Here is a 57,671-nt window from a genome sequence, read left to right on the forward strand (position 1 = left end):
TTGGCCTGTTTGCCGTGAAAGCCAACGATATTCTAAGCAACAACCCTCAACAACAAGACGCGAGCTTTGAGTCTGAATTCATTGTGCGTGAGTTGTTTTGGCAAGGTGGTGTTGAGATGTCGAATTCAGTAATCGGTGACCACTATCTTGATGTGACGCTTGGTAAGGTTCGTTTGGATTGGGGGGTGGGTTATGGCTATCGGCCTTTAGACATCATCAAACCTTATCGCCAAAATCCTGTGGGTATTGTCGCTGAAGAAGGGGCGGGAGTCGCTTCGGCGTCACTGTTCGATATGACGGGCGAGTGGACATTGCTTTACAGTGATTCGTCATGGACTTCCCAAGATGTAAATGAATTCGAAAAGCAGAATCAGCAACAAGGGCTTGGGATACGTCGTTATAACTTAGTGGGCGATCACGAATATCAATGGGTCGCTTATTACGATGATGTACGCCACGGCTTGCTCGGGGCTAGTTTGGTTTCGGTATTAAACCTCGCGTGGGAGTTTCACGGTTCTGTGGTTTATCAGCGACAAAGCCTAGGCTACAGTCAGCCGAGCTCAATGCTTAAACCGGTTTATCTAGAAGAGCAGGGCGAGGCTTATCAAGCGTTGGCAGGACTAACATGGGCCAATGACTCGGGGCACAATGTGGTTCTGGAATACTGGTTTGATAGCCGAGCTTGGAGTAACTCTGAATGGCAAAGTGCGATAGAAAGTGCAGTATCTTTGTCGGTTAATCCGATGACAGCTTCGTTGGCAGGTTCTTATGCGCAAGGCTATCAGCACGCCAATTTAGTTCAACACAACATCATGTTTCACTGGTCTATGGATTCGACACATGGCTGGCTTGAAGATATCACGCCGACATTCGACGTCATGTTATCTCCACAAGACGGCGGCTTTATTGCAACGCAGTGGCTCAACTATCAGGCTTTAGATAATGGTAATTCATCGTTGGATTTGGAACTTGCTGCACGCTTTCTAGAAGGTAAAAGTGATTCTGCTTACGCCAACTTACCTGATAGTCATATGATTCTCTTAAATATCAAAGGACGATTTTAATGAACACTTCTTCAAACAGTCGGTTTTCATGGATTAAAAGCTTCGCGTTCACCACGCTATTTTGTGTTCTTATTGCGATTACAACCCATACGATTTGGGGCGGTGGATTAACGGTTAACCTGGCAATCAGTTTTGGCTTTGGTTACAGCGCCGTAGGTTCTTCTTTCATCTTGGTGAAGTTGTTTAAGAGGACATCCCGAACGCTTGAAGTGGGCATCTCAATGGTGTTCGCGATGACGGTTGGTACCTTGAATGCGCACTACTGGTTGAACGGATATTTCGGGGCCAATATCTCGGACCTTAAATCTGTGGTGTTGCTCGGTGTGATTTTCTGTTCGGTTTGCTATTACTATTTCTACACCCGAGAGCAACAGTTACGTGCCGACAACGAATTGGAAGTAGCCAAACGTCGTCAGGCCGATCAAGAAAAGGTGGTGGTGCTAAGCCAGCTTAAGCAATTGCAAAGCCAAATTGAACCGCACTTCTTGTTCAACACACTTGCGACCATCAATGTATTGATTGAGAGTGACAGCACGAAAGCCAAGTTGATGCTCGAAAAACTGACTAACTTGTTGCGTGTGACTTTGAAAAACAGCCGTACTGAGCAATCGACCATCGCACAAGAGGTCGACTTGTTAGACGCATATCTTAATATCCAAAAGATACGTTTGGATGAGCGTTTAGCGTTTTCTATTGAAACACACGAGATTAGCTATTTGCAGGTGATTCCACCGTTCTTGATTCAACCTTTAGTCGAAAATGCACTCACGCACGGCATCGAGCCCAAAGCCGCAGGTGGTAAAGTGAATATCTGCATTACTCAACAAGCACAGCTGCTAAAAATCGAAGTTTCAGACAATGGCGCTGGGCTAAAAACGCCTTCTGCGAATACGGGGCACGGTGTTGGGTTGAGCAATATTCGTCAGCGAATAGAAACTCTTTACGGTGAGAAAGCTAGTCTGACGATCACTGAGCAAGCTGAGGGTGGGGTGGTATCGACGATCTTATTACCGCTCATAAGCGAAACTGCCGACGAGAACGATGAGCCGAAACTCTAAGAACAGCAACTAAAAACAGACGATTTACAGTGTGAATTTAAAGGAATAATAATGACTAACCCAGCAGTAAAGCCGAACGTAACGGCAATTATCGCAGACGATGAAGCACTGTTAAGGCATCACCTAGACAAGAGCCTTGCTGAGGTTTGGCCTGAGCTAGAGATTGTCAGCAAGGCAACAAATGGATTGGAGGCGATGCAGAGTATTCAGCAGTTTGAGCCTGATGTGGTCTTTCTTGATATTCGTATGCCGGAGCTGGATGGTATCTCGTTGGCGAAACAATTGAACAAGCTAGATTCGCCGCCCTTGGTGGTTTTCATTACCGCTTATGATGAATACGCAGTTAAAGCCTTTGAGCACAATGCGATGGATTACCTGCTTAAACCGATCAATGAAGAGCGCTTACTCGCTACCTGTAAGAAGGTGCAAGCGCGTCTGTCGAGTAACCAAGCGCAATCAGGTATTACGCCAGAACAACCGAATATCACGGCGTTAATGGCTCAGCTTCAACAGTTATCACAATCGACGTCACAGCAAATGCTGTCTCCTTCTCAATCTCAGAAAAAGCATCTCACTTGGCTCAAAGCCAGCGTTGGGGAAGACATCCACCTTATCGCCGTTGATGATGTGGCTTACTTCAAAGCGGAAGACAAGTACGTCTCGATATTCAAAAAAGGCCAAGGCGGTTCGTTAGAGGAGTTTATTCTTCGCGTATCACTAAAAGAGCTGATCGCCCAGCTTAATCCTGATGAGTTTTGGCAGATCCATCGTTCTGTCGTGGTGAAAGTCTCGGCCATTGATAAGGTGAAGAAAGGGCTCTCAGGTCAAATGTCGGCGTATGTATCAGGCGAGAAGCTACCTATTAGTCGAGCGTCGCAAGTGCTCTTTAAAGGGATGTAGCCATTGATTTTAAAGGGACGTAATAAGTTCTTATCAAAACGCCATTTTAAACGAATACTGTCGATTTTTTATAGCGCGTGATGGTTTATAAAATGAGGATGCAGATCACAAAGATATTCATCGGGTTAAATATTAAATAATAATCATTAATTCAATCTGTATATTGTTGATGAATGACATTAAGAGGTTGTTATGAAAATATATTATTTAGCGACGGCACTATGCCTTACCTTAGTTGGCTGTAGTTCAACATCAAATATCACCGAAACCTTAATCCAGCCGGATCCGGCATGGACATCAGGCCAGCTAGAAAATGGTCTTACCTACCATGTTTATCCAGATCATGAAGAATCCGTATCTGTTCGGTTAGTCGTGCACGCGGGTTCGTTCCAAGAAACTGACCAACAAGAAGGTTATGCTCATTTCTTGGAGCACATGGCATTCAATGGCAGCAAGAATTTCTCTCAAAATGACGTGATTCGCTTATTTGAAGATGCCGGCGCTAGCTTTGGTGCTGATATTAATGCTTATACCTCTTACCAAGAAACCGTATACGAATTAGATTTACCAGATAATACACAATTAGAGCAGGCTTTAACCTGGCTGCGTGATGTCGGTGATGGCCTTGAAATCGCCGATACGGAAGTAGAAAAAGAGAAAGGCGTTATTATTGGTGAATTTCGTTATGCACGCTTAGATGATAAACCATTCGCAGAGCAGTTCTTCGATCACTTTATAGAGGGCAGCCAGTATGAAGACCAAGATGCATTGGGTTCCAAAGGAGCTGTGCTCAACGCGACTTCTCAAGGGATAAATAGCTTTTATCAGACTTGGTATCAGCCCCAAATTGTCGAGGTGATTGTCTCGGGTGACATTGACAAAAAAAACGGCTATTCCACTCATTGAAGCGAAGTTTTCTAGCTGGGAACGTGGTGAAACACCAAAGCCAGGAAAACAAAGAATCATAAAGTTCAATGACGGTGATTATATCGAGTATGCAGAAGGGGAAACCCCAAGTATTTCTTTGATGATCAACCGAGGTTCAAGCGAGATAACGACTCGCGAACAACAGCATCAACTTTGGCTCGATGAAACTGCACAACAACTGATTCGACAACGACTCAACACCAAGTTCAATGACGCGGCCTTAGCGACTCAATGGGTGGTGGCTGAACATTACTCAATGGAATATCAGCGCTATTCATCGATCAGTGTTGGTTTCCCTGTTGGTGCGCGTGAGGTGACTCAACAAGAGCTTATCGCGACATTGGCATCTCTACGTGATTATGGTGTCTCTGAAAGTGAGATCATCAGCGAGCAGAACTATTATCAAGACTTGCTCGATAATGTTGAGGTCGACTGGGACAACATGGACAGTGCTCAACACGCTAATCAGAAAACGTTGGCTTTAGTGAACGAGCAAACCGTGCAATCACAAAGAGACTATGAAGCGAGCCTTGAAGAGTTTGTCGCGAATCTCGATCTTGAAGGGATTAATGCCAGTATCAATGCCTTGCTTTCTAGTGACTATTTTTTAGTGGTAGGGATGAGTGAAAGCGAAGATAAAGTTGCGGTTACCCAAGCTATCGATAGCTTAAAAGCAACCTATAGCGAAGCGGGCGCCAAACCTGTGCTTGCAGTGACCAGCAGTGCTTTTGCCGTACCGAGTTCTCAAGGTGATATTGTGTTGGTCGAACAGATGTATATTGACCCATATGTTCAAAAGTGGACGCTCAGTAATGGTATCGATATGTGGTATCTGCGTGATTCTCTTGCTGGTAATGAAGTGGGTATGTACTACACAAGCTTAGGGGGCAAGGCCGTTTTAGACTCAAGCTTATATCCAGCGACCGAGTTGGCTCTTGCGGCTATTGGTCGAAGTGGTGTTGGCAGTTTTACAGGAACGGAGCTTGATGCGCATCTTGATCGTGAAGATATTAAAGTTTATCCGTTCATCGAACCGACTCGCCACGGCGTCGAGTTTAAGATCAAAAAGAGTGGTTTAGCGGAAACTTTTGCCGCACTCAACGCGATCGTGACATCAGTGAAAGTATCACCAGAGCAACTAGCGGCGGTTAAGCAAGAGTTCATTCAAAACCGAGAATCCTACTTAGCAAGCCCAGCTGGTCAGTTCGCCTATGCAATGAACAAAAATACTTATCAAGCAAACAGCGACCATGTGTTGTTAGACGGAAAAAGTGTTGAAGCGGTTTCCGTTGAGGATGTAAAGAATGTGCATCAGCAGTTATTCGGGCAATTGCGAAGTAACCAACTGGTTATGGTGGGCGATATTGATCCTAGTGAACTGAAACCTTTGGTTCGCCAGTACTTGGCTTCTATTCCGTTGGAGAAAACCGCTGCACCTGACTTTAACGTCGCGTACAAGCACCCTTCCAAAGCGCGTATTGATTTGGCGGTTAACAGTGCCAACAGTACTGAGTACATGCTAAGAGTGATTGCGGAGCCTTCCGTTAATACAGGAATGGTAAGAGGGCAAACGGCGAAAGATATCTTTATGGAAGATCTGCTACAACGCGTGCTTTCTACTCGTTTAGATGCGTACATTCGTGAAGATTTAAGCCTAGATTATTCACCTTATTCTTACTATGTATCTCAAGATGGAGAAACAAGTCATGATTGGTTTATTGGTGCGATGATCGCCCCTGAAAATACTGAACAGATAGAAGTGGCGATTGATAAAGTGGTTGCAGACCTTTTGAAGGGGGTCTCACAAGATGAAGTTAGAGCGGCGGGCAAGCAATTAGAAGCGGATTTTACGCCTTTAGATGCTAGCACTGTTGACCAAGCATGGTTCGTGTCTCGTTATCTTTTGCACGACTATGGCGTAGCAGCTTTGTTTAACGTAAAAGCGACGATTCGCTCAATTTCTCGTGAAGACATGAATCAACTTGTGCAGCGTATATTTGGTGAAAACAGCCGTAAGGTTAAAAATATCATGCGCCCTAAAGCCTAAAGCCTAAAGCCTAAAGCTATAAGCAAACAGAAAGACTTAACTCAAAGCCAAGCATGCACTGATGCACTGCTTGGTTTTTTTGTTTTTTTACATTATTCATAACATCAATGTATTAGGTGTTGTTGGCCGCATTTAAAGGCATGTAGTTCTGAATGCGAGAGTGCTTAATCGGTTGCTTCGTATCATTTTCTAAAAAAATGTTTTAAATCAAGACAGCGTTTCATTTGTATTGTAAATTGGCGATCTACGAGAATGTTGTTTGGATATTAGATTGCTTAAATTAGGTACCCGATTAGTCTTAATGTTGTTTTTACTGAGCTTTGGCTTAGTGAATTCTAACGGCTATTCGTTCCCTTCTAAGCCATTCCAAATCCACTCCGCTCAAGAGCAGCCTTCGCAGAATAATCTTTGTAAACAAGCTGCTGCGGATAATCCGTCGAGCTACATGGAATGTGATCAGGTTCAGTTTGACACTGCGTCTTTAGGTGATAGTTCCAATTATCACGACACTGAATCGAGTCTCCAAGCGGTAACCTTTAGACGTATGCTCAGCAACGAGCAAGAAAGCGTGGCCGACCTTGAGCCTGCTTATCATCTATTGATCGACTTCTCTCCCCCATCACTACTGGCTTCTCTGCTCTTCAACACGCCGATGTTGGATACTAAGCAGCATTGGACCAGCATTGTGAGTTCTCCGTCCTCCCGGCTTTCGGGGTGGAAAGAGGGCAACATCCAATACTCGCATTTCCGAGAACTTCTCAGCTAATCGTTTGACCCTAAATTGGTCGTCTCGATGGTCACTTGTGCCCGTTGAGCTCGCCAGTTAACCAAGACAAACATAGCGACATCAGCTTTAGCATCATTACCGTTCAATCAGCTTGTTCTGGTTTCGGCTATCGCTCGTGTTCGCAAAACATCAGTTATACCAATCGTAGTAAATGACTGGTCACCCAAGCTGGTTAAAATGCTCGAACACTGCTTTTTTTCGGCTCTATTTTTGAGCTCGTATTTACGGTGATTGGTACAAAGAAGAGATCTTGACTGTGAAAAAACGCATTCCAAGAAAACAAATTAACCACTACTCAAAGTGGAAATACGTGGTGCTTATCGCCACCATCATTATCATGATTCTAAGTGCCTTACCTTCTTGGTTTGGTGAGGACGCCTCGGTTCAAATCAGTAACCGTTCTGAGCAGACGATCGACGCCACTCAAGTGACGCAATACCTTGCTAGCGAAGGCATTCAAGCGACATCAGCCTTTCAAAAAGACAAACGCTTAGTTGTGATCTTAGAAGATGCAGAGCAGCAAGCGAAAGCCAAAGAAGTGCTTAATGAGCGCTTCCTCGACAGCGCAACCGTTGCTCTAGCGATGGAGCCAGCTGCACCTAAATGGCTAACTGATATGGGTTTTGCGCCGATTCAACTAGGTCTTGATTTACGCGGTGGCGTGCAGTTCTTGCTAGAAGTGGATATGGCACCGGTTTATCACGCGCAAGCTCAAGCGGTGGTCGACGAGATCACTAGCGAAGTGCGTTATGCCCGTGGTGAAGTGGTGAACAACCAAGTTAAGTTTAATTTCCGCACTGATGCTGATTTTGAACAAGCTCAAAAGCTGATTCGTGAAGAGTTCCCACAATGGCAACGTGATCGTTCAGATAAATCGCTAACGTTAACCCAATCTGAAGAAGAGCAAAGAACGCTACGTAACCTAACGGTTCAACAAAACCTGCAAATCATGCGCAGCCGTATTGAAGAGTTAGGCATCACAGAAGCATCAATTCAACGCCAAGGTGAAAGCCGTATTCGTATTGAACTGCCGGGCGTACAAGACCCTGCAGCAGCGAAAGATGTGATTGGTGCAACCGCATCACTTGCTTTCTATTCTGTGTACGACAACCCAACGCGCAGCACTCAAACGCTGAAGGACACAGACGGCAACCGCGTGGTAGTCGACCGCAAGGCTGTGTTGAGTGGCGAACACATTATCGATGCTCGTAGTGGCATTGGTGAGATGGGCAGCGCAGAAGTAAACATCACACTGGATTCTTCTGGCGGCAAAAAAATGTCTGAGTTTTCTCGCCATAATATTGGTAAGCCAATGGCGACTGTTTACAGCGAATACAGCCGCGACAGAGCCGGCAACAGCGAGAAAACCAGTGAAGTGATCAGCGTTGCAAACATCCAATCTCAGTTGGGTAGCCGTTTCCGTATCACAGGTGCTGGCACGTTAGGTGAAGCACAAGAGTTGGCTCTACTCCTTCGTGCGGGTTCATTAACCGCGCCCGTTACCATCATTGAAGAGCGTACTATTGGCCCATCTCTGGGTGCCGAAAACGTAACCAACGGCTTTGCTGCTTTGGCGCTTGGCTTGGGTCTTACTCTGACGTTTATGGCGCTATGGTATCGCCGCTTAGGTTGGGTCGCGAACTGTGCATTGGTGGTGAACATGACCACATTGTTTGGCTTGATTGCCTTGCTACCAGGTGCGGTATTAACCTTGCCAGGCATTGCGGGCTTGGTACTGACCGTCGGTATGGCGGTGGATACCAACGTGCTTATCTTCGAGCGTATTCGAGACAAGATGAAAGAAGGACGTAGTTTTGCTAGTTCTATCGATCGTGGTTTCGATAGCGCGTTCTCGTCAATTTTCGATGCTAACGTCACCACCATGATCGTTGCTGTGGCTCTATACACCATTGGTAATGGACCGATTCAGGGCTTCGCTTTGACTCTGGGCTTAGGTCTTCTAACCAGTATGTTTACGGGCATTTTTGCTTCACGAGCGATCATCAATTTGGTTTGGGGGCGTGACCAACGCCACGACGTAAGGATTTAAGCATGAGTATTTCAAATATGACTAATTCAAACAGCTATGTTTCAGACCGCTATATTACAGACAGCAACATGACTCGCCTCCGTAAGGTGATGTCTGTGATTTCTATTATGCTGTTCATGAGCTCTGTAATGCTGGTGGCAGTGAAAGGTTTTAACTGGGGCTTGGACTTTACTGGCGGTGTGGTTGCCGAGGTTCAGCTCTCTGACCAAGTGACGAAAGACGCGTTAAAAACCAAGCTTGATACGGCTTTCCAACAAGACGTTCAAGTGGTTGGCATGGCAGAGCAAGATCGCTGGACGATTCGTTACAGCCAGCTGACAGATGCTCCACAGCCAAACTTAGTGGATGCTTTGTCATCGGTGAGCGACCAAGTAAAAGTGCTCAACAGCAGCGTGGTTGGCCCTCAAGTGGGTCAAGACATGGTTGAGCAAGGCGGCTTGGCGGTGTTGGTGTGCTTCCTAATGATCATGCTGTACCTGAGTGTACGATTTGAATGGCGTTTGGCTCTGGGTGCGCTTGCCGCGATTATCTATGATGTCACGCTTATCTTAGGCTTGTTCGCCTTCACTCAATTCGAGTTCAACCTGACCGTATTGGCGGCTGTGTTAGCGATTTTGGGTTACTCACTCAATGACTCAATCATCATCGCCGACCGTGTCCGTGAAATGCTGCGCGGTAATCCAAACGGTGATACTGACAACCTACTTAACGAATCGGTGAAAGCGACCTTCTCACGCACCATGGTGACTTCAGGAACAACTCTAATCACCGTATCAGCGCTTTGGCTACTTGGTGGTGCTGCGCTGCAAGGTTTTGCTATTGCGTTGGTTGTCGGCATTGTTAGCGGTACGTGGTCTTCCGTTTCCGTCGGCATCACTCTGCCTAAGTTGCTTGGCCTGCAGCCTTGTCACTACAAAGTAAAAGTGCCAGTAGAAGTTGAGGGAGAGTACCCCTAGGTTGTTTATGCTCTAGCAGTACAAGTTAGCAAGTAACGTCAGTAAAGCCCTTCGTTTGTAATAAAACGAAGGGCTTTATTTTTTATAAGAGTCAAACAGTTAGTGAAAAGAGAGCCTATTTCAAAAAACAGTGGATTGAGCAGGCAAGCCCACATGATATGAAGTATGTTTATATGACGTTCGTAGAAATGAGGCAAGGGAATGGAATATCGACATCAATGTCATGTAGGCGACCATGGTGATGCGCTAAAGCATCCAGTATTGAGTGCACTTGTTCAGTCATTAATGCAGCAACATTCACGCCTCAATGTTATCGACACACACTCTGGTACAGGGTGTTATGACCTCACCACCGCACCAAGTAATCATGCAGGTGAGTTTGCTGAAGGGGTCGGGTACTTGTGGCACAATAAGGCTTATCTTCCTCCTGCATTCGCTTCTTTTATGTCGGTACTGGAATACTACAATCCGAATCAACTTATCTCTTTGTATCCGGGTTCTGCCGCCATCACTTACCAACAAGGTCGCAGCCAAGATAGCTTCTATTTTTCAGACATTCAGCAAGATGAAGCTGATTTACTGCAAACTAATATCGATAAGTTACAGCGTAACTTTGGTGTTTCAAGCAAGCTTACGATTAGCGCAGGTGATGGGCTTAAAGCGTTACCTGATGACGTAGCTAAACATGACAATCATCATCTGATTGTTATCGACCCACCCTATGAAACTGATTCAGAATATCTCGCGGTGATTGATGCCTTAGTTAAGGCATATCAGCAGTCGGAGAAAGTATCTGCACTAATTTGGTACCCGCTCTACACGGATGACAAGAGCTCACTGATTTTGAACCACTGTGTGACCGCAGTGAAAGATGGTTTACTGCCAAGTCCGATTAAATCGGAGCTTCGCCTTCGAGATCCTAAGGGTGATGATCGCCTGATCGGTAGTGGTTTACTGTTGTTCAATCCACCACAAGGCATTGCTGGGACAGTTGCAGATACGCTCTATTATTTACACAGCCAACTCGCGACCAATGGTGAAGGGTATTGGCAAATCAGAAGTCTATAGCTCTGATTTATATGGGGTTTATGATTACTTTCGAGATGTGTCTCACTAAATCGCTAATTTTTGTGTGGTTTAAATTGACCAAACGCTAACTTTTATCGATTGATTAATTGCAGTGAATCATTTAAAAATAGAATATCAATGCGCGCAAGTGCATAAAGGCTCATAAGTTAAATAATTAGTCTAAGATTAATATCAGATTGTGGTTTACCCCCTAAACTGCATAAGGCTCGCACTAGTCATGCGAGCCTTTCTTTTGCCTGTCGGAAATGTATTTCTAGTCTACTGAGTGACAGAGTTGCACTTCGGGCATTTGTATTTACCTAAATCGTGGAACGTTGAAGGTAGTTCGGATTCAATAATTAATTTTTTATCGTCGTTGTAGCATTTGGCACAAAAAGGACCTGGAGCTTGTCCTTCTTGAGGTGTTTTCAAAAAGTAATGTCCGTTTGTAAATACTACTTCTTCATTTTGGTTTAGTTTCTCTTTTAACTCTTTGATAGCCGTTTTCAGTTCTTGGTTTTCCTCTCTCAACTCAGATGCAGCGATTTTTGCATCAGATAGGGCTTCAATGAGTTCTGCCAGTTTTAACCTGACTTCAGCGTCCTTTAGCGAAGAGTCAATATTCCTCAATTCTTTCGTAATATCTAGTGCTGTTTTTATCGACGTTATTCCCGCAGAGATACTTGCTACATCAACCATTTCGAATTCCCCTGATAGCTTCAGATAATAATAAATCGAGTTGTTTATATTTTACCGTATATCAATAAAAACAAATTATAACAGGATCTTAAAACACAGGGTATGAATCAGAACCACAGTTATATTAGCCTGAAGATTTCATGCAGGCCTTTTCAATTACGCCAACGCTGGGTAATCGATGTAGCCTTTTTCGTTGCCGCCGAATAGGGTGGTGCCGTCTAGTTCTGACAGTTCGCTGCCGTTTTGTAGGCGTGATACGAGATCTGGGTTGGCCACGAATGGGCGACCAAATGCGACGAGATCGGCGTAGCCTTTACTCAATACTTCTTCGGCGCGCTCTGGTGTGTAACTGCCAGCGACGATGATAGCGTTAGAGAACAGCTCTCTTAGATCGACTCGGAAGCTTTCAGGGATAACCGGTGCGTCATCCCAGTCGGCTTCTGAAAGGTGCAGATAAGCGATATCACGCGCCTGCAGTGCTTTTGACGCTTCTAAAATCGTTGGCACTATGTCTGGGCAGTTCATGTCTTTGAAGGTGATGAATAGGGCCAAACGTACGCCCACTTTGCCTGCGCCAATTGCTTCAATCACCGCATCTACTACTTCGATTAGAAAGCGAAGTCGGTTCTCACGGCTACCGCCATAGTTGTCGGTGCGCTTATTTGAATTGGTTCTTAGGAATTGATCGATGAGGTAGCCATTACCACCGTGGATCTCGACGCCGTTGAATCCTGCTTCGACTGCTTTTTTCGCTGAGTTAGCAAAATCTTGAACAACACGATCGATATCTGCTTGGGTCATCTCTCTTGGTTGGATGCAATCGACCATGTTGCCATAACGACGCGGTTTTGCAGTTCTAGGCCTTTTAGTTCTGATGTTTCGAATAATTTGTTCATGGTCTCTACCTTTGTGAATTTTTAGCTGCTGTGCCAATGCCAGTTTGAGAATGAATTGGCATTTTGAAGTTTCTGAGTTCTTAAATTACTTAGCTTCTGTTGGTGCGAATATTGAGTTGCTTTGTGGCTTTCCGTTTCGGTTAGCTTTAGCAATCAAGAACAAGCCGATGAAAGGAACGACAACGGCAGTGAATGGAATCATTCCTGCGCCTAGTTGGCTGTCGAGTACCATGCCGCCAAGGAAGCCACCGAAGGCATTGGCCAAGTTAAAGGCTGAGATATTCGCGGTTGCTGCTAGCTCTTGCCCTTCGCCACCGTGGTTCATTACTCGAAGCTGCATAGCAGGAACGTTCGCAAATGATGCAATGCCAAAGACAAATGCAGCTGCAACGAATAGGATTTTGTTGTCTACAACAAGGCCAACCACTACTAATGAAACGATCATCGCGACAGCCCAAAACATCGATGCTTTGCCTAAATCTTTGTCAGAAGAGCGTCCGCCCAAGGTGTTACCGATGATTAAGCCGACACCCACAATCACTAAGATCCAAGTGACTGACTCTTGACCGTAACCCGTGATGTGCATGGCGATAGGCGCAAGGTAGCCGTAAAGCGTCATGAAGCCAGACCAAGCAAAAGCGGTGATCGCCAAGCTGATGAGAAGCATTGGATTTTTGAATGCCAACAGCTGAGTTTTGATGTCTTTCGCTTCGCTGTGACCTGAAGATTTTATTGACGTTAAGATTGAAATCATGGCGATGGTGCCAAGTGCTGCCACGGTAAAGAAAGTGGTGTGCCAACCGAATTGCAAGCTCACCCAAGTTCCTGCGGGAACCCCTAGAACGTTAGCGAGTGTTAAGCCAGCGAACATCTGACCAACAGCACGACCTGCCATTTTCTCAGACACTAAATTGGTCGCGACAACTGCACCTATGCCATAGAAAGGACCTTGCACTAAGCCTGCGATAACGCGGCTTGCAAGTAGAAGTGGGTAGCTAGGAGCTAAGGCTGACAAGATATTGCCGATGATGAACAGTGCCATTAAGCCAATCAGTACCATCTTCTTGTTAAAACGTGCGAGGTAGATGGTTAAGATAGGGCCACCAATAACGATAGCCAATGCGTAAGCACTGATTAGGTATCCGGCTTGACCTTCGGTGATCGAAAGGGATGTGGCAATTTGTGGAAGGATGCCTGCGATAACAAATTCAGCCGTACCAATAGCGAACGCCGCGAGTGTCAGTATCCAAACTTGGAATGGGATCTTTTCTTTATGGATCGCTTCTGGTTTCATAGTGAAGTACCTGTGTTAATTCTTGTTTGTTAGGACGTTTACATACACGCCCTAACGATTGTTCTTTGCGGAGTGTTAACCGAGTAGAGCACCGCCATCGATGTCGATGATTGACCCCGTTACATATGGGTTGTTAATCACGAATAAATAGCCCATTGCGATATCTTTAGCCTCTCCGACTTTGCCTGCTGGTAGGTTGTTTTTCGCGTTGTCGTACATTGTTGAACGAGCTGAGTCATCCATATTTTTGTAGGCTTCAGTCATGGTAAGGCCGGGGCTGACGGCGTTGACTCTAATCGGTGATAGCTCTTTCGCCAGTACTTTAGTCACGCTCTCTAGTGCGGCATTAATCGCGGTTTTTACGTAAGTACCAGCAACCACTTTGCGTGACAGCATGCCGGTTGTGAGTGTGATTGAGCCGTTTGGAGTCATGTAACGTGCGGCGTGCTTGGCTACGTTTAAGCTTCCCCAAAACTTTGTATCAAATGCTGCTTTTGCGTCTGTGATAGCAACGTCTGTCACTTTTCCGCCCGGAGCGTATGAGCCTGCGGTTATTACCAAATGATCAAAGGCACCAATTGACTCAAAGTAAGCACAAATTGACTTTTCATCTCTGATATCGAGGCCTGTGTGTCGACTGGCAATGTGTACCGTGTTTTCTTCGTTTCTCAATTGCATTGCTAATGCTTTGCCGATACCAGATGTGCCACCAATGATGACAAAAGTGCTCTTTTCTTGGTTCGCTAGTGTGTTGCTCATGGTCTGAATTCCTGCGTGTTCTGCTGATGGTTGTCATTATATTTGTTCGACTAAATTTGATAATTGGCTAAAATATAAATTCATTATTCGGTTTAAATGAACAATAGGGCGAGAGCACGAATAGCATGGATAAGTTTTCAGACATGGCGATGTTCGTCAGTATCGTGAAACATCAAGGTTTGGCTGCTGCGGGACGTGAACTGGGTTTATCACCCGCGACCATGACAGCAAGGCTTCAAGCACTTGAAGAACGATATGGTGTGAAGTTGTTGAATCGAAGTACGCGCCATGTGTCTTTGACCGACTCTGGAGAGCTGTATCACAAGGCGTGTTTGGAGATTTTAGACAACGTCAGCGAGGCCGAAAACCTGATTCAAAATGGCGTCAAAGAAGTTAAAGGTCCGTTAAAGATTGCTGCGCCAAAAGACATCGGGAAACAGTACATTCTTCCTATTTTGACTGAGTTTTGTCAGCAGTATCCAGACGTTGTTCCCTACTTGTATTTGAACGATAACTTATCGAATATCGCTGAATCAGGCATGGACATCGTGATCCGCTACGGTGAATTGGTTGACAGTAGTTTGATCTCTAGACGCTTATCACCAAGCCGACGAGTGCTATGTGCTTCACCAGAATATCTCGCTAAACACGGCACGCCGATCAAGCCACAAGATTTGGTTGATCATGCGTGTCTGGCGATGCTTCGCAGCAACGAAGAACTCAAAACCTGGCACTTCCAAGATCATGACATGAAGAAGGCTGTGACGGTGGTTCCCAAGCGATTTTCGGATGATGGCGAAGTGATCCGTTATTGGGCGCTACAAGGAGAGGGGATTGCACTGAAATCCATTCTGGATGTGCAAGATGACATCAATAATCAGCGTCTTGTGACGTTACTTAACGGCTACATGAAGAACTTCAATACCGCGATGTCTGTGTCCAGTACCGATTTGAATGTGGTGTACATCAGCAAGAAATATCAGCCGAAACGTATCCGACTCTTCTTAGATTATCTTCTTGAGAACTTCAGTGGTTTGGTCGAAAGATCAGGTAAAGAGTAGACGCTTACCTACGTATGACGGATCTCTCGAACTCAGCGTCAGCTTACGGACAGAGATCATCGTTCTGGTTATGATACCTGCAACATAAGGACGTGATTGGAGAGAGAAATGAAAGTCGTCGGTAACACGGTTATCCAACCTTTTCACAAAGCCACCTGCCACTGCGGTGCGGTGGAATTAGAACTCAGCCTACCTAACGGGATCGAAAAGCCGCGTCGCTGCGATTGCTCTATCTGTCGTCGTAAAGGCGCGATAGTTGGCTCTGTGGCGCTTGATGGGATTAAGGTTCTGAAAGGTGCTGAGCATCTCAAGCTTTATCAATTTAATACTAATACGGCTAAGCACTACTTCTGCTCGAACTGCGGTATATATACGCATCATCAGCGCCGTTCTAGCCCAAATGAATACGGGTTTAACATTGGTTGTTTGGAAGGGGTAAACCCTTTTGATATTGACGATGTAGTGACCAACGATGGTGTCAATCACCCTGCTGATCGATAAGATAAACATTAAAAAGGAACAGTTCTATGTCTGAATACGGTGCGCTCATTCGTTGGCAAAAAGCGGAAGATGAAGTCTTTAACGATAATCAATACAGCCGCGGTCATACGTGGGAATTTGATGGCGGTGTTACTGTGCCAGCTTCGTCTTCTCCCCATGTGGTACCACTGCCGTTTTCGGTAGAAGAGAGTGTTGACCCAGAAGAAGCCTTTATCGCGGCACTTTCTAGCTGCCATATGTTGACGTTTTTGGGCATTGCCGCAAAGCAGAAGTACGTGGTCGACTCTTATGTCGATGCTGCAATTGGTGTGCTTGAAGAAGATGAATCAGGCCGCTCATCGGTTACCACGGTGACTCTACGACCTCAAATTGTGTTTCTAGGCTCTAAACAACCAACCGCCAAACAACTCAAAAAACTTCATCACCTAGCCCATAAAAACTGCTTTATCGCGAACTCTGTCAAAACAGAGATAAAGGTAGAAGTGTGAGTTTAATTTTTATCACATCATCTTATTTTCTACAAAGTTTCGTCTTTCTGGCTTCACCATCGTCTTAAGGGTATTGATGCAATTCAGTTGATTGTAAAAAGACCGAATATACTATTTGAGGGCACCTCCATGACAGCGTTTAACAGCACATCTAACTATGGTGAAAATGCGTTTATAAAAAACAAACCGCAGATGCTACAGAATATTTATAACACCACAGATGTATTCCCATATTGGATTGCTGATATGGACTTTCAGGTTGCAGAACCTATCACTCAAGAGCTGAACCGATTGGTTGAACGTGGTGTGTACTCTTACGAATTTAGTGAGCAAGAGGTGTTTGAAGCTTTGTCTCAGTGGTATTCAAAGCGTCACGGTGTGAGCCTTTCGGTTGATAAATTTGTTCAGGTCCCGGGAGTGCTATCAGGTATTGCACTGTTATTGCGTCAATTTACCAACGAAGACGATGGCGTGCTTATCCACACTCCGGCATATCATCAGTTTTCTAACTTGGTGAATAAAGCAAACCGTCAGGTCGTGCAAAGCCCGTTGTGCAGTGATAAACAGGGTTACCAAATTGATTTCGCTGGTATGGAACAACAAATCATCGAGCAAAAAGTGAAGGCGATGATTTTCTGTAATCCACATAACCCGACTGGGCGCGTGTGGACATCTCAAGACATTGAACAAGTCACCGAGATTGCTAAGCGTCATGATGTATTGATCATCAGTGATGAGGTCCATTCAGACATTATCTTTGAAGGTCACGCTTTTACGAGTTTAACCAACTTTGATTACGACAAGGTCATCACCTTAATTGGATCTCCGGCAAAAACATTTGGTATGCACAGCATCTCAAACGGCTATGTGTACACCAACAATGATGAGCTATTTGAAGCGTTCAAAACCAATGTGGTCGCGATGTATCTTGATCACGGGAATGCATTCAGCACGTTTGCAACCGCGGCGGCCTTCGAAAAGGGTGAAGAGTGGTTAGATGGCATGTTGGTGTACCTGCAAGACACGGTTAAGTGGATTACCGAGTTTACAGAGCAACGTATTCCTCAATTAAAAGTCTTTCAGCCGCAAGGCACCTACCAAATGTGGTTTGATTTCTCAGGCTTAGGCTTTTCGGGAGAAGAGCTAAAAAATGTGGTGTTTGAGCAGGCTAAAATGGGTTTAACTCCAGGTGATTGGTTTGGTGCTGAAAGTCCTAACTTTATGCGAATGAATATTGCGACGTCACGCGACAATATCGAGCAATCATTTAATGTTTTAGCGGACGCGATTGATGGCTTTGAGCGAGGAAGTCATACTCGTTCAATTTGTTGTGATAGCGGTGCTTCAAAAAGCTGCTGCTGATATCGATCGTTAGTCCTAAAAAACGAAAAATCGCCAGGCTGCTTAGTGCACCACTGGCGGTTTTTTTGTGTCTGTGTAATCCTACGTGCGGTTTATTGAGTAACAGTTAAAAAGTTCGGAGAGATAGGTAGAGAGCTTTTGAATGGTAGGAATGGATTGGTTATCAGAGAGTTATGTTTAGCGTCCCATTGAATAGTTTTGTACATCGTGTGAGTGATAAGAGCCAATTGATGGCCAATGCTGCAGAGTGTGGATGTCAGTTAAAACGCGTTCGTCGTTCGCGTAATTGGATGTTGGTCGCTCAAGAGCGTCAGCTCGTTGAGTTTAAAACGATGTTAACCCACGAAAAAGACGGTTGGATAGCGATCGCAATCGACAAAGTACTGCCTAAACCAGTGGTATGTTTGGCATCTCTGTTGGTCGCGACACCCTCAATGACTGTGGCTCAGTTGATTATGGAATCTGGATGTTCAATGGCAGAGGCAAGACGTGCTATTGATGAACATGAAGGACTGTAGGCATATTCGAATCGTATGAAAAGAGATTTGCGGTCAGCAAAAAGCCTGTAACGATATTACGTTTTTCAACGCAATATCGTTACAGGCTTTATCATTTGTGTTGCAGTTAAGCCGTAGGGCTTACAAAGCATCTACTCGATTAAGAGTTAGCCACTTTTACACGAATCGTGTTTTTGCCAAGCTTTGACATGTTCAGCTTGTTTAGTGCTGCTTTAGCTTCTTCGTGCTCTGGCATTTCAACAAAAGCAAAGCCTTTAGATTCACCAGTTTCTTGGTCTAAAACTAGGCTGCACTCTTTTACTGAGCCAAACTCAGAAAATAGAACACGGATGTCTTGCTCAGCAGTAGAGCGTGATAGGTTACGAACTAGAAGTTTCATAATAAACCTTGAATATGAATTTACGCCGAGCATTGTCGCACACTTTCATGCTCACCCTCACAAATAATTACTCGAATGTAACTCTTTAGCTATTCGCTTCTCTGTTTACGTGTTAGCCGCGGTTTATTGTGACATCTGAAATATACCCATGCTCAGTGCTGGTTAACGCCTGTTGCAGCATCTGAGCGGCTTCTGTAGCTGTCATAAAGCTTGAGGTATCCATCGCTTTGCCACTCGTTCCCCAAAACTCGGTCGCCATTCCTCCAGGATAAACGGCAACGATTTTCATCGGGTGACCTTTTAGTTCCAACCTAACCGATTCGATAAAGCCTTTTACTGCCCATTTGGCCGCGCAGTAAGTTGATTCTTCCGCTTTTGCTCCTTGCGCTGCGGTCGACATTATTACAGCTATGGTGACAGGTTGCTCTTTGTAGCGTTTAACCATTTCTCGAATCAGAAAGATTGAAGACTCGATATTGTTTTTAAGCATATCGCTGATTGTGGTTGGGTCTTGCTGCTCTATCTTACCGAAGTATCCACTGCCTGCGCTGTGAATGACCAGTTTGGGTGTTTCAGGTAACGCATCCAACAAATCGCTTACTGATTGCGGGTCACATAAGTTACAGGTTTGGCTAATGGTATTCGCTGGCAGAATTTTCGCCACTTCAGCTAAACGTTGCGTGTTACGACCTGTAATGGCTACGCGTTGAGCGTCTGTTGTAGAGCTCGCATATTGTTTCGCTAGAGCTGCACCTAATCCGCTGCTTGATCCGGTAATTAAAATCATACTGTCTTAAATTTGTAGAGTTGATTCGAGATAGTAAGGGGCTAGGCTGAGTTTTTCTGAGATCTATGGCCAAAGTTGACGGATAGCTTCGTTGATAGTCTTTACGATAGATCGAGATTACAGAATAGTGAAAGTGGAGGAGCAGAATGATGAAGCAGAGCTAGAAAGTAAAAACGCCGGCATTGAGCCAGCGCTTTTGAGTAATCAGCCGTGATTATTCTTCGTCGAACTGTTTGATCGTGAATGCGTCTTCGATTCGGTTTAGTTCTTCTTGTTCTTTAACTCGCTTCTCTTCTTGAAGCGTTGCTCTCGTTTCGTTGAAACGTTTTTTCTCTGACTTAGTCAGGAATTTTACAGCTTTTTTGTTGGTCAATGCGTAAGCAACTACGTCTTCGCCTTTTTCTCTGCGGTCGTTTACGCGTTGTGAGAAACGTTCATTGTCGCGAGCTTTACGCTCCGCTGAGGTCAACTTGCTCATGCTTTAAAGCCTTTTCAATTAATCATGGTAGGGAATCTACACTTAGCGAAACAAATAGGAACTGCTGTGTGTGAGTCTAGCCTATTTGTGTGCTGGTGGCGCATCTTAGCACAGAGACTTGATGTTGCAGATACGCTATTCGAGGGATTAAACAAAACAGCCTACAATTTAATGTTGTAGGCTGTGGTTTTTGTAAGGACTGGATGGTGCTTGTTGGCTTATAGGAATGTCAGATAAACTCTGTTGAACCTAAAATTGGGTTAATCAAATCTTCTCAATGTATAAGATCACTTCACCAACTTTGAAACCGAATTTGGACATTTCAGTTTTGTTAAATAAGCGTTTTTCGTCCATTAAGAACATCCAGTCATCCAAGACTACTTCATAAGTGCTGCCGTCTACTTCAATTTCTAAATCATATTTCCAATATAGAGCTGAACCTTGAGTTTCACCATAAGCGGTACCAACTACGTCATTGGCCGTTCCGGTATACGTGTTTTCTCCGGTCTTGATTAGGTTCCATACTCGAGTTGAACGCTCGCCATCAGCGAAAAAAAACCACTCTTTGATTACTCCGTTATTACCCTCCCAAGTGGCGATGAGTTTGACATCAAAGCGTCGCAATAAATCGCCCGAACGGTCGAGAACCATGCCATAGGCCTTAAGTTCACCGTTGAAAAAGGTTTCAAGCTTGAGCTCTGGAGTGGTGTTTGCGTGATTATCTAAACTCGCCGAACCGCAGCCGACTAGCCAAGTGAGTGACAAAATAGCTAGGGTGAATTTTAATATTTTTGTCTTTGGATTCATTTATTCAAACCTAAAAGTTGCTTGCGTAGAAGCGGCTCGGATGTGTTTTCAGAGAGCCAAATCGCCAGAAAGGCCTCGCCAAATTGTTTGTCTTGTATGGTGCCGATAGGTTGTTCATCGAAATAAAAACGGCTCACATTATCTTCAGCGACACGGATGGTTAGGGTGCTTCCTTCTTCAACGTTCGGCCACATTGCGTATAACGGTTTCAACCAACGCTGAATGTTACTGCTAGAGTAACCAAGTTTACTCCACTGATCTTTGGTTGCATTTACTAAGTCTTGACTATCAATAGATCGATAGTACTCAATTTTTAACGCTCGCTCCGAATTAGAGGGTGTGGTGTAGAACTCGGCCGAGTAAAGTGTCCAAAACAGGTAACTCATCTCGCCTTGACCACGCTTATTCAAATCATCGACGGCAGAAGCTTTCGAATTTCCGGTAAAAAGGAGTGCAGCGCAAACTAACGCTAAGGCGATTAAGCTGAGCAGTTTATTGTTAGTTTGCGGGTTTGACCGGTTTTGAGAGCTGGTTTGAGCAAACGAGCCTGGATGAATACGAACGCGACTGCTATCGCTCTCTGGTCTGAACGCTTGCGTCGGTTTGCGTGAATAAGCCATAAATCACCTCGTTGTTGCCATTTTAGGTTGGACCAAGTTGGAGTAGGCGGCCACCAGTAAGGGCAACAAAATCCCCCAACTTATTGCAAGGGCGGCAAGCACCCAAGCATCTGGCCAAGTAGTAATGAGGGCACCTGCTTTGATACCTCCCCAATAACTACTAGTACCTGCTACGAACCCTATGACAAACAAGATCACTTTCGAGCATTTTAAAAGCCAATTTAGGCTGTGATTGAAACTGATTAAAAACATGATCCACAGGCAAATAAGCCACACAGGAAACCAAGATTGATTAGCAATCTCTGAGTCGACTGCAAACACGCCGAAATGAAGTAAGAAGCTATCAAGCAACAGCCCTAACGGTAATAAAGCGAGTATTTTGAGGTCGCTTCTGCGGGTTGGAGAAAGAAGGAAGTGAACCACCACGATCAATGGGGTCACGAACGGGGCTTGCGCGGTAAAAAACGCACTACAAACCCAGGTCGCTTGAAACAGAACGAGATTAATAATCCAAAACCGTTTCATCTTTCGCTCCAAAGTAACGAGGTTTTCTTGCAACTAAATGGTGAGTGCTGATTACTCGCTCTTTGAATGCACCTTCACAGTAGCAGAAATAGAAGATCCACAAGCGCTTGAACTCTTCTGAATATCCGAGAGATTCAAGTTCGTCCCAGCTGTTTTCAAAGGCGATGTTCCAATCGCTTAGCGTTCGAGCGTAGTGCAAGCCAATATCATCGATCTCTTGAACCACAAGATCAGTGCTGGTGGCAAGATGCTGAGTCATGACTGAAACAGAGGGTAAGCAACCGCCAGGGAATATGTATTTCTGAATAAAGTCGACGCCTTTGCGATATTTTTCATAACGACTGTCGGCGATGGTAATCGCTTGAATTAACATTTTTCCCGAAGGCTTTAGCAGCGAAGAACACTTTTCAAAGAAAGTTTGCAGGTATTCATGACCAACGGCTTCGATCATTTCAATCGATACGAGTTTGTCGTATTCGCCAGAGAGGTTGCGGTAATCCTCTTTAAGTAGGGTGATTTTGTCCGTTAAACCGAGCGCTTTTACTCTCCGCTCCGCGAGCTCATGTTGCGCATCTGATATGGTGGTTGTAGTGACATGGCATCCGTAATGTTGAGCCATAAAAATAGCTAAGCCACCCCAGCCCGTACCAATCTCAACGACACTGTCGGATTCCGATAACTCTAACCGTTCACAAATGGTCTTCATTTTGTTCTGCTGAGCTTTAGATAAGGTCTCCGCTTCCTTGCTGTAGATAGCCGAAGAGTATTGCATTGAACTGTCTAAGAAGCGTTCATAGAGTTCGTTGCCGATATCGTAATGTGCGAGTATGTTTCTTTTAGAGCCTTGTTCAGTGTTCACATTCTTACGACGCAACAACAGGTTTTTGATGCGAGAGATCCACTGAGTTTTGTCGTCTAGTTCGTCAAGCTGCGCTTGGTTTCGAGCCATGATCTGAATAACGTGTGTGAGGTCAGGGCTTGTCCATTTACCGTCAATATAGGCTTCTGAAGCGCCGATACTACCGTTGATGACAACGTCTCTAAAAAAAGTAGCATCATGAATGACGATTTGACCTTTGAGGTCTGCTTCTCTGTCGCCGAACACTGAATGTTGGTCACGCTCAATCACTTCAAGAGTCGCAAATTGCAGACGCTCAAGAACTTTGAATATTAAAGCACGATATTTACAGTTGCTCGAAACAGCAACGGCTTTAGCTTGATGTTCAATATTGTTGTTTTGTTTTGCAAGCTGTTCCATGTCAACCTCGCTGAGAACTCATTCTAATTTTTCGGCCAACTAAAATTGAGTATTGCTCGTCGGTTTGAGATAACTCAATTCTAATTGCCTTGTTGTCATTTAATTGCTTTTTAAGCGCTTAAGATGTTGAATCTGGGTGCGCTATAAACGGTACCTTTTTCAGGAATAATTTGAGAGCCTGATAATAAATTCCCATCACGATCTTTATCGTCATTGCCGGAACTTTTAATAACGTCCGTCTAATATTTTTCTTCGTTACTGACTGTTTCGTCAGTGCTAGTGTTGCATCGAAAAGCTTATCGTCTCGGCGGCTTTCGATGTGTACTAATGTCCGTTTCGCGGGTGGCTTAATTTTCCAAAAGTAAGTCATGTCTAAATCCATGAACGGCGAAACGTGAAACTCTTTCTTAACTTTTAATTCTTGATGCATGTCGATGAGGTAATAATGTCGTTGTCGCCATGGTGTATTACTCACTTCGGCCAACATGTATTTGCAATCGCCAGTATCGTCATAACAGAAAAAACAGTTGATTGGACTGAAATAGATACCTAGACAACGGCACTGGGCTAACATCGTTACACGATTTGAATCTGACCAAACTCCACCAAGTTGTTGTACTTTGGAGGCTATACGTTGCTTGAGTGATTTTGGTTCATCATTCGTGAGATTTTCTTTTTTTTCAGCGAGATAATCCGATTCGACAAAGCGAATCAGGTTGTACCACTGAGTCCCAAACAGCGGACTGCGCGCTGTGGTTTGGGGCAATTCGTCAAGATCTAACCCCATCATGTAAAGCTGGTAGCTAAACTCGTGTGTGATATCACCAAAACGGCGATGTCTGACATTACCCCAATAGATACCGCTGAGCTCTTCACTCTTTTCGGATGCGATGCCCATTTCGGGTGTTAAGGTGTGAGTGTTCATAGTGTTGAACTCGTACTCAAATCTAAGCCAAAGCGTTTGGTTACATCGAGAGCACTGTGGACACCATCTTCGTGGAACCCGTTATACCAGTACGCGCCGGCGAAGTGAGTCTGGTTTTTGCCACAGATCTGTTCGCGCTTGTGCTGAGCTTCTACCGTGTTCGAGTTCAGTACCGGGTGATGATAAACAAAGCTGCGAATGATTTTTTCTGGGTCGATGGCTTCGCTTTGATTCAAGGTGACACAGAAGGTGTCTTGACTTTCGATACCTTGCAGAATGTTCATGTTGTAAGTGACACAGGCTGGCCTTTTACTGTCGCCATCCAACATGTAGTTCCAACTTGCCCAAGCCAGTTTTCTGTCTGGCAATAAGCGAGTATCTGTGTGCAGAACTACTTCGTTACGGCTGTATGGGATCTCCCCTAGAACCTGTTGTTCTTGCTCTGTCGCATCGCCGAGTAAATGTAGCGCTTGATCTGAGTGACATGCAAATATCACTTCGTCGAAATTTTGAGTGCCGCCATCTTTGAATTCAATCGTTATACCTGATTCTTGGCGAGTCACTTGCTTAATCGATGTGTTCAAAGCGACGGGTTTGCTCAAGCGTGAAAGGATAATTTCCACGTAAGAGCGAGAACCCTTAGGAATCACATACCACTGAGGGCGATTCGCGATATCTAATAGTCCGTGGTTATAGAAAAATTGAATGAAGAACTTAAGCTCAAACTCTTCCATCTCTTTTAAGCTTGTGGACCAAATAGCGGCACCCATTGGAAGAATATAGTGCTGGCTGAAAAAATCTGAAAACTGGTTATCGCGTAGGAAAGTGCCAAGGGTTACATCAGGCGTGAATTTGTTACTTTCGAACTGAGCTTTACACAGCTTGTTGAACTTTAGAATGTCGGAGACTAAAGACCAGAACTGAGGTTTGAAAATGTTGCTTCTTTGAGCGAATAACGAATTAATGCTGTGGCCGTTGTATTCAAACTTAGTCGTCGTGTTATGGACGCTAAAGCTCATCTCGGTTGGTTGTCTTTCTATGCCTAACTGCTTAAGCAGTTGGTTAAAGTTTGGATAGGTTCTGTCGTTAAAAACGATGAAACCAGTATCTATTGAAAACGCCGTGCCTTGATGTTCAATATCAACCGTGGCGGTGTGACCACCGACGTAGTCATTTTTTTCGAATACCGTTACGTCGTGGTGTTTATCTAATATGTGTGCGCAAGTCAGTCCAGAAATACCTGAACCTATAATGGCGATTTTCTTCATTGTTATACCATCCTTGAAGCGAGTTTTTGCCAAACTGAAGTTGGAAGCATTCTGAGTAGCTTCATCAACATAATGAATCGTCTTGGGAAATCAATTTCACTCTTTCCTTGAGCAATACCTTTTACAATTCTCTGAGTTGCAGCTTCGCTACTAATAATCATAGGCATAGAGAAAGAGTTTCGCTCGGTAAGTGGTGTCTCAACAAAGCCTGGATGCACAATTGAGACATGAATATTGTGTTTTGCTAGGTCAACCGACAGGGTTCTTCCTAAATACGTCAGTGCCGCCTTTGAAGCGCCATAAGCTTCTGCTCTGGGTAGAGGGAGAAAATTGGCGCTTGAGCTGACTAGTACCAAGCGACCACCAGGCTTAATGTTTTTTAACCACGACTTAAGCGCATAACCGATTGATATCAGATTAATATTGATAACACGTTCGAATAGCTCGGCATCAAAGTTAATTGGGTCATCAATGTATTCACAATCTCCGGCGTTCAAAATCAACAGGTCGAGAGGTTCATTTTGGTTGAGTTCTGGGAAATTATGGTAATCAGTTAAATCAAAACAGAGTGGCGTAATTGACGGATGGGACAGGTCTGTCTCGTGAGAATCAACGAGAGCCTGTAACTTTTCCGCGCTACGTCCGCAAGCGATGACTTGATGTCCTTGCTGGGCATAGTCCTTGGACAGTGATTGGCCGATACCTGAGGTCGCGCCAGTAATCATAATACGCATTAGCGGCTCGCTCTTTTCTTGATGGATTTGATCGCGCAGCCTAACACTGGGATATGTTCATATAGCATAGCGCCAACGTCGAGATAGTCTCTGTGATAGACCACTTGATCGTCGAGCATTTTCAGGTGGCTGTGCCCTTGCACTTCGATTGGTTTTTGACCGTTCAGCTGTTTGTGAGAAAACTGCATGGTCCAATATACTGACGCTTCATTATTTGCCTCAAAGGCGTGCTCGATATGAAAGTTACAGCTTGTCACTTGTGTATAAATGTTCTCAAAATAATGGGTTAGTTCATCAATTCCGCTGACGTGATGCAGCGGATCTTGGAATTCGACATCAGAGTGATAAACCGTTCTTAGTATGTCGAAGCTGTCTGTTCCGAGTTCTTGATACATGTTGAGAAAGTTATTAAGCCAGAGAGAGTTATCCATAATCTACACTCTAATTATTTGAAAAAGGCTAAGGCTCTCAATCGTGCTTCTTTGTGTTCAACGATGGGTTGCCAGTATTCACTGTTTAATCCGTTTTTCTTGATGTAGTCATGCGGGAAGTGCACATGCTTATCCGGAATTTTTTGCAGCTCTGGTATGTACTTACGAATAAAAATTCCTTTTGGATCAAACTTTTCGCTTTGCGTGATTGGATTGAAAATTCGAAAGTAAGGTTGAGCATCACAACCAGTGCTCGAAGCCCACTGCCAGCCACCGTTGTTCGCACTAAAATCGCCATCGATAAGGTGCGACATAAAAAATCTCTCTCCCCAGCGCCAGTCAATCAACAGGTGTTTGGTAAGGAAGCTCGCCACCACCATTCTCAATCTGTTGTGCATCCAACCTGTCTCAACCAATTGACGCATTGCCGCATCAACCAATGGATAGCCAGTTTTACCTTCACACCAAGCTTTGAAACTTGGGTGATCTTGATACCAATCTAAGCCATTATATTTCTGTTGAAAGTTAGCACCTTTAACCAGTCTAGGATGGTGGAACATTAAATGCTTGTAAAAATCTCGCCAAATCAATTCATTGAGCCAAGAAAAAGCGGGCAGTTGAGTATCAAACAACAAATCGGGCTGTTGTTGAATCAGCTGAATCGCTAGCCAGCGCGGACTGACCGCACCAATCGTTAAGTATGGCGACAGGCCAGAGGTTCCTTTGATCGAAGGAATGTCTCTAAATTTGCCATAGTCGTTAACTTTGTTGGCTAAGAAGTTTGGGATCACGCTATTTAGTACATCTTGGCTTAGTGGCCAACGATCTGAATCAACACGCGGAAAGTCAAAGTCGTACTCATCAGAAAGCTTATGAGGAGTAAGATCGCCAGACAACTGGGTGTTAAGACGCTCGGTCTGTGTAGGCTCTGCTTGTATGATTGGAGCTGGGCTACACTGGATCCCTTTGACTTGCACTTCTTTTAACCAGGCGTTTTTGAATGGCGTGAAAACTTTGAACATCTCGCCTTGTTTATTCAAAACACTGCCCAAGGGAAGAATGGTGTCGCAGTCGGTCATTTTCAGTTTGATACCGCTAGCGATTAAACGTTTGTCACGTAACTGCTCGTCTACTTCAGGCTCAGAGTTAGTGTAAACACACTTGGCATCGAGCTCATTGTATAAACGAGTGAGTTGTGCGGCTTGGTCGTCAAAGTCGGTCGCTTTCAGATGCAGCAAAGTTATCCCAAATTCAGCAAGCTGCAATTCAAGTTGCTTGAGATGGCGATAAATAAAATCAGCTTTTATTGGTGCGAGATCATGTTGTTGCCATTGTTGCGGGGTTGAGATGAAAACGGCGTTAGTTACACCGTTTTCAACTGCCGCGACGAGCGCTGGGTTATCGTGAATCCGCAGATCTCGTCTTATCCATAGAATGTCGCTCAATATCCGTATCTCAGTTTAAGTTCTTGTGGATGAGGGTTCAGGTAAACCTGTGATTCTAAGTACTCGTTTGGGTATTCCATCAAGTAGTGGTTAATCAAGGTTAATGGGACTAACAGAGGAACTAGCCCTTCTCTGAATGATGAAATTTGATTGGTGAGTTCTTGTTTGTGAGCGCTGCTCAGCTGTTTTTTAAAGTAACCTTGCAAGTGATGCAAAGTATTAGCGTGGCTACCGCGATTCGCGTGATGAGATAAGGCGGTCATCAACCCTTCAATGTATTGGTTTGCTAATTCATCAATTTCAAGTTCATTGCCAGCTAGCAATTTGCCAAGGCTCTTGTACCCTTCAACGTGGTGACACATCACCAAATACTTGTGCGCACTGTGGAATTGAATCAATTTGTGTTTGGTAACGCCCTCGTCGACAAGATCCAGCCACTTTTGATAAGTGAAAACTCGTGTCATGAAGTTTTCACGTAGAATTGGGTCGTTGAGGCGGCCATTCTCTTCAACAGGAAGTAAAGGGTTACCATCCATTATTTGTTGGGTGAACATGCCGACACCTGTCGATTCAGAACCGCGACCGTGGTGGTGATAAATCTTTACTCGCTCCATACCGCAGGTAGGACTTTTTTGGCAAACAATGAAACCAGCAATGTGCTGATTGGCCTTCGAGTAGTTTTGTCCGAACTCGATAAGTTCGTTGGTCACATCGCCTGAACCATCAGGACGAGAAACATGGATGACGTCATCTAACATTCTTGTTTGGCGAATAGTAGGGCGAGGCGTTGGAAGGCCGATTGCCATTTCTGGGCATACAGGTTCTAACTCAACATAATCTGCAAGATCATCTGTACAAAAACGAGAGCGTTTATGACCAGTATCGAAGCGTACTTTGTGTCCTGCAACACATGCGCTGATACCTATTTTAATTTTCTTTTCCATTGGCCAACTCCTTTGCTCTTGCTCTGAGCTATTTATTATATTTCAACATTGCTAATCGTACTTACTGAGCCAAGTTGTTTTCAAGTCTCAATATTGTCGATGTTTTAATCCAGTGATATTAACGATTTACAGGATGGCTTAATGCCATCCTGTATATTTATAGCGTGCAACTGGATTAATAGATATACCTGCCGAGTGGATTGAATAACTGGCTTACACCTTTTGTGAAGTAAAGCGCATCACTCGAAACAGTCAAACAAACACAACCTTCTTTGGTCGCTGGTTGATGAGTATGATTACCGTCCAACCAGATGAAATCACCTTTGTTGTAGACGCCCATTTCATCTTCGAAGCTACCTTCTAAAAGTAGTGTGATCTCGAAGCCCTTATGAGTGTGGCAAGGTACCTTTCCATCTTTGTCGATGTGTAACAAACTCGTGTGGTGTGCCTCGTCATCAAAATCCAATCTCGCTCGCGAAATTTTTCCTAAATTCATCCAATCTTTTCTTGTCACCGAACTCAATGCTCTTGGAATAGTGAACGTGGTGTCGGCGATGGTTACTTTCTGCAGTTCAGGTGTCACCTCAACTGATTGAGATGGATCGGATGTTATCTGCGCTATAGCTTCGAAATCAAAATCACTATTTTCGGACAGGAATTTTTCTATATCCAAATCTATTTCTTCGTTAGAGAATGATTGATCTTCTGACAACACGCGTTGACCCGATTCTTCTGCATCAAAAACATTATTTGCCGCTTCTGCGGTCAATTGATTTACTTGTTGCTGGCAGTGTTCACACAGTTCAACGTGGCTTGATACGATCAAGGAAACTGAATCGGCTAGAGTGCCATCGACAAAGTCTTTCAACATTGCTGCGTTTGGATGATGTTTAATCATGACTTTGGTCCCCCATGTGAACCTTGAGTTTGGCTAAAGCGAGTCTTAGTCGCGATTTCACTGTTCCGAGCGGAACGCCGAGTTGTTGTGCGAGCTGTTCTTGAGATAGCTCCTGAAAATACACACCTTTGACAATCGTTTTTTGAGCTAGAGGCAGCTTCTCAATTTGAGTCATTACGTGACGACTCATCAAATGATCACCAAAAGGCAATTCTTCATTCTGAGACTCGGCCACCATCGCATCAATTGGCCAAATGTCGTCGGCGATCGTTTGTTCTGCTTTTGCTTTGACCTTTCTCAACATGTCGAAGGCAGCATTTCGCATCACGGTGTAAACCCAAGTGGTCGCTGCACCTTTCTCTTGGTTGTAAAGATGTGCTTTCTTCCACACATTGGTCATAGTGTCTTGAACTAGCTCGTTAGCCGCGGCTTCGCTACCTAACTTGTTAATGCCAAAACGTTTTATCTTCGGAGCGAAGAATTTGAACAAACAGGTAAAAGCCTGCTTGTCTCGGTCTGTACCAACCAAAATTAGCCAGCTTGAGAGCTCTGTAGGTACTTTGTTGTTGGTAGGTGAGTTATTGTCGGGAATAATGACTTGCTCCTTGCCTATCCCTAAACTTCTGCTTTCCACTTGCATAGCAAATTACCGCTGTTCGAATTTGATTGGCATTACGTGGTTAAAGAGGAGAGGGATCACTTTTAATTAAAATAATTTCTACTATACAAAATTATAGTGAATAAAAGTGTTTATTGCCCCGTAATGATTTGATTCAAAAAAGGAACTAGTGATGGAAAGCTGGTTGGCTCAGTGAATTTTGTTTTCTTTTCTATAGGGATAGGCATTATCTCAAGCAACCGAGCGCATATCCATTGTGAGCTCTCAAAATCAGGGGTCGGGTAGAGGTTTCTGATTGAGTCGTGGTCGCGAAACAGTTGCACCAAGAACGCTGTTACCACATTAGGGACTTTGTACTCAAGCTCAGGCCAGTGAGGCATTGAACTAAATCTACTCTTAATTAAACCGTCTTGAGAACGAAAAGACGAATGAAGTTGGACAAGCTCTTGTCCCTCGACATCGATTTCTAAAATTTGATCATCAGACATATTGAAATCGACAATAGAAACTTTTGTTCCCCAGTAACTATGGTGTTCTGAATTTGAATTGTCTTGAGTGGCGAGAATAAAACCATCCCCCTGTGCCGCTTGAGCGACCATGGCAAGGTACTTAGGCTCAAAAATGCGTAATCTTTGTCGGCCTCCAGGCAAAAGAAAGATGGGGAGAGGAAACACGGCGAGTTCTGGAGAAGACTTTACAGGTGTTTCTAATTCGTCTTTTGTCTGTGTGGTCTTGTTGAGTGAGTTCGGCACATAGTACTCCTTAGTTCAAATTTAATGTGAACAGATATACGGGGTATTTCTGGTGTTCGATCAATTTGTTGTAATGAGTACCTCTGAGCGTTTCTAGAATAGCTACTTTACTGAGGTCTGATCGATATCTCACGGAGGAGTGACTGAGTGAAAAATCGAACCCTATGTTTTTTGTTGCACCTGTTCATAAATTCATTGATTTAACCTTCTTTCATTGACGTCATTAGGTAATATATGAACAAATAGTAAGCGAGTGGATAGCAGCCAAGCGGTCCTTCTATCTAACGTTCTTCTTTACCTAACATCACATCAAAGGAATGGTCATGATTGTTATTTATGGTATCAAAGAGTGCTTAAATCCAATTAAGTTGCAGCTATCTAACGTGTTGCAGCAATGCTTAAACAGTGAGATGGGGTTGCCCGATGACAAGCGAGCCCATCGGTTTGTGCCGTTGGAAAGGGATGACTTCTTTTACCCAGAGGGTAGAACCGACGCATACACGGTTATCGAAATCAACATGATGGAAGGTCGGGCGGTAAATACTAAAAAGCGTCTGATTAAGAAAATATTCTCCGAAATAGAAAAGCAACTCTCTATCTCTCCTATTGATATCGAAATCACCATTAAAGAGCAGCCATCGCACTGTTGGGGATTCCGAGGAATGACCGGTGATGAAGCTCAAGACCTTAAGTATAAAGTAAAAGTCTAGATTTAACCCTGTTTGATAGCGGCTTCAGAATTGGTTTCTAGGCCGCTCGCTTAACTCTAACTCTTTTGTAGAACTTTCGGCTTTTTGTCTCTTTAGGTCTTTAACTAACCCTCACTACTCTCTTTCAAATATTGATGCCAATTCGCGTTAATCACATCGAAGTGCTCCACGCAGAACTCTTTTCTATTTTTTAGGTAGTCATTTTCCACGTCATCGAGTAAGTTTTTATAAGCTTCAGGGTCGCTTCCATATACTAAACACAGAGTAGAGAAGTAACGTTGGAGATCAAAGCTGTGTTCATCAATGTATTCACCTAAATCGTAATATTCAGGACGGTCTTCTGACTCGAAAGCAAACATGTCAGCGGCACTAATTGCGGCATCTCCGCCGTGTTCTACATAGTTGAGCAACATGATGGTAGCGAGGTTATCAACGGCGTCCTCTTCCTTCCCCAAAATAGCAATTTTTTGATCTTCTATGTAAGCATGCCCAGCTTCGTGCAGTAGGGTGTGAAGTAAGGTATCGATAGCTCCAGTTTGTGCCGTTTTCCCGTACTCTTTTTCGTACTGATTCTTTTCAAAGTAAGTTAACGATTCAGCATAAAAGCTATAAGGGATGAGCACTTGATGCGTTTGTGGATCGTAGAGTGGACCGTCTTCGTTGCCATATTGAATGGTTAATGGGTTATTAAACATGAAGAGCTGATTGGATAGGTCAATCACGGTGTCGTTGACGCCACTAAGTTGAATCTCTTTTTTGATCTGTTGTTCTGCCTCAGTCTTAGGTGTCGAGTACTCAACAATAAGGTTATCAGGTAGCGTATTGACACGGGATGTTTCACTAGACACATAAGTTGTGGCGAACACAGAGCCAATGGCTAGGCTGTAGGTTAGTGCTCGTTTCTGCACGAGTTTAATGAATGTCATCGTAGATCCTTATGTGGTGGCACTAAGTTCTTTTTGCCGTTGGATTTTTGGTGAGTGGCACAGACGAGTGAAACATCACTTATCGAGGGTTAATCTATTCTAGAATGATTATCGAGTGGTAATCAGTTTAGGTTATCTTTGATTCGATTGGCTATTTGTCAGATAAATTTCGGTTCAGGTAAAGCCTTGTGCTATACTCCGCGCCCCAATCCGAATTGGCTTGTTTAATCTTAGGAAATTATTATGAGTGTTAAAAACGAACTTCAACAAATTAACAACCGTCTAGACAAGTGTCGCAACAAGTTAGCGGCTGCTAAAACTCGTAATGATCGTCCTGTTGTTCGTCAATTTGAAGATGAGATTAAGAAGCTAACTAAGAAAATTGCCCAGCTTAAACACAAAGAAAGCTTCGATGTGAATCAAGAGCGTAAGTCGCTGATTGATATGCCATTTAGCCGTGAAATTACAAAAGCTGAGCAAGCGGATATGGGCAAATTGAAAAAGTCTGTAAAAGGATTAGTGATTGTTCACCCAATGACGAAGATTGGTAAAGAGCTTCGCATTGAGGTTATGACAGGGTATGCCCCGAAAAAATTCTAATTACCAGCAATGGTAATAAAAAAGGAGCTAGCAATGGCTCCTTTTTGCTTTTTTAGGTATTCAAAAAGAGATTGAGCAGCAGTATCATTGCTGTCGATTTATACTTTTGGAGATTGATTGTTATCACAAAACCGTCGCTCTCTACTTAAAAGTTAACGTACTACTAACATGGTACGGAGTGAACGCAGCAATGCGCTGGTTTTCTCATCCACAATTTCTTACCCATTCTCATAGCACAGGTAGAGCAGCACACATAATTACAGACAAAACCAGACTCATTAGGGAAGATGAGCACGCAAAACAATAGAGGTTATATGAATCAATTAATTTCAATAGGGCCACTAGAATCTTTCCTAATCGCAATTAGCGTTTTGTTTCTAGGTCATTTTGTAAATGCAAAGCTACCGGTTCTCAAAAAGTACAATATCCCTGAGCCCATCGTCGGCGGTTTGATCGTCGCTTTTGCTATTACTGCCCTACACTTCAACGGCGTTGACCTAGAGTTCTCTTTGCCATTGCAGAACACCTTCATGTTGATGTTCTTTGCGACTGTTGGCCTTGCTGCTAACTACACCCAGTTGATGAAAGGTGGTGCAAAGGTGTTTCTGTTCTTAGGGGTCGCTTCGATTTACATCATTATCCAAAATGGTGTAGGTGTGACATTAGCCACAGCCCTTGGTCTTGAACCTTTGATGGGCTTGATTGCAGGCTCTATTACGCTATCTGGCGGTCATGGTACCGGTGCAGCTTGGTCACAGACGTTTTCAGACACATTCGGTATTGCCAATACTCTAGAAATTGCGATGGCTTCAGCCACCTTTGGTTTGATTATTGGCGGCATCATCGGTAGCCCTGTGGCCCAAAAGTTGATTGATAAGAACCAACTTGAATCTGAATACGGTACTGGCACGCAAACGCACGAACGCTTCCCTGAACTCGTTACTTACAATGAGTACGAAGAAGACAAAGTGACCGCGAAGAAGGTGATCGAAGTATTGTTCATTCTTCTTATCTGTATCACGGGCGCGAAATACCTAGAGCAGTGGGTAGCGACCTTTGAAATTTCTTGGTTGATGATCCCTGACTTCGTTTATGCGTTGTTTATTGGTGTATTCATTACAAATGTTTTTGAAGTCACTAAGCTGCATAAAACCGATAGCGAAACGGTCGATATTCTGGGCACGGTGTCATTATCACTGTTCTTAGCTATGGCGCTAATGAGCCTTAAGCTTTGGAACATCTTTGACCTTGCGATTCCGTTCTTGGTTATCCTTGCGGTTCAGGCTGTGGTGTTGGGTATCTTCTCTTACTTTGTGACGTTCAAAGTAATGGGTTCTAACTACGACGCAGCGGTTATGGCGGGTGGTCACTGTGGTTTTGGCCTAGGTGCAACACCAACAGCGGTAATGAACATGGGTTCTTTGGTGAACCGATTCGGTCCGTCGCCACAAGCCTTCATGGTTGTGCCAATCGTTGGTGCCTTCTTTATCGATATCGTTAACCTGATCATCCTTCAAGGTTACATCTCGTTTATCGGTTAATGTTCGTCCTTGCTTAAATGCGATGAGCTAATCGCACCAAGATGAATACAAGAAAGCCAGTCGATTGACTGGCTTTTTTATTGTCTAGCATATACCGAACTTATAGATTTTATCTTATGTCGGTGAACTGGTCTGTAGTTCTTTAAGCAGAGGAAATGCTGCTTTAGTGTGTTCCCCTGTGACAATGAATCCGACGAGTTGGTTTGCCTCATTAAAACCTTTGGCGACAATCCCTTTTGGATCAAACCGAGTCTCCCAACTCTGAGCAGTTTGAATATCACGGCCTGCCAGCTGAATCGGATAACTAGGCGTTTTCACTTTAGTCATAATATGCGGCAAGCTTAGCTTTCCTTCACCCGTAGTGAGTTGTTTCGCCAATACGTTGGCCGCTAATATCGCGGGTTGCAGGTAAGCCATTACTCGTCCTTGAATTTCAGCACAATCCCCAATGGCATAGACATTTTTGATGTTAGTTCTCATTGCTTCATCAACGATGATACCTCTGTTCACTGCCATTCCTGTCTGTTGCGCGAGTGCTGTATTTGGCATTAACCCAGCTGCAGCGATGACCACATCGGTTTTGATTAATCGAGAAGAGGTCGTTTGTAACCTTACTCCGTCAGCGAGATAGGTGGCATGGCTTACCATTGCATCCGTCTCAACTGTCACACCGGCTTTACGAAGCTCTCGTTCCAGTTCTAGGGAGATAAAAGGTGGTACCAAACTACCTAATAGATAACTTGCTGGTTCAATGACCGTGACACTTTTCCCCGCAGTTTGAAGGTCGAAAGCTAACTCGACGCCAATGAGCCCGCCACCGATAACGGTGATTCGTTGCGCAGCGTCGATCTGAGCTTTGTGTTTTTCGAACTCTTCCAAGCTATTGAGAGTAATCGTTGCCTGAGCACTCAACCCCTCAGCAGCAGGTATGAAAGGCGCTGCCCCGGTTGCCAGCACTAGTTTTGAGTATGGGATGATATCATCGCCAGCGACAATAAACTGTTGCTCGGTGTTAATCTCGTTTACCCAAACGTTGGTTTTAATGACAACGTTATGCAGCTCAGCTAATTGTTGAGCAGTATTGATCGCAAGTTGCTGAGGTGTTTGAGCTTGACTGAATACATGCGAAAGATTCGGCTTACTGTATTCAATACCCGCATCAGCAGTGACTATTGTAATAGCGATATTTGGGTCAGTTTTACGGATCATCTTTATGGTTTGTAAAGCAGCGAAACCAGCGCCCACAAGAACAATGTTGTCCATATTACTTCTCCACAAACACTTCTTTGCCTAAATGGCATTCTGGGCAAAGGAAGTCATCCGGCACTTGTGCCCAAGGTGTTCCTGGTTCAACGCCTTGGTAGGGTTCGCCCAATTGTGGGTCGTACACCCATTCACAGACAGTGCAGCGCCAGCAAGTGCAATCTGCGCTGTGGTTTGGCTGGCCTTGAACTTGCTCGGGCTGTTTCTCAAGTTGTTTTTCGACGAGTTGTTGCTGATCGAATTGCTGCTGATCGAGTTGCAGCTCGTCTGTGTCATCGAGTGCGACTGGAGTGCTCGTTGGCGAAGGCGCGGTTTCAAGCGGTGTCACATTACGTGATACTTGCTTTGGTGCGCTGACTTCGTCTGGATTCACACGCCAAACCTCGGCCAGTGTCATACCATAATCAATACATTGACGAAGTGCGTCTGTATCTGGTTTCCAGTGGATATGCTGAGGTGCGCTCACTTCGAAGTTGGCTTCACGTAAGCGAGCATCGATGCGTTTTACTGCGCCGCCAGTCCACCCTGAAGAGCCAAATGCTGCGGCTCTTTTTTCTGCAAAGCGCAGGCCGTGTACTTCTTCAAGTAGTGCGGCGATTTGCGGCATCATCACATTGTTCATGGTCGATGATCCAACAAGCACGCCCTTTGAACGGAAGATATTGGCAAGGATGTCATTCTTATCGTGCTTAGAGATATTGAAGACTTTGATGGCTGTTTCTGGGCTGCCTTTACGAATACCCTTTGCGATCGCATCTGCCATCATGCGAGTGTTATTGGACATGGTGTCGTAGACAATGGTGATACGATCTTCTTTGTAGGCTTTTGACCACTCGTAATATTGCTCAACGATTTGAGTCGCGTTGTCACGCCAAATACAGCCATGAGAAGTAGCAATAACATCGATTGGCACGCCTAAACTCAAGACTTCTTCTATCTTCGCTTTCACCAAAGGCGCGAAAGGCGTGAGGATGTTTGAGAAGTAACGCAGACATTGGTCATGCAGCTCTACTTGGTCTAGTTGGTCATTGAATAGGTTCTCGTCGCAGTAGTGTTGCCCGAAAGCATCGTTACTAAACAGGATTTCATCACCGGTTAGGTATGTCGCCATTGAGTCTGGCCAGTGCAGCATTTTCATCTCAACAAAGATGAGTTGCTTACCGTTACCGACATCGAGCGTGTCGCCTGTTTTAACGGTTCGGAAGTTCCAGTCAGGCTGGTGGTGATGGCCAACAATAGAGTTAACACCAGCTTCTGTGCAGTAGACGGGTGTGTTCGGAATTTTAGCCAGTAGCGCAGAGAGGGCGCCTGAGTGATCTTCTTCTGCATGCTGACAAATGATGTAGTCGATCTCGTTGATATCGATTTCCATCTCTAGGTTTGCAAGGAATTGTTCAGTAAAGCGATGATCGACAGTATCGACAAGCACCGTCTTCTCTTCACGGATCAGGTATGAGTTATAGCTCGTACCTTTGTTCATGTGGTATTCCTTACCGTGGAAGTGCTCGGTTTCCCAATCGTGGACGCCGACCCAATGAACATTTGATTTAACGTGAATAGTCATAATGATAATACCTTATTTAAATATCTGATCTCATCATTGCATTTGGTGTGCCATGTTTTTAAATGATTGTTTTTAATTAGGTTAATTTAATCCTGGTAAGGATTTGTGTCATTATGACTTTTTTATATTTGTTGTCTTAATAATCCTTCAGTGTCATTTTAACTCGCGCGAAATTGTTCTAGGTATTGGCATGCTTATGGATAAAGATAGATGAAACTGAGCCTCTATAAATATGACTAGTTGATTGGGAAAATCAGTAGCAGATACAAAAAAGGCCAGACAAGTGTCTGGCCAAAATATAAGGCAGTACGTTTAAGCATATTAAATGTAGTCATAACTAAAATTGGCGTTATAACTAATATTGGTTTTAAAGCTAAAATTGGTTTTCACACTAAACTAAATGAATGGTTCATTTAGCAAGGTTGTTCGTATCAACTAGAGAGTTGTTACAACTTGATCAACCGCTAGACGCGCTTTTGGTTTACCGTAGTTATAATCTTCGCCATCTTTGTGGTAACCAATCGCCAATGCAACATCAACAACATGACCATCTAACTCATCGGCAAATTCTTCACTAATCATTTTTGCGTCTACACCTTCCATCGGTGTTGAAGCGATGCCAAGACGAGCTAGCGTGTGCAGTGTATTACCAAGTGCGATGTAAACTTGAGATTTAGTCCAATTGCCGTTAAAGCCTTCTTCGTCTGTGTTCATTTCAGCGAATGCGTAAGCACCTAAGAACTGCTCGTACATTTCAGCGGGTAGGTGACCAGAACTGACTTCTGTGTCAGCACGTTTTGCGAATTTTTCTTTAGTGTACTTAGGGTCGTGAGCAAACAAGATCGTGTGTGACGCTTCTTTCGCATGTGGTTGGTTAAACTGGAACATGTTTTCGAAAGTATTGTGGAAGCGCTGTTTTGCTTCGTCACTCTCAATGATGATGAACTTCCAAGGCTGAGAGTTTATAGAAGAAGCTGACAAGCGAAGAGCTTCTTTGATTACTTCCATATCTTCTGCTGATACACGTTTGTCGGCATCGTATTTTTTAGCAGTGTAGCGAGTGTTCAAATCTGTGATGATTGGATGAGTCATGTTGGCTCCTAATATCTATAAGAATAAATGTTGTAGGGTTTAATGTTCAGTGACGTCAACAATAAACGGACAGCTCAGTTAAATCGAAACCTTTTATAAAGTCGTTTAAATGGCTATCGAACATGCCCCAAATACCGAATTACTATAGTAACTCGAGTCGATGGGGGTAAGATAATAGAAGAGTCGCTTGAGAAAAATAGCGAACATATCAAATCACTATGGTAGTTAAAGTCCATAATAAGCGAATTAATGTGATCTTGATTAGCTATAGTGTGCGAGTTTCAGTGACTTAATACGCCTTTATTCCATATTCACGCAATAATGGCGGTAATACCTTGTCGAGATTGGGAATATCTTCTGGGCAGATTTCGATTAAACCAAAACCATGCTCCTCGTAAATTTTCTTAGTGGCAATGCGCTGGTCTTGATCTATTGACCCATAATCCGTTCCCCAGAACTGAATGTACACCTTGCCAGTTGGCAGGTAGAAATCGCTCATGGCTTCTTTTGCGATTGGGAGTGGACGTTCGTAGGCGTGGACTACTCCTGCCATATAGAGCCAGTTATCTATGATCAGCTCGCCTTTCGACCTAACATAGTGTCCGTCCAAGCTTCGGTGTTTTGCTTCGAACTTCTGACGAAAGCTAGAAAACGAAGCGTCAGTAGAATGGCTTTCGGCGTCGTGACCTAAAAATTCGACAACAGATTGCTTTAAGCGCTTATTACGCACCAAAGAGTCGTGCCACACCACAAACAAGTTTTTTGTTGCTTTATCTTCTCTCTGTTCACCACCGGCTTTTAAACCCGTAGAAGTCACATGCCAGCCATCTTCTTCTTTGGTTATCCAACCAAGCTCATTGAGTAGCAGGTTAATTTTCTTCGCGCTGAGTTGAAAAGCGTTGCCCAACTGAGTCGCGGTTAGCGTTTTACCAGAGAATGAATCTAAGTCGATGAGCAGATTCTCCGGCCATACAATAAAGATACCAAATTTTTTGTGCTCTACATATTCCCCTCCAAAACTTTCACCGCGCTCAGTGAGCACCCAACGTTCTTGCGATCGCACTATATAGCCAGCACTTTTTAGATCACTGAAGAGAGTTTTAGGTTCCACCCCTTTGTGTTTGGCGAGTGCTGATGTGGAGATTTTTTCTGGCATAGTTTTTCTCAAATAGCAGAGCAACCTGCTGGTTGGTGTTGAAGGGGAATTAAATAAATAGCATTTGAGTAGCTAAATACCATATCACATCCATCTAGTGTTCACTGCAGCGCTCTGGCCTGTAGTTTTAATAGTGCGCTATGTCTCATTTCATTTGAAGCTTAGGTTTTGTTTTTGTAATTAAATTACAAAGTCAAGTTTTTGGTTCGTACTGATGCATATGTATTGAGCATGATACGCTGTTATTTTGCTCACTAATTATAGATTTTAGATACCCTATTTTATTAAGTGTGATATTGATCACTATTTATTTTTAAGTATTACAAAACAAAATGTGATCAATATCACTCGATAATGAGTGTTATTCCCATTTACATTGCTTTGTAATTTAAATTCATACCATTTTTGTGATCTAAGTGGCTATCGATAACCCGAAAGTGTTTTTTGTGTGTGACCACTGTCACTAAAATTGCCTCAAGGTGCATTTTCGAAATGTTGTGATACATTTTAATCGACTTTTGAATAAACACTTTCGGTCATTTGACCAACCAATACACTACGGGGTTCTACCTATGTTATCACCAGAAGCAAAGATTAAGGTTCAAAACTTTGGTCGTTTCTTATCCAATATGGTAATGCCAAACATCGGCGCATTTATTGCGTGGGGTTTCATTACTGCACTATTTATTCCAACAGGTTGGTGGCCTAACGAAACGTTAGCATCAATGGTTGGTCCTATGATCACATACCTACTACCGCTATTGATCGGTTACACCGGTGGTAAAATGGTTGGCGGCGACCGTGGAGCGGTTGTTGGTGCAATTACAACGATGGGTGTCATCGTTGGTACAGATATCCCTATGTTCATGGGTGCAATGATTGTTGGTCCACTAGGTGGTATCGCAATTAAGAAATTCGATGAAGCTGTTCACGGTAAGGTGAAGAGCGGTTTCGAAATGCTAGTGAACAACTTCTCTGCTGGTATCATCGGTATGATCTGCGCAATCATCGCGTTTGTCGTGATTGGTCCTGCAGTTAAGATTCTATCTGGTGGTCTTGCGGCCGGTGTTAACGCAATGGTTGAAGCAGGTGCTCTTCCTCTAGCTTCTATCTTTGTTGAACCTGCGAAAATTCTTTTCCTAAACAACGCAATTAACCACGGTATCTTCTCTCCACTAGGTATCCAGCAATCTGAAGAGATTGGTCGTTCAATCTTCTTCCTAATTGAAGCTAACCCAGGTCCTGGTTTTGGTCTTCTACTTGCTTACATGGTATTTGGTAAAGGTAGCGCGAAACAGTCTGCTGCTGGTGCATCTATCATCCACTTCCTAGGTGGTATCCACGAGATTTACTTCCCGTACGTACTGATGAACCCACGTCTAATTCTTGCTGTAATTGCAGGTGGTATGACGGGTGTATTCACTAACGTAATGTTTGATTCTGGTCTTATCTCTCCAGCATCTCCAGGTTCTATCTTCGCAGTTTTACTGATGACGCCAAAAGGTTCTTACCTAGGTGTTGTACTTTCAGTAATCGCTTCAACCGCTGTGTCTTTCATCGTAGCTTCAATCCTACTTAAGACTTCAGCTCAAGGTGACGACGAAGATTCACTAGAAAAAGCATCAGCACAAATGAAAGACATGAAAGCGTCTTCTAAAGGTGCGGTATCAGGTGCAAACGTGAACCTAGCTAATGTAGAAGCTGTGTACGTAGCGTGTGATGCGGGTATGGGTTCAAGCGCAATGGGTGCTGGTCTACTACGTAAAAAAGTAGAAACAGCAGGCCTGAACATTGTGGTAACTAACTATGCAATCAACAACCTACCAGCTGATTCGCAAATTGTTATTACACACAAAGACCTAACAGACCGTGCACGTAAAACCGTACCAGGTGCAATGCACATGTCTCTTAACAATTTCCTAGATGGCGCTGTATATGACCAGTTGGTTGTAGACCTTGTAGAAGCACAAAGCGGTGAAGCGAAAGTAGCAGCACCTGCGGCAGCGGCTCCAGCACAAGAAGGCAACAAACTTGCTCTGACTAACGACAGCATCTTCCTTGGTCTAAAAGCGACTCAGAAAAAAGACGCGATTAAGTTTGCTGGTGACCAATTAGTAAAACTTGGCAATGTGTCACCTGAATACGTAGAAGGTATGTTTGCTCGTGAAGAGCTTGTGTCTACTTACTTAGGCGAGTCTATCGCGGTACCACACGGCACAATCGAAGCGAAACAGTACGTACAAAAAACCGGCATCGTTTTCTGTCAATACCCTGAAGGCATTCAGTGGGGTGAAGATGAAGATGATATTGCGAAGATGGTTATCGGTATTGCAGCACAAGGCGATGAACACAACATGGTGTTGATGGCTATTACCAATTCACTTGATGACGAAGAAGCAGTGGAATGCTTACAGAACACAACTAACCCAGATGATGTTCTACGTATTCTAAACGGAAATTAATACGCTCTAGTCAAGCTCCTGAGTGAAGGAGGCCGGTGTCCCCCCACTGGCCTCATTTTCGGTCTTACTCTTTATCGGTTTAATAAAGATTCAGTCTGTATAGCTTACTGTTTAATGCCTAGAACCTAATTGGAAAAGGCATGTTGTTGAGTAGTTAGCTATCTAGATTCAAATATTTATAAGGTCTAAAATTATGAAAGCGTTACATTTTGGTGCAGGTAATATCGGTCGTGGTTTCATTGGTAAGCTTCTTTCTGATGCTGGTATGAAGGTTACGTTTGCAGACGTAAATGAAACGGTTGTTAATGCGTTAATTGAGCGTAAAGAATACCCAGTAAAGATTGTTGGAGAAGAGTGTGTTGTTGAGATCGTTAAAAACGTAACAGCAGTAAACTCAGCGACAAGCGCTGTGGTGGATTGCATTGCTGAATCGGATCTTATTACAACAGCGGTAGGCCCAACGGTTCTCAAGATTATCTCTAAATCTATCGCGCAAGGCATTGAAAAACGTGCTGCTGCTGGTAACACTGCACCAATGAACGTAATCGCGGCAGAGAACATGGTTCGTGGTACTAGCCAACTTAAAGCTGCAGTATTAGAGCACCTTTCTGATGAAATGAAAGCCTTCACTGAAGAGCACATTGGTTTCGTTGATTCAGCGGTTGACCGTATTGTTCCACCGGCAGAAGCTGGCGAGACAGACCCTCTAGCAGTAACGGTTGAAACGTTCAGCGAATGGATTGTAGATCAAACACAATTTAAGGGTGATATCCCAAACATCCCAGGAATGGAATGTACTGATAACTTAATGGCTTTCGTTGAGCGTAAACTGTTTACTCTTAACACTGGTCACCTAGTAACGGCATACCTTGGCGTTCTTGCGGGTCATGAGACAATCAAAGACTCTATTGAAGACGACGTAATCCGTGCTGAAGTAACAGCAACAATGGAAGAGAGTGGTGCTGTACTTATTAAGCGTTACGGTTTTGATCCTGAAGCTCACGCTGCATACATCCAAAAAATCCTTGGTCGTTTTGCAAACCCATTCCTACGTGATGAAGTAGATCGTGTTGGTCGTCAACCAATTCGTAAGCTGAGCCCACAAGATCGCTTGGTTAAGCCACTGAACGGCACATTAGAATACGGCCTTCCAAACGCTCACCTAGTAAAAGCGATTGCGGCAGCGTTCCATTATAAGAACGAAGATGACCCTCAAGCGGTTGAACTTCAGGCAATGTTTGCAGAAAAAGGCTTTGCAGAGACATTAGCATATTATTCTGAGCTGAATAGTGACTCAGAAGTTGTTAAACTAGCGGAACAAGCTTATCTAGCATTGAAATGATAAACCACCAAAGTGCCACTCCTGTGGCACTTTCTTATTGCCGAGCCGTTATGCCAATACAAACTAATCATGAAACAGAATTACTCGAAGCACTTTCCGAGGCTGAGAGTGCTGGCGCTTGCCTGATGGCCGCTTATGATGCATTGGATGATACGGTAGATTCGGTTTTAAAAAATATTTTCAAGAAAGACGATACTGCGATTAAGTTCGTTGTAGAACCTCTTCTCAATAGTGGCGGGCCGCTAGGGGAAATAATGATACGCGGAAAGTTGCTTCTGGGGCTTGGCGTGATCAGTAAAGAGCTTTATGACGACTTAGAGATTTTCGTGACCTTAAAAGAATGGGCGAAAATACAGGGTGATGACACCAGTTTTACTGAAGTGGATATCATCTTTGAGCTAAACAAAGTACATGCTATTCAGCGTATTATGCCTATTGAATACGACCCTGATATGGTGAAAACCATGTCTGGTCCAATGTTAGAAATGTTCTTGGGTCGACATAACCAGAAAGTGAAATCCACGATCGTTTTGGCTATTACAGACATCATTAACACCTTGTGCCGAGATAACGCGCTGAGTTCTTAGTTTTTGCTATTGAGTTCATAGCTTGAAGCTTTCGCTTGAGCTTACACCTAAAGTGTTTATTTAGCTTATCTAGCTTTAATTCGTTTTATCCATCTTAGAATATACCGTCATTGCGGTTTCTCTTGTTTGAGAAATCGCTTTTTTGTTTCTGCAGCCTGTTTAAACGAGCTTGTCGCTCTATTATCGATCCTGTTACTCACCTCCTCAAATTGCAGATACAAAAAAAGCCACATTCTGTGGCTTTCTCTATTCAAGACGCTCTTTCTATTAAAAACGCCTTTTTATTCAAGACAATCGATTATAGGTCTTGGATGTTTTCAGCTTCTAGCTCTTGGAAGTAGCGTAGAGTCTTAACTTTTAGCTCTTGTTGAGCTGGCTCATCAGCAACGATGATAGCTTTACGGTGCATCTGTAGAGCGGTAACAGTCCACATGTGGTTTACAGAACCTTCGATAGCCATTTGAAGTGCTTGCGCTTTGTTGTGTCCTAGAGAAAGGATCATTACTTCTTCAGCATCTAGAAGAGTCGCAACACCGATAGTTAGTGCGTATTTAGGCACTTGGTTAATGTCGCCATCGAAGAAACGAGAGTTCGCGATACGAGTGTCTTCAGTTAGCGTTTTGATACGCGTGCGTGAAGACAGAGAAGAACCTGGCTCATTGAATGCGATGTGACCGTCGATGCCTACGCCGCCCATGAATAGGTTGATTTTACCGTATGAGCGGATTTTCTCTTCGTACGCTGCACAGTGTGCATCTATGTCGTCAGCTTTGCCATCAAGAAGGTTGATGTTTTCAGCTTGGATATCAACGTGGTTGAAGAAGTTCTCGTGCATGAATGTGCGGTAAGACTCTGGGTGGTTAGGGTCGATGCCAACGTACTCATCCATATTGAATGTTACAACGTGCTTAAAGCTTACTTCACCAGCTTTGTAAAGTTCAATTAGCGCAGCGTAAGTAGTTAGAGGTGTGCTACCAGTAGGAAGGCCTAATACAAATGGACGCTCGGCAGTCGGAGCGAATTTGTTGATAGAATCTGCGATATGACGAGCAGCCCATTTACCTACTTTTGCTTTGTTGCTTAATGGAATAAGTCTCATTGATTTTGCCCCTAGAAATTAAATTTTATAGTGTTCTGAAACATTAATTCGCATTATAAAATAAGTTGTCATGTTCTGCTATTGTTTTAGGTCAATATTTTACTTTTTTCATTGTATTTGTGACTAGATCTCTCAGAATTGCATAATTATTGTATGGATATTTGGTGGCGTTAAACAAGATTAATACGTTTGTCATATAGCATAATATTGATTCAATTCAGCGTCTGAAAGGGTCGATAAGCTTGATTTGTTTGTGTACTTCGATGCATTAACAGGCCGCTAGAATAGAGTTCAGGCAGAAAAATAAGGGGGGTAATGTAGAGTGATATTGATTAAAGAAGGGGGGGAAGGAGAGAAACGTAAATTCTACAGTGATGCAAGTACCGTTGAGGTTATGCCTGAGTCGAGGTGTCTCGGTGCTATCGTTATGAATTATTTATATATATTGGTAAAACCAGCCGGGTTAGCTAAACTTAACTGTTGCGAAGATAAAGTGTGTTGAAGGCAAAAAAAAGCCCAAAGTGATGAGGTATCACTTTGAGCTATTTTACTAATCTTCTAACACTAACTCACTTTCGTATCCTTCCCTAGGCACTTCACCGCGTTTGCAGCCGTTTAGGGTATGAAAGCGACGGCGTCCACGAGCTAGTTGAATGTACTTCAACCAAACACGCTCTAACTTGGACTTAGCCTTATGAGGGTGAGATAGCACTTTAATGAAGTGTTTTTCTTCAGCATTGGTTGGTGTGAGTTCACCAGTTTCAAGTGCAAGCATAGTGTCACCAAACAAGGTTAGGATTTCCTCTTCTGAAAGAGTAAAATCACCTGACTTAGCGAACCCTCGTGGGAATTTAATGGTGTCATAAAAACGTTTTTTTCCGTGTCGGAATTCGGTCTCAGACATATCAGCCTCAGTAATGTGGTTAGATAGAAATTAGTGTTTATTGTTCACGCGAAAATATTGTTAAAAGGCAAAAATAGAAAACAAAACGTTTTTGCCTTTACGATAAACAATCCTAGATCGGCTAGTTAGCAGATTTATTACAGAGATGTATTTGATGGATGTGAAAGTATTTAGAACCTTTCTTGAGGTTGCAAGGGTGCGCCATTTTGGGCGTGCAGCAGAAAATTTGTATCTGACACAGGCGGCGGTGAGTGCGCGTATCAAACAGCTAGAAGGCTATTTTGATACTCAGCTCTTCATTCGTGATCGCAATAACATCAAGCTCACCTCTTCCGGTGAGCGTTTGATTGGTTATGCGGAAGTGATGGTGTCTACCTTACAACAAGCTAAATTTGAGCTGTCGTTGGAGAGTGGTAAAGCTTTGCAGTTAACACTGGGTGGTACACCGAATATTTGGGATGCGTATCTGCAAAATTGTTTGAGTGTAGTAACCGATTCTTTTGGTGGTTATGGCTTTATGGCCGAGGTGATGGGGCGTGAGCAACTCAACCGAAATTTACTTGAACGCACCTTAGATATGGCTTTCGCTTTCGATCAGATCAAAGCGGAAGAGTTGAACTGTAAAAAAGTCGCTGATTTGGTTTTGGTGTTGGTATCAACGCAACAAGATGATCTGGAATCTGTATTCCAACATAAATATGTTTATGTCGACTGGGGAACGCGTTTTGGTTCTGAACACGCCGAGCGTCACCCAAAAGTGCCCGCGCCGTATCTACGTACCTCTACGGCTCGTATTGCCCTTGACTTCATTTTGGAGAAAGGGGGGAGTGCCTACCTACCTGTATCTCTGGTTGAACCTTTTATTGCTTCGGGTCAGTTACACAAGGTTAAAGGGGTTGAAGACTGGTATCGCCCTATTTACTTGAGCTACCGTAAAAGCAGTACTTCAGTTGACGCTATCATGCAGGTTGAGCAATTGGTTAATGAGATTGACCCATCAACGGCGTATACGCTTCAACAAGCAGCTGAGCAAGCTCCAAACGCTTAGTTTTAATTTCACGATGTTTTCATAAAAAAATGGCTCCTTGTTAAAGGAGCCATTTTTGTTTTTAAACCAGCGAGAACTTTATTTTTAAATCCGAGATCATCCCATTCTTTAAAACATAAATATTTTCTAAATCAAAGATAAGCTCTAAACCAAATCAAAAGTCAGTTCTAACCCACATAAAAGAAGTTAAGCCTGGTCAATGTGCCTTATTTGGCGGAACTATAAGTTCATTAGATTCTCGATTGACTCTTCAAGAGAGCGAGACATGTACGAATGGATTTGATTTCCATCGGTAGCATCAATTTCGATCATAGAAATTCCGATGTCGGCTTGATCCTCAAGGTAACTGAGAGATTGCTCGACTGATTGACTGGTGAGAATTTGTTGGTTTGATAACACAATTCGACACGTATGAAGATCCATAGCCTTTTTCCTTTTTATCCAATAGGTCTCTGCATCTTAATGTGCTAAGTACCAGTTGTTGACGTTGTTAGAAGTATCCCTTCTACCTATTAAAAATAGCTGAATTGAGTGAAAATAAAACTGTTTTTGTGATTTATTTAACCTTCACTTCCGAAAGTGGCTAGCGGCAATGGCGGTTCGCGGTAGACTTTTAGTTATTGGAAAAAGAGCAGCCGTTAATTAGAAGAGTATGACATGTTAAAAAATATCAATAACAACAGTGTCTTAACTACTGAGCAGTGTAGTTTGGCTCGCTACTCTCGAGATGCTCGGTTTGACGGCATGTTTTTTACCGCAGTGAAAACGACAGGTATCTTTTGTCGACCTATTTGCCCGGCAAGCCCGCCCAAAGAAGAAAATGTCGAATACTTTTCTCATCAAGCTCAGGCTTTGAAAGCGGGTTATCGTCCTTGTTTACGATGTCGCCCTGATAGCGCACCATTCTCACCCGCGTGGAAAGGCGTCGAAACAACGTTTTTGCGTGCTTTACAATTGATCGATAACGGTGCTTTGAATTCAGGCTCAATCGTAGAACTTGCGGCTCGTTTGGGTATCTCAGACCGCTATTTACGAACCTTATTCGACAATTACATCGGTGTGTCACCAAAGCAATACAGCCTATATAGCCAGTTAATGTTTGCGAAGCAGTTACTGCACACCAGTAGCATGAGCATTACTGATGTCGGTTTTGCGAGCGGCTTTAACAGTACACGCCGTTTCAATGATGCCTTTTTAAAAGAGCTGAAGCTCTCACCAAGCCAAATCCGACGCTCTAAACCCAGCAACTACCTGAGTAACCATATCCAACTTTCTTTTCATGGCCCTTTAGATTGGGAGCACCTGTTGGGTTTTTATCGACGAAGAATGATTGAAGGTCTGGAGGGCATCGGTGAAAACTATTATCAACGCACGGTGAATGTGAATGGTTCTAAAGGCTGGTTCAAGGCCACCTTAGTAAAAGAAAACCGCTTAGATATTGAATTTGAGTTGGACGATATAAGCCAATTAAGAAGTTTGATTGCTAACATTCGACGTATGTTCGACCTTGATGTCGATATTGCCAAGGTTGAGGCTTTTTTTATGACCATTGATCCTAACTTGGTTGCCAAGAGTGGTATCCGTATTCCTGGCGTTTGGAGTGCTTGGGAGGCTGGTGTAAGAGCGATTCTAGGGCAGCAAGTCTCAGTAACAGCAGCGATCGGCCAACTCAACTTACTGGTGCGAGAGATTTCTGGTACGCATCAAGCTTCTGTTTTACAAGAGTTGGCTAATTCCCAAGAGTGCTCTGAATTACAACAAATTGCTTATGCATCTGAGAAAGCGTATTTCCCAACACCTAAACAAATAGCTGATGCTGATGTGAGCTTTTTAAGAATGCCGGGAAGTCGTAAGGAAACTTTAAAGCGTTTTGCCGAATACATGGTCGACAACGAAGCCGAACACCCTTCTAAGTGGATTGACCTAAAGGGCATTGGGCCTTGGACGATTCAGTACGCGCTGCTCAGAGGGTTAAGTGAGCCTAACCACCTGTTGATTAGCGATTTGGTGGTGAAGAAGTTCATTGAGCATCGCTCTACGATTAATACAGAGAGTGTTTCGCCTTGGGGAAGCTACGCCACGTTCCACTGCTGGAATCAGTCTTAAAATAAAGAGTGCTCACAAACATCTACAATACACAAACATCTGTAGTACTAGGCTAGGAGATATTATGACTAACCGTTTTACTTATTATGAGAGCCCACTGGGAACCGTGACTTTACAGGGGAACGATGAAGGGCTGCTCGGTCTTTGGTTTGAAACATACACAACCAAGCCAGATCAGTTAGGCGTTCGAGATGATGACTTTCCGATCTTTGAATTGGTTGCCGACCAGCTCAATCGATATTTTTCTGGCGAAGCCATTCAATTTACTGTGCCGATCTCAGCCAAGGGTACACCGTTTCAGCAGTCGGTGTGGCAAGCTCTCACGACGATTCCATACGGTGAAACCTGGAGCTATGCACAATTGGCTGATGCGATTGGCAATCCGAAAGCGGTGCGTGCTGTTGGTCTAGCGAATGGCAAAAATCCGGTGTCAGTGATTGTGCCGTGTCACCGTGTGATTGGTAAAAATGGCAAGCTGACCGGGTATGCAGGTGGTGTCGAACGAAAGCAACGCTTATTGGTTATCGAAGGAAGGGAACAGGAGTAGATAGGTTCTGTAGAGAATGTTGATTGGGCTTTATCGAGAGTGCATTGCTTTTCATGGTGCACAAATTGATATTGAGTACTAATGCCATTCATTGATGTATCGATTTATGGTTAAAAACTCATGGGCTAGGGACGTAAAGAGTGACTTTACAATAAAATTGGCGCTTTCTGGAAAATACTAGTTTAGTTGCATACTATTTAACTATATTCTCCAAGCAAGGATGCTCAAATGAATAGCCGTTATTCACTTATATTCTGCTGCAGTAGCGCATTATTGCTAACTGGCTGCTTAACCGACACGAGTCGCCCCTTCGAAGTACCACAGCTTGTTTTGTTCAAAGGCATGTATGAGAACGCTGAGAATGGCAGCTATTTAGTGTTCGAATCGGGGCAAGTGACTTATCAAACTATGGGTAATACCGTTACCCGCACGTATCGTGTCGAAGATGATTTGATCAACATTAAATTAAATTCCGCAAATAGTCGAGTTGACCCTGGATTGGTAATGCGGATTCAACATCAAGGTGCGGTACTCACCTGCAACCGCTGCCCAGCGATGCAACTAAGCAATGTCTGGACAAGGGTTGAGAAGCCTTTGGGCGAGTTGTCTAATTAGAAAAGAGCGCTGTTAAGCCATAAGTGAGCGACGATACTGACGGCATAACCTATCATGATCACTGGCATCCATTTTAAGTGCCCAAAGAAGGTGTATTTCCCATGCGCTGCCCCCATCAACGCCACGCCTGCTGCACTACCAATAGACAACAAGCTGCCCCCAACACCTGCAGTTAAGGTAATCAATAGCCAGTTACCTATTGACATCTGTGGCTCCATGGACAGCACCGCAAACATCACTGGAATGTTATCGACAATAGCAGACAAGATCCCGACCATGATGTTGGCCCAAATTGGGTCCCATTGGTTGTACATCACACCAGAGGCAAGCTCTAAGTAACCTAACAAACTCAAGCCGCCCACGCACATTACGACACCGTAGAAGAACAATAACGTGTCCCACTCGGCATGAGATACCCTACGAAATACATCAAATGGCACGACTGAACCTAATCTCTTAAGCGCGCCTTCGTCTTTGTTAGCAATCGCCACCGCTTTTTTCTTAGCGAGCGAATTGGGCAAGGTCTGGCGTAGGTAATACCCAAAGAACTGGAGGTAGGCGAGCCCCATCATCATGCCCATTACAGGAGGGAAGTGAAGCACGGCGTGGAAAGCGACCGCGGTACCGATTGTCATGATGAACAAGAAGACGATTCGCCTTGCGCCACGTTTTAACTCGATGTGTTGGTGCACAGTATCGGGCTGAGTGGTTGGAACAAAGTAAGACATGATCAGTGCTGGAACCAAGTAGTTCATCACTGAAGGAATAAATAACGGAATGAATTCGGTAAAACTGACATGTCCAGCCTGCCAAACCATTAGTGTCGTGATATCCCCAAACGGACTGAATGCGCCGCCGGCATTGGCAGCTATCACGATATTCACACACGCGAGGTTAACGAATTTTGGATTAGAGCCTGCGACCTTAAGAACCACAGCACACATCAATAGAGCCGTGGTGAGGTTATCGGCAATGGGGGAAATGAAGAATGCAAGAATACCTGTTAACCAAAATAGAGACCGGAAATTGAACCCTTTGCCTACCATCCACGCTTGCAATGCATCAAATAACCTCCTCTCTTCCATGGCACTGATGTACGTCATGGCCACGAGTAGGAACAGCAGTAGTTCAGCGTATTCTAGTAAGTTATGTTCAAGGGCTTGTTTGGCCACTTCGACAAGGTTGTGTTCTTGGTAAGTGAAACCAATGATAATCCAGATTAAGCCAGCTGCCAGTAACACGGGCTTTGACTTTCTGAGCTTTAGGTATTCTTCCATCATCACCACTATGTAGGCGACAACGAAAATGGTCAGCGACAGGTAGCCAGCAAACGAGTTGGTTAGACTGAGCGATTCCTCTAGCTGAGAAGTGGAAGCAGCTGCTACCGTTGAAAAGAAGAATAGAGAGAGAACAGCTGAAAGCTGGATACCTAGCATGGATTACGCTCCGAAGTTAATAAGTTATTAACACGGGTAAAAGCGTAGACCTAAATAAGCATGTGGGGTGTGATAGATATCTTAATAATTCAATAGATTATAGTGAAAAAGAAAGACGGTGGCGAAAGTATTAGCTTTGATGGATACTCCTGGCAACTCAGGCTTAGCATTGATTGCGTCGCTTCAAAGTACTGATGCTGGCGCGGGGCGATCGTTAACTTCTTCTCTTCAGGTACAGTACTGTTCACCCTTCCAGTTATGGATGGTTATTTGGCGGTAACTTCGTCAATTGGCCTAGCGGTTGCTGTGATGTTTATCTTCAAGTTTGTTGGTGCAATACATGGGACGTATCATGGGACCAATTGGTATTGAAGGTCGCTATATTCCAGTGATGATCGCGATTTCAGTATTGAATGCGTTTGGTGCGATGTTCTTGATGAATATTATTCTATAACTTTTGTAGAATGACAGTTCTCGAAACTTTTTAGGGTTTATGGTAAATGAATTGCCAATGAGACTTTTCAAACGCTAAAAAAAAGGAAACCCCGTTTGGCTTTCACCAAACGGGGTTTATTCTTTTTGTAGCCATCCTGCTACTGCGCGTTACTAATTTTTCAATAGGTAACTGGTGCTCCCTGCATCATTCCTTGACGTGGCTAAATCCTTTAACCTATCCAATTCGTCGCCTTCCTAGCGGTGTCCTTGCTAACTCGTCATCCTGGCGAGTGGCTCTATCCTAGAGGAAAACTTCCATGCTGATCACTCATCCTAAGTCATCAAATCTTCGTCCTGAAGATACCTAATCCGTTAGGCTTTTTCCTGTTCCTGCCAACTCCCTGTCGACCTGTGTATTAAACACTTTGGAGGCTTTGCTCGCAATTGATGGTAAGAAATAAATGAATACGCTAACTGAAATAAATATGCGTAGATTCATACAAAACAAAGGGTTGGGTTTGTTTTTTAGGTGTTTTCTGCGAAGCTTAATTGTGATCTCTTACGTTACATGTAAGAGATCTCTTACATATTTTCGGGCTCAAATATCATTTTGCATTGACTGCACCAATGAATTGATGGGTAATGTATGACGAATTAACACCAAGTGATAGGGAAACATAATGGTTACAGCACTTTACGCAGCCTTGCTGACGGTCGTCATGATCTGGTTAGCGATCGAAGTTATTAAGCAGAGGCGAGCGAACCTGGTCGCTTACGCCGATGGCGGTGTTGAGTCGTTGCAGATAGCACGCTCGGCACAAAGCAACGCAATGGATTATATCCCCATTACAATTATCTTGATGGGGTTCTTAGAGATGAACGGAGCCAATGTTTGGTTTATTCATGTACTGGGCGTGGCTTTTCTTTTGGGACGTGTGATTCATGCTAAAGGAATTCTAGCGGAAAATTTTAAGGGTCGAAAAGTGGGTATGGTGTTAACGCTTATCTGCATGATCTCTTTGATTGTCCTAAACTTAGCTTACCTACCTTTTGATAAAATGTTCTAGGGAGCATTATGGTATTACGCCTTCCTCCTGCTTGGGCAATTGTCCTTGCAGGTCTGATACTCAACATCATGGCGATTGTTATGTCGAGCTTGGTGTTAGATAAACTTGAAGCGGAAAAAGCGGAATACAACGATCGCAAATACGGCAATGTATATTCGATACAACTAGCCTGGAATACGATCGAAACCCTAGAACGCAAGCGTGAAGCCATTCTAATTCACCTTGATAAACGACCAACAGAAGTGGCTCAACCTGCGACAGTTCTCAATGAAGCGTTGCGCGGCCAGCTCAGGCGCTGGGTGAGTGATGAAGTGCCAACGATTTCGTTGGCTAATTTACCCGAGATTATGGTGTTGATAAACCGTGCTCAAGAAGCACAACGAACACGAATCGACGATTACTATTTGGATAACCTAACCTTGGTTGAGTTAATACAAAGGCTCGATGAGAAAATGGCTTTCTACAAGAATATCGCGCTTTTTCTTCAGGTATTTGGTTTAGCACTGATCTTAGCTCGAGATCTGGCAAGAAGGCCTTAGTGGTTTGCTTTCCACTATTGGCAGTTATATAGCTAGCGAGACTCGCTTGGCAGGTGAGGGTGTTGCTGGCCTTGGTATTTTGGTAGCTGCTCTTTCAACCCTTTAAACGTACTCAGTGCGCTGCCGATCGATAACTTGTTCATCAACCAATTTGGTAATATCCCACCCGCGTTCGCATACGCAGTATAGGTAATGTAGGTATTGCCATTGGTAAGTGGTTGCAATGTCCAAAGTGCGTCCACATCGTAGATTCGAATATACCCTGATTCTTTTGCCAAATAGTTCGAAGCATCCTTAATCGATAAAACAAACTGTCCATCTTCGACGCTGTACTGGGAGTAGGTCACCATATCTCGATTTCTAGCAGGCCAAGGTGCTTTAAACTGGGTGTAGACGATGTTTTCAGTTTCAGAAATTTGCATTAACACTTGGCTTGCAGATACATTGTCTATCCAGTTCGGCACATTGTCGCTATCTTCCAGCAATAACAAAAAACCAGAATAACTGGTCGGTGTTTGCATTTTCGCTCGTATTTCTACCAAGCCTTCACTATGTGGCCTCTTATCAATGACGATTCCATCTTCGCTTTTCACAAATTGCCATGGGGCGGCATAGGTGAGTGTTGATAGAGTGTAAAGCCCGAGTGCAACAATCCTAGCTAATATCATTATTCTTCCTGAAAAAGAAAAGCTTATCTGTCAGAAGTATAGAGTAAAAATGAATTTGATTCGTGCTGAGGGCTTTATGCTTTTCTCTGATTTGAGTGTCACATCGTTGTTTATTGTGGTGTCACCATTAGTTGACTACTTATCCATGGTTAAATCGTCGACATGAAAACGGAAGCGTTCGGTCGCTTCCGTTTTTATTAATGGGCAATGGATAAACGTTGAAGGCTAAAATGAGTAGTGGACAAATTTATAGGCTAAAACTTGTTGACTAGAGCTTATCGACTAGAGTTTATAAGCTTCGACAGTTTTGATCGTCGTCCAGTTACTGTTGGCATCTTGGATAAATTCTTGTGTATCTTCCAACCATCGTTTTTGTACAGATTTGTCCAAGTTCAGATATAGCTTTCCATCTTCGACTTTCCATGCATTAGGGTCGGTCTCAAACTTCTTGCCCATAGCTACACCAAAGGCACAATAGCCACCGTATTGAGGCGCATAAGCTTCAGGGTTAGTACGAAACTGATCTCGGTTTTCACTGCTTGCGAACTGATAAATAGCGTTCTTATAAGTTGCTGTGAATTTTGATGAGCCTTGAACGGCGCCCGAATCAGTAAAGTAAGCTACTGGGTCATAGCCTTTGATCGCTATGTCATTGCTATCAACGCTCATGTCGATATCTGCTGCCATTAGCGAGAAGCTGGTACCTAGTAACGCTACCATTAGAGTGAGTTTTTTATTGGCTGGTTTGATGTATGACATAACAATTTCCTTGTCTTCTTTGGTTATCTTGTTTGAATAAATTAGCCCACTAGTCCGGTCTATAGAGGGACAAAAGAACTAAAAAGTAAGCGAATCGTTCGGAGGATGCATGGATCTGCTGTCACAACTAATGGAACATTTCTCGATACGTACTGGTGTTTTTTACTCTGGAAATCTGTGTGGTGTATCGTCATTCAAGCCACGACAGGGTAAGGAAGGGCATCTTCATGTGTTGAGCGCGGGGAAGCTGACCTTATCTCGTGCTCACAAGGAAAGTAAGCAACTTTCACAGCCTTGCATGGTGTATTTGCCTAACAGCACGCCACATGCGATTGAAGGGGTGGGGGAGGGGGCAGAGTTGGTGTGCGCGAATGTGGAATATCGAGCAGGGCAGATGAATCCTTTGTTGTCTGCTCTTCCTGATGTGATAGTGATTCCGTTTGATGAAGCACCTAACTTAATTCCAGTGATCGAAGTGTTGTTTCGGGAGTCGAGCCAAGAATCGTCAGGCCAACAATACTTAATGGATAAATTTAGTGATGCATTAATGGCTTTAATTTTCCGTCATCTCATTGAACAACAGAAAATTGATAAAGGGCTATTTTCAGCTCTTGCCCATACTCGACTCGCTCCTGTAATGAACGCTATCCACAGATTGCCTGCTCGTCATTTGTCGGTTGCGGAAATGGCATCATTGGCTGCGATGTCTCGCACTCAATTTATCGAGGCATTTAAGAGAGAGGTCGGTGAAACGCCCGGAGATTACGTACAAAAGTGGCGTATCTCAGTGGCTCAGTCTTTACTGTTACAAAGTAAGCCAATTAATTGGGTGTCTGATGAGGTTGGTTACAGCAGTTACTCTGGCTTCTCTCGTGCGTTTCAACATGTCTCTGGTATATCACCACGTCAATGGCTAAAAGAGATCGAGGGATAACGGTGAGTATCAAATGAAGGTTGTCGATATTTATCTTAGGTTTGTGTAAATATTGAGGTTTGTGTAAATACTTATGATTGTGTAGATATTTAGATGGATGTCGATACTTGAGTTAAGTAAAAACTGCCAGTGACCATGGGTTAGTGTTTTCACTGGCAGATAAATATTGGGAAGAGAGTTTAACGTTTCCGGTGAGATGGCTGTTAGCGAAGCAACCAGCGTTGCAGAGGTGTCTTTTCGATACCCGAAACCAACATAAAGCTCAGGATAAAGGTGCCGAAGAATGCAGTGATATCTTTACCGATCTCTGTGATACCTAATATTCCACAAACATTGAACAGCACGATAATAACTAACAAATGGCTGACGTAGATGCCCAACATTCGGTTTGAAATAGAACGAACCCATGCGTAGTTGCCGATATTTGGATTGGCCAGAAGCCACATAAATACACCTACGCCCCATAATGTGGTTCCAAACAAGAAATCATTCATGTTAAACCCGACATCAAAGTTGGTTAGCCATGCAGCTTCGGCAAAGTGGATGAACATGCCTATCGCTAAGAACCCCAAGGCCTTTGTTGACGACACCTTCCATTGATGTTGGCGAATCAGGAAGCCTAAAGTCACCATCAGTGTGCTAAAGAATGGGCCGTTACGAGTGAAGAACGGTGCACTGAGGTCGGTTAAGCTTGTGTAACTGCCTGCCAACACACCATATACGTAAAGTAGAATAGCCGTTGGTAATAGCAGTTTGTCGAGTTTCATCTCAACCATTAAGGCGATGATCAAAACAGCGAACATTAGAGCAGGAAGGAACCATAAGTGAACTAGTCCGCCCTCTAAGAAAGAGTTGAGCGGGGTGTTCATTAGGAAGCCCCAGTAACCTTGGCGTTCGCCTAAGTAACCCAATTCTTCAACCTTAGCGAGGTTGAATGGCATGACCAGACAGATGATGCTCCATACC

Annotated in this window: 56 protein-coding genes and 3 pseudogenes (2 of these 59 cut by a window edge); 27 read left to right on the plus strand and 32 right to left on the minus strand. The window is 43.8% G+C overall.

From position 1 onward, the window contains the following. The 8 genes and pseudogenes from OCW38_RS21900 to rlmJ all read left to right on the plus strand — a co-directional run. Nucleotides 1–1,064 carry the 3' portion of a hypothetical protein gene (locus tag OCW38_RS21900; RefSeq protein ID WP_016800463.1) on the plus strand. The gene continues 229 nt to the left of window position 1, outside the view, so 1,064 of the gene's 1,293 nt are visible here — the last part of the coding sequence; its start codon lies beyond the left edge, outside the window; the stop codon is at nt 1,062–1,064. Beyond that, nucleotides 1,064–2,122 carry a sensor histidine kinase gene (locus OCW38_RS21905; RefSeq protein WP_248370908.1) on the plus strand — a complete coding sequence of 353 codons (1,059 nt, stop codon included), beginning with the start codon at nt 1,064–1,066 and terminating at the stop codon, nt 2,120–2,122. The genes OCW38_RS21900 and OCW38_RS21905 overlap by 1 nt, the downstream gene beginning before the upstream one ends. Nucleotides 2,123–2,173: 51 nt before the next feature. Beyond that, nucleotides 2,174–3,022, plus strand: coding sequence for a LytR/AlgR family response regulator transcription factor (locus OCW38_RS21910; RefSeq protein ID WP_010432359.1), 849 nt, complete (start codon nt 2,174–2,176; stop codon nt 3,020–3,022). A gap of 192 nt (nt 3,023–3,214) precedes the next feature. Then, nucleotides 3,215–5,996, plus strand: a pseudogene (locus OCW38_RS21915) (M16 family metallopeptidase). A 301-nt stretch (nt 5,997–6,297) separates the two neighbouring features. Beyond that, nucleotides 6,298–6,762 (plus strand): hypothetical protein, encoded by a 465-nt coding sequence (locus OCW38_RS21920; RefSeq protein ID WP_010432361.1) that lies wholly within the window; start codon nt 6,298–6,300, stop codon nt 6,760–6,762. A 271-nt stretch (nt 6,763–7,033) separates the two neighbouring features. Then, nucleotides 7,034–8,833: a protein translocase subunit SecD gene (gene secD / locus OCW38_RS21925; RefSeq protein ID WP_016766880.1), complete on the plus strand. Its 1,800-nt coding sequence runs from the start codon at nt 7,034–7,036 to the stop codon at nt 8,831–8,833. A 2-nt stretch (nt 8,834–8,835) separates the two neighbouring features. Beyond that, nucleotides 8,836–9,789, plus strand: coding sequence for a protein translocase subunit SecF (gene secF, locus OCW38_RS21930; protein ID WP_016766881.1), 954 nt, complete (start codon nt 8,836–8,838; stop codon nt 9,787–9,789). 201 nt (nt 9,790–9,990) lie between these two features. Further along, entirely contained in the window at nt 9,991–10,857 is an 867-nt protein-coding gene (gene rlmJ / locus OCW38_RS21935; protein WP_016766882.1) for a 23S rRNA (adenine(2030)-N(6))-methyltransferase RlmJ, read from the plus strand. A 279-nt stretch (nt 10,858–11,136) separates the two neighbouring features. On the opposite strand, the gene OCW38_RS21940 is transcribed toward rlmJ, so the two are convergent. The 4 genes and pseudogenes from OCW38_RS21940 to OCW38_RS21955 form a co-directional block, all read right to left on the minus strand. Continuing rightward, entirely contained in the window at nt 11,137–11,556 is a 420-nt protein-coding gene (locus OCW38_RS21940) for a hypothetical protein (RefSeq protein WP_010432371.1), read from the minus strand. Nucleotides 11,557–11,712: 156 nt separating this feature from the next. Continuing rightward, nucleotides 11,713–12,390, minus strand: a pseudogene (locus OCW38_RS21945) (oxidoreductase); the annotation flags it as partial. Between the two features lie 147 nt (nt 12,391–12,537). Further along, nucleotides 12,538–13,746 carry an MFS transporter gene (locus OCW38_RS21950; RefSeq protein ID WP_016766885.1) on the minus strand — a complete coding sequence of 403 codons (1,209 nt, stop codon included), beginning with the start codon at nt 13,744–13,746 and terminating at the stop codon, nt 12,538–12,540. 75 nt (nt 13,747–13,821) lie between these two features. Then, complete coding sequence (locus OCW38_RS21955; RefSeq protein WP_016766886.1) at nt 13,822–14,505, minus strand: SDR family oxidoreductase; 684 nt, start codon at nt 14,503–14,505, stop codon at nt 13,822–13,824. Nucleotides 14,506–14,630: 125 nt separating this feature from the next. Between OCW38_RS21955 and OCW38_RS21960 the strand changes: the two genes are divergently transcribed. The 5 genes from OCW38_RS21960 to OCW38_RS21980 all read left to right on the plus strand — a co-directional run bounded on the left by OCW38_RS21960 (nt 14,631) and on the right by OCW38_RS21980 (nt 18,435). Then, complete coding sequence (locus tag OCW38_RS21960; protein ID WP_010432398.1) at nt 14,631–15,566, plus strand: LysR family transcriptional regulator; 936 nt, start codon at nt 14,631–14,633, stop codon at nt 15,564–15,566. Between the two features lie 108 nt (nt 15,567–15,674). Next, entirely contained in the window at nt 15,675–16,067 is a 393-nt protein-coding gene (locus tag OCW38_RS21965) for a GFA family protein (protein ID WP_010432401.1), read from the plus strand. Nucleotides 16,068–16,093: 26 nt separating this feature from the next. Then, complete coding sequence (locus OCW38_RS21970) at nt 16,094–16,555, plus strand: OsmC family protein (RefSeq protein ID WP_261896127.1); 462 nt, start codon at nt 16,094–16,096, stop codon at nt 16,553–16,555. 129 nt (nt 16,556–16,684) lie between these two features. Then, the gene (locus OCW38_RS21975; RefSeq protein WP_016766888.1) at nt 16,685–17,917 is read left to right on the plus strand and encodes a MalY/PatB family protein; all 1,233 of its coding nucleotides are present in this window, start codon (nt 16,685–16,687) and stop codon (nt 17,915–17,917) included. A 173-nt stretch (nt 17,918–18,090) separates the two neighbouring features. Beyond that, entirely contained in the window at nt 18,091–18,435 is a 345-nt protein-coding gene (locus tag OCW38_RS21980) for a ribosome recycling factor family protein (protein WP_016787125.1), read from the plus strand. Between the two features lie 139 nt (nt 18,436–18,574). Here the strand turns inward: OCW38_RS21980 and OCW38_RS21985 are convergent, their stop codons facing one another. From OCW38_RS21985 to OCW38_RS22060, 16 genes are all read right to left on the minus strand, one after another. Then, nucleotides 18,575–18,814 carry an RNA recognition motif domain-containing protein gene (locus OCW38_RS21985; RefSeq protein WP_010432413.1) on the minus strand — a complete coding sequence of 80 codons (240 nt, stop codon included), beginning with the start codon at nt 18,812–18,814 and terminating at the stop codon, nt 18,575–18,577. A 112-nt stretch (nt 18,815–18,926) separates the two neighbouring features. Further along, nucleotides 18,927–19,601, minus strand: coding sequence for an SDR family NAD(P)-dependent oxidoreductase (locus tag OCW38_RS21990; RefSeq protein WP_016766890.1), 675 nt, complete (start codon nt 19,599–19,601; stop codon nt 18,927–18,929). Between the two features lie 214 nt (nt 19,602–19,815). Next, a complete protein-coding gene (locus OCW38_RS21995) occupies nt 19,816–20,079 on the minus strand; it encodes a hypothetical protein (protein ID WP_010432418.1) in 264 nt (87 codons plus the stop codon). A gap of 264 nt (nt 20,080–20,343) precedes the next feature. Continuing rightward, entirely contained in the window at nt 20,344–20,886 is a 543-nt protein-coding gene (locus OCW38_RS22000) for a DUF3833 domain-containing protein (protein ID WP_016766892.1), read from the minus strand. Then, the gene (locus OCW38_RS22005; RefSeq protein WP_016787504.1) at nt 20,883–21,506 is read right to left on the minus strand and encodes a chalcone isomerase family protein; all 624 of its coding nucleotides are present in this window, start codon (nt 21,504–21,506) and stop codon (nt 20,883–20,885) included. Before OCW38_RS22005 ends, OCW38_RS22000 begins: the two co-directional genes overlap by 4 nt. A 3-nt stretch (nt 21,507–21,509) precedes the next feature. Beyond that, the gene (locus OCW38_RS22010) at nt 21,510–22,031 is read right to left on the minus strand and encodes a DUF2878 domain-containing protein (protein WP_016766894.1); all 522 of its coding nucleotides are present in this window, start codon (nt 22,029–22,031) and stop codon (nt 21,510–21,512) included. Further along, on the minus strand, nt 22,009–23,289 hold the full coding sequence (locus tag OCW38_RS22015) for an SAM-dependent methyltransferase (RefSeq protein WP_010432426.1): 1,281 nt from the start codon (nt 23,287–23,289) through the stop codon (nt 22,009–22,011). The genes OCW38_RS22010 and OCW38_RS22015 overlap by 23 nt, the downstream gene beginning before the upstream one ends. A 118-nt stretch (nt 23,290–23,407) precedes the next feature. Beyond that, entirely contained in the window at nt 23,408–24,214 is an 807-nt protein-coding gene (locus tag OCW38_RS22020; protein ID WP_016766895.1) for a DUF1365 domain-containing protein, read from the minus strand. Beyond that, nucleotides 24,211–25,482, minus strand: coding sequence for an NAD(P)/FAD-dependent oxidoreductase (locus OCW38_RS22025; RefSeq protein WP_016766896.1), 1,272 nt, complete (start codon nt 25,480–25,482; stop codon nt 24,211–24,213). The genes OCW38_RS22020 and OCW38_RS22025 overlap by 4 nt, the downstream gene beginning before the upstream one ends. A gap of 2 nt (nt 25,483–25,484) precedes the next feature. Beyond that, complete coding sequence (locus OCW38_RS22030; protein WP_016766897.1) at nt 25,485–26,216, minus strand: SDR family NAD(P)-dependent oxidoreductase; 732 nt, start codon at nt 26,214–26,216, stop codon at nt 25,485–25,487. Continuing rightward, nucleotides 26,216–26,647 (minus strand): nuclear transport factor 2 family protein, encoded by a 432-nt coding sequence (locus OCW38_RS22035; RefSeq protein ID WP_016766898.1) that lies wholly within the window; start codon nt 26,645–26,647, stop codon nt 26,216–26,218. Before OCW38_RS22035 ends, OCW38_RS22030 begins: the two co-directional genes overlap by 1 nt. 14 nt (nt 26,648–26,661) lie before the next feature. Beyond that, on the minus strand, nt 26,662–28,092 hold the full coding sequence (gene phrB / locus OCW38_RS22040; RefSeq protein WP_016766899.1) for a deoxyribodipyrimidine photo-lyase: 1,431 nt from the start codon (nt 28,090–28,092) through the stop codon (nt 26,662–26,664). Next, the gene (locus OCW38_RS22045) at nt 28,089–29,036 is read right to left on the minus strand and encodes a YbgA family protein (protein WP_010432435.1); all 948 of its coding nucleotides are present in this window, start codon (nt 29,034–29,036) and stop codon (nt 28,089–28,091) included. Before OCW38_RS22045 ends, phrB begins: the two co-directional genes overlap by 4 nt. A 175-nt stretch (nt 29,037–29,211) precedes the next feature. Continuing rightward, on the minus strand, nt 29,212–29,934 hold the full coding sequence (locus tag OCW38_RS22050; protein ID WP_010432438.1) for a ChrR family anti-sigma-E factor: 723 nt from the start codon (nt 29,932–29,934) through the stop codon (nt 29,212–29,214). Beyond that, the gene (locus OCW38_RS22055; RefSeq protein WP_010432441.1) at nt 29,927–30,574 is read right to left on the minus strand and encodes a sigma-70 family RNA polymerase sigma factor; all 648 of its coding nucleotides are present in this window, start codon (nt 30,572–30,574) and stop codon (nt 29,927–29,929) included. Before OCW38_RS22055 ends, OCW38_RS22050 begins: the two co-directional genes overlap by 8 nt. Nucleotides 30,575–30,684: 110 nt before the next feature. Further along, nucleotides 30,685–31,305 carry an LON peptidase substrate-binding domain-containing protein gene (locus tag OCW38_RS22060; RefSeq protein WP_010432444.1) on the minus strand — a complete coding sequence of 207 codons (621 nt, stop codon included), beginning with the start codon at nt 31,303–31,305 and terminating at the stop codon, nt 30,685–30,687. Nucleotides 31,306–31,628: 323 nt separating this feature from the next. Here OCW38_RS22060 and OCW38_RS22065 point away from each other — a divergent pair, with 323 nt between their 5' ends. Further along, on the plus strand, nt 31,629–32,015 hold the full coding sequence (locus tag OCW38_RS22065; RefSeq protein ID WP_010432446.1) for a tautomerase family protein: 387 nt from the start codon (nt 31,629–31,631) through the stop codon (nt 32,013–32,015). A gap of 104 nt (nt 32,016–32,119) precedes the next feature. Here the strand turns inward: OCW38_RS22065 and OCW38_RS22070 are convergent, their stop codons facing one another. Next, a complete protein-coding gene (locus OCW38_RS22070) occupies nt 32,120–32,941 on the minus strand; it encodes a DUF4344 domain-containing metallopeptidase (RefSeq protein WP_010432449.1) in 822 nt (273 codons plus the stop codon). Nucleotides 32,942–33,184: 243 nt separating this feature from the next. On the opposite strand from OCW38_RS22070, the gene OCW38_RS22075 reads away from it, so the two are divergent. Both OCW38_RS22075 and gltS read left to right on the plus strand, forming a co-directional pair. Next, nucleotides 33,185–33,541, plus strand: coding sequence for a YibL family ribosome-associated protein (locus OCW38_RS22075; RefSeq protein WP_010432454.1), 357 nt, complete (start codon nt 33,185–33,187; stop codon nt 33,539–33,541). Between the two features lie 314 nt (nt 33,542–33,855). Then, nucleotides 33,856–35,082, plus strand: coding sequence for a sodium/glutamate symporter (gltS, locus tag OCW38_RS22080; RefSeq protein ID WP_010432457.1), 1,227 nt, complete (start codon nt 33,856–33,858; stop codon nt 35,080–35,082). Nucleotides 35,083–35,196: 114 nt separating this feature from the next. Here the strand turns inward: gltS and norW are convergent, their stop codons facing one another. The 4 genes from norW to OCW38_RS22100 all read right to left on the minus strand — a co-directional run bounded on the left by norW (nt 35,197) and on the right by OCW38_RS22100 (nt 40,157). Next, nucleotides 35,197–36,345: an NADH:flavorubredoxin reductase NorW gene (gene norW / locus OCW38_RS22085; protein WP_016766900.1), complete on the minus strand. Its 1,149-nt coding sequence runs from the start codon at nt 36,343–36,345 to the stop codon at nt 35,197–35,199. Nucleotide 36,346: 1 nt separating this feature from the next. Further along, on the minus strand, nt 36,347–37,909 hold the full coding sequence (gene norV, locus OCW38_RS22090) for an anaerobic nitric oxide reductase flavorubredoxin (RefSeq protein ID WP_016786013.1): 1,563 nt from the start codon (nt 37,907–37,909) through the stop codon (nt 36,347–36,349). A 435-nt stretch (nt 37,910–38,344) separates the two neighbouring features. Continuing rightward, nucleotides 38,345–39,001 carry a nitroreductase family protein gene (locus OCW38_RS22095; RefSeq protein ID WP_010432463.1) on the minus strand — a complete coding sequence of 219 codons (657 nt, stop codon included), beginning with the start codon at nt 38,999–39,001 and terminating at the stop codon, nt 38,345–38,347. A 289-nt stretch (nt 39,002–39,290) separates the two neighbouring features. After that, nucleotides 39,291–40,157, minus strand: coding sequence for a glycerol kinase (locus OCW38_RS22100; RefSeq protein WP_261896138.1), 867 nt, complete (start codon nt 40,155–40,157; stop codon nt 39,291–39,293). Between the two features lie 572 nt (nt 40,158–40,729). On the opposite strand from OCW38_RS22100, the gene OCW38_RS22105 reads away from it, so the two are divergent. The 3 genes from OCW38_RS22105 to OCW38_RS22115 all read left to right on the plus strand — a co-directional run bounded on the left by OCW38_RS22105 (nt 40,730) and on the right by OCW38_RS22115 (nt 44,548). Continuing rightward, on the plus strand, nt 40,730–42,619 hold the full coding sequence (locus OCW38_RS22105) for a PTS mannitol transporter subunit IICBA (protein ID WP_010432466.1): 1,890 nt from the start codon (nt 40,730–40,732) through the stop codon (nt 42,617–42,619). 193 nt (nt 42,620–42,812) lie between these two features. Then, nucleotides 42,813–43,961 (plus strand): mannitol-1-phosphate 5-dehydrogenase, encoded by a 1,149-nt coding sequence (locus tag OCW38_RS22110; RefSeq protein WP_010432469.1) that lies wholly within the window; start codon nt 42,813–42,815, stop codon nt 43,959–43,961. Nucleotides 43,962–44,011: 50 nt separating this feature from the next. Next, entirely contained in the window at nt 44,012–44,548 is a 537-nt protein-coding gene (locus OCW38_RS22115; protein ID WP_193846163.1) for an MltR family transcriptional regulator, read from the plus strand. 298 nt (nt 44,549–44,846) lie between these two features. On the opposite strand, the gene nagB is transcribed toward OCW38_RS22115, so the two are convergent. Then, nucleotides 44,847–45,647, minus strand: a complete 801-nt coding sequence (nagB, locus tag OCW38_RS22120; protein WP_010432474.1) for a glucosamine-6-phosphate deaminase — start codon at nt 45,645–45,647, stop codon at nt 44,847–44,849. 550 nt (nt 45,648–46,197) lie between these two features. Next, the gene (locus OCW38_RS22125) at nt 46,198–46,551 is read right to left on the minus strand and encodes a DUF413 domain-containing protein (protein ID WP_261896142.1); all 354 of its coding nucleotides are present in this window, start codon (nt 46,549–46,551) and stop codon (nt 46,198–46,200) included. 154 nt (nt 46,552–46,705) lie between these two features. On the opposite strand from OCW38_RS22125, the gene OCW38_RS22130 reads away from it, so the two are divergent. After that, nucleotides 46,706–47,599 carry a LysR family transcriptional regulator gene (locus tag OCW38_RS22130; RefSeq protein WP_010432478.1) on the plus strand — a complete coding sequence of 298 codons (894 nt, stop codon included), beginning with the start codon at nt 46,706–46,708 and terminating at the stop codon, nt 47,597–47,599. A gap of 219 nt (nt 47,600–47,818) precedes the next feature. On the opposite strand, the gene OCW38_RS22135 is transcribed toward OCW38_RS22130, so the two are convergent. Next, complete coding sequence (locus tag OCW38_RS22135) at nt 47,819–48,022, minus strand: hypothetical protein (protein ID WP_010432480.1); 204 nt, start codon at nt 48,020–48,022, stop codon at nt 47,819–47,821. Between the two features lie 234 nt (nt 48,023–48,256). Between OCW38_RS22135 and OCW38_RS22140 the strand changes: the two genes are divergently transcribed. From OCW38_RS22140 to OCW38_RS22150, 3 genes are all read left to right on the plus strand, one after another. After that, on the plus strand, nt 48,257–49,705 hold the full coding sequence (locus OCW38_RS22140; RefSeq protein ID WP_016766903.1) for a DNA-3-methyladenine glycosylase 2 family protein: 1,449 nt from the start codon (nt 48,257–48,259) through the stop codon (nt 49,703–49,705). A 64-nt stretch (nt 49,706–49,769) separates the two neighbouring features. Further along, the gene (locus OCW38_RS22145) at nt 49,770–50,252 is read left to right on the plus strand and encodes a methylated-DNA--[protein]-cysteine S-methyltransferase (RefSeq protein WP_016766904.1); all 483 of its coding nucleotides are present in this window, start codon (nt 49,770–49,772) and stop codon (nt 50,250–50,252) included. 228 nt (nt 50,253–50,480) lie between these two features. Next, nucleotides 50,481–50,867, plus strand: coding sequence for a hypothetical protein (locus OCW38_RS22150; protein ID WP_016766905.1), 387 nt, complete (start codon nt 50,481–50,483; stop codon nt 50,865–50,867). Here OCW38_RS22150 and nhaD read toward each other — a convergent pair. Then, the gene (gene nhaD / locus OCW38_RS22155) at nt 50,864–52,303 is read right to left on the minus strand and encodes a sodium:proton antiporter NhaD (RefSeq protein WP_016766906.1); all 1,440 of its coding nucleotides are present in this window, start codon (nt 52,301–52,303) and stop codon (nt 50,864–50,866) included. The two genes, OCW38_RS22150 and nhaD, sit on opposite strands and share 4 nt — an antisense overlap. Nucleotides 52,304–52,412: 109 nt before the next feature. Here nhaD and OCW38_RS22160 point away from each other — a divergent pair. The 3 genes and pseudogenes from OCW38_RS22160 to OCW38_RS22170 form a co-directional block, all read left to right on the plus strand. Beyond that, nucleotides 52,413–52,639, plus strand: a pseudogene (locus OCW38_RS22160) (nucleoside recognition domain-containing protein); the annotation flags it as partial. Nucleotides 52,640–53,418: 779 nt separating this feature from the next. After that, complete coding sequence (locus OCW38_RS22165) at nt 53,419–53,805, plus strand: MAPEG family protein (protein ID WP_010432496.1); 387 nt, start codon at nt 53,419–53,421, stop codon at nt 53,803–53,805. Between the two features lie 8 nt (nt 53,806–53,813). Continuing rightward, a complete protein-coding gene (locus OCW38_RS22170) occupies nt 53,814–54,344 on the plus strand; it encodes a hypothetical protein (protein ID WP_010432498.1) in 531 nt (176 codons plus the stop codon). Between the two features lie 32 nt (nt 54,345–54,376). Here OCW38_RS22170 and OCW38_RS22175 read toward each other — a convergent pair whose 3' ends face one another. Together OCW38_RS22175 and OCW38_RS22180 are read right to left on the minus strand one after the other, a co-directional pair. Then, nucleotides 54,377–55,012, minus strand: coding sequence for an START domain-containing protein (locus tag OCW38_RS22175; RefSeq protein ID WP_016766908.1), 636 nt, complete (start codon nt 55,010–55,012; stop codon nt 54,377–54,379). Between the two features lie 282 nt (nt 55,013–55,294). After that, on the minus strand, nt 55,295–55,771 hold the full coding sequence (locus OCW38_RS22180) for a YHS domain-containing (seleno)protein (protein WP_010432507.1): 477 nt from the start codon (nt 55,769–55,771) through the stop codon (nt 55,295–55,297). A 109-nt stretch (nt 55,772–55,880) separates the two neighbouring features. On the opposite strand from OCW38_RS22180, the gene OCW38_RS22185 reads away from it, so the two are divergent. Beyond that, nucleotides 55,881–56,705 carry an AraC family transcriptional regulator gene (locus OCW38_RS22185; protein WP_016766909.1) on the plus strand — a complete coding sequence of 275 codons (825 nt, stop codon included), beginning with the start codon at nt 55,881–55,883 and terminating at the stop codon, nt 56,703–56,705. 203 nt (nt 56,706–56,908) lie between these two features. Here the strand turns inward: OCW38_RS22185 and OCW38_RS22190 are convergent, their stop codons facing one another. Continuing rightward, nucleotides 56,909–57,671: the 3' portion of an acyltransferase gene (locus tag OCW38_RS22190; RefSeq protein ID WP_261896148.1), read on the minus strand. It continues 278 nt past the right edge of the window; 763 of the gene's 1,041 nt are visible here — the last part of the coding sequence; its start codon lies beyond the right edge, outside the window; its stop codon occupies nt 56,909–56,911.

The sequence above is a fragment of the Vibrio cyclitrophicus genome, from assembly GCF_024347435.1.
Classification (GTDB): Bacteria; Pseudomonadota; Gammaproteobacteria; order Enterobacterales; family Vibrionaceae; genus Vibrio; species Vibrio cyclitrophicus.

Coding starts and splice junctions, on each gene's coding strand:
- OCW38_RS21905 (WP_248370908.1), top strand. CDS start 1,064: ATGAACACTTCTTCAAACAGTCGGTTTTCATGGATTAAAAGCTTCGCG.
- OCW38_RS21910 (WP_010432359.1), top strand. CDS start 2,174: ATGACTAACCCAGCAGTAAAGCCGAACGTAACGGCAATTATCGCAGAC.
- OCW38_RS21920 (WP_010432361.1), top strand. CDS start 6,298: ATGTTGTTTTTACTGAGCTTTGGCTTAGTGAATTCTAACGGCTATTCG.
- secF (WP_016766881.1), top strand. CDS start 8,836: ATGAGTATTTCAAATATGACTAATTCAAACAGCTATGTTTCAGACCGC.
- rlmJ (WP_016766882.1), top strand. CDS start 9,991: ATGGAATATCGACATCAATGTCATGTAGGCGACCATGGTGATGCGCTA.
- OCW38_RS21940 (WP_010432371.1), bottom strand. CDS start 11,556: ATGGTTGATGTAGCAAGTATCTCTGCGGGAATAACGTCGATAAAAACA.
- OCW38_RS21950 (WP_016766885.1), bottom strand. CDS start 13,746: ATGAAACCAGAAGCGATCCATAAAGAAAAGATCCCATTCCAAGTTTGG.
- OCW38_RS21955 (WP_016766886.1), bottom strand. CDS start 14,505: ATGAGCAACACACTAGCGAACCAAGAAAAGAGCACTTTTGTCATCATT.
- OCW38_RS21960 (WP_010432398.1), top strand. CDS start 14,631: ATGGATAAGTTTTCAGACATGGCGATGTTCGTCAGTATCGTGAAACAT.
- OCW38_RS21965 (WP_010432401.1), top strand. CDS start 15,675: ATGAAAGTCGTCGGTAACACGGTTATCCAACCTTTTCACAAAGCCACC.
- OCW38_RS21970 (WP_261896127.1), top strand. CDS start 16,094: ATGTCTGAATACGGTGCGCTCATTCGTTGGCAAAAAGCGGAAGATGAA.
- OCW38_RS21975 (WP_016766888.1), top strand. CDS start 16,685: ATGACAGCGTTTAACAGCACATCTAACTATGGTGAAAATGCGTTTATA.
- OCW38_RS21980 (WP_016787125.1), top strand. CDS start 18,091: ATGTTTAGCGTCCCATTGAATAGTTTTGTACATCGTGTGAGTGATAAG.
- OCW38_RS21985 (WP_010432413.1), bottom strand. CDS start 18,814: ATGAAACTTCTAGTTCGTAACCTATCACGCTCTACTGCTGAGCAAGAC.
- OCW38_RS21990 (WP_016766890.1), bottom strand. CDS start 19,601: ATGATTTTAATTACCGGATCAAGCAGCGGATTAGGTGCAGCTCTAGCG.
- OCW38_RS21995 (WP_010432418.1), bottom strand. CDS start 20,079: ATGAGCAAGTTGACCTCAGCGGAGCGTAAAGCTCGCGACAATGAACGT.
- OCW38_RS22000 (WP_016766892.1), bottom strand. CDS start 20,886: ATGAATCCAAAGACAAAAATATTAAAATTCACCCTAGCTATTTTGTCA.
- OCW38_RS22005 (WP_016787504.1), bottom strand. CDS start 21,506: ATGGCTTATTCACGCAAACCGACGCAAGCGTTCAGACCAGAGAGCGAT.
- OCW38_RS22010 (WP_016766894.1), bottom strand. CDS start 22,031: ATGAAACGGTTTTGGATTATTAATCTCGTTCTGTTTCAAGCGACCTGG.
- OCW38_RS22015 (WP_010432426.1), bottom strand. CDS start 23,289: ATGGAACAGCTTGCAAAACAAAACAACAATATTGAACATCAAGCTAAA.
- OCW38_RS22020 (WP_016766895.1), bottom strand. CDS start 24,214: ATGAACACTCACACCTTAACACCCGAAATGGGCATCGCATCCGAAAAG.
- OCW38_RS22025 (WP_016766896.1), bottom strand. CDS start 25,482: ATGAAGAAAATCGCCATTATAGGTTCAGGTATTTCTGGACTGACTTGC.
- OCW38_RS22030 (WP_016766897.1), bottom strand. CDS start 26,216: ATGCGTATTATGATTACTGGCGCGACCTCAGGTATCGGCCAATCACTG.
- OCW38_RS22035 (WP_016766898.1), bottom strand. CDS start 26,647: ATGGATAACTCTCTCTGGCTTAATAACTTTCTCAACATGTATCAAGAA.
- OCW38_RS22045 (WP_010432435.1), bottom strand. CDS start 29,036: ATGGAAAAGAAAATTAAAATAGGTATCAGCGCATGTGTTGCAGGACAC.
- OCW38_RS22050 (WP_010432438.1), bottom strand. CDS start 29,934: ATGATTAAACATCATCCAAACGCAGCAATGTTGAAAGACTTTGTCGAT.
- OCW38_RS22055 (WP_010432441.1), bottom strand. CDS start 30,574: ATGCAAGTGGAAAGCAGAAGTTTAGGGATAGGCAAGGAGCAAGTCATT.
- OCW38_RS22065 (WP_010432446.1), top strand. CDS start 31,629: ATGATTGTTATTTATGGTATCAAAGAGTGCTTAAATCCAATTAAGTTG.
- OCW38_RS22070 (WP_010432449.1), bottom strand. CDS start 32,941: ATGACATTCATTAAACTCGTGCAGAAACGAGCACTAACCTACAGCCTA.
- OCW38_RS22075 (WP_010432454.1), top strand. CDS start 33,185: ATGAGTGTTAAAAACGAACTTCAACAAATTAACAACCGTCTAGACAAG.
- gltS (WP_010432457.1), top strand. CDS start 33,856: ATGAATCAATTAATTTCAATAGGGCCACTAGAATCTTTCCTAATCGCA.
- norW (WP_016766900.1), bottom strand. CDS start 36,345: ATGGACAACATTGTTCTTGTGGGCGCTGGTTTCGCTGCTTTACAAACC.
- norV (WP_016786013.1), bottom strand. CDS start 37,909: ATGACTATTCACGTTAAATCAAATGTTCATTGGGTCGGCGTCCACGAT.
- OCW38_RS22095 (WP_010432463.1), bottom strand. CDS start 39,001: ATGACTCATCCAATCATCACAGATTTGAACACTCGCTACACTGCTAAA.
- OCW38_RS22100 (WP_261896138.1), bottom strand. CDS start 40,157: ATGCCAGAAAAAATCTCCACATCAGCACTCGCCAAACACAAAGGGGTG.
- OCW38_RS22105 (WP_010432466.1), top strand. CDS start 40,730: ATGTTATCACCAGAAGCAAAGATTAAGGTTCAAAACTTTGGTCGTTTC.
- OCW38_RS22110 (WP_010432469.1), top strand. CDS start 42,813: ATGAAAGCGTTACATTTTGGTGCAGGTAATATCGGTCGTGGTTTCATT.
- OCW38_RS22115 (WP_193846163.1), top strand. CDS start 44,012: ATGCCAATACAAACTAATCATGAAACAGAATTACTCGAAGCACTTTCC.
- nagB (WP_010432474.1), bottom strand. CDS start 45,647: ATGAGACTTATTCCATTAAGCAACAAAGCAAAAGTAGGTAAATGGGCT.
- OCW38_RS22125 (WP_261896142.1), bottom strand. CDS start 46,551: ATGTCTGAGACCGAATTCCGACACGGAAAAAAACGTTTTTATGACACC.
- OCW38_RS22130 (WP_010432478.1), top strand. CDS start 46,706: ATGGATGTGAAAGTATTTAGAACCTTTCTTGAGGTTGCAAGGGTGCGC.
- OCW38_RS22135 (WP_010432480.1), bottom strand. CDS start 48,022: ATGGATCTTCATACGTGTCGAATTGTGTTATCAAACCAACAAATTCTC.
- OCW38_RS22140 (WP_016766903.1), top strand. CDS start 48,257: ATGTTAAAAAATATCAATAACAACAGTGTCTTAACTACTGAGCAGTGT.
- OCW38_RS22145 (WP_016766904.1), top strand. CDS start 49,770: ATGACTAACCGTTTTACTTATTATGAGAGCCCACTGGGAACCGTGACT.
- OCW38_RS22150 (WP_016766905.1), top strand. CDS start 50,481: ATGAATAGCCGTTATTCACTTATATTCTGCTGCAGTAGCGCATTATTG.
- nhaD (WP_016766906.1), bottom strand. CDS start 52,303: ATGCTAGGTATCCAGCTTTCAGCTGTTCTCTCTCTATTCTTCTTTTCA.
- OCW38_RS22165 (WP_010432496.1), top strand. CDS start 53,419: ATGGTTACAGCACTTTACGCAGCCTTGCTGACGGTCGTCATGATCTGG.
- OCW38_RS22170 (WP_010432498.1), top strand. CDS start 53,814: ATGGTATTACGCCTTCCTCCTGCTTGGGCAATTGTCCTTGCAGGTCTG.
- OCW38_RS22175 (WP_016766908.1), bottom strand. CDS start 55,012: ATGATATTAGCTAGGATTGTTGCACTCGGGCTTTACACTCTATCAACA.
- OCW38_RS22180 (WP_010432507.1), bottom strand. CDS start 55,771: ATGTCATACATCAAACCAGCCAATAAAAAACTCACTCTAATGGTAGCG.
- OCW38_RS22185 (WP_016766909.1), top strand. CDS start 55,881: ATGGATCTGCTGTCACAACTAATGGAACATTTCTCGATACGTACTGGT.